This window comes from Corallococcus sicarius (assembly GCF_003611735.1).
Classification (GTDB): Bacteria; Myxococcota; Myxococcia; order Myxococcales; family Myxococcaceae; genus Corallococcus; species Corallococcus sicarius.
In genome coordinates, this window is sequence record NZ_RAWG01000036.1 from 1 (window position 1) to 46804 (window position 46804).

Here is a 46804-nt window from a genome sequence, read left to right on the forward strand (position 1 = left end):
GTGTATAAGAGACAGGGGCCAGCGGGGGCGGAGGGGTGGCATGCCTACGCGTCCCTGGGCGCGGGCATCACCCTGGATCATTTCAGCGACTGGCGCGCCAAGGGGCCCGCCCTGCAGGCGTGGCTGGGCGTGGAGACGCCGCCGGGCCTGTCCCTGGGCGCCGTCTTCGAGACGACGCAGACGTGGGGCCAGCAGTTCGCGGACGCGCAGGACCCCTCCCAGCTCAGCCGCGTGCAGTTGGACTACACCGCCGTGGGCATCGAGGCCCGCCTGCGCTTCTTCGGCGACAAGCCGGTGACGCCGTGGCTGGGCGCCCGGCTGGCCAAGAGCTGGGCGAAGCCCTTCACCCCCAACAGCGTGGGCCAGCTGCGACGCGAGGACTTCGACGTCACCAGCATGGCCTTCCGCGTGGGCCTGGACGGCTGGTTCAGCGACCGCTGGGGCGTGTCGCTCGCCACCTCCCTCCAGTTCTGCGACCTGAAGTTCACGAAGGACCCCACCGCGGACAGCACCTGCGCGAAACCCCTGCAGAGCATCATCGCGGGACCCGTGCTGCGGTTTTGATGCGGTTAGAGTGCGCGCCCATGAACGCGCCGTCTCCCCCCCCGGGTCCCCGCTGGCTGTACCTGCATGGCTTCGCGTCCGGCCCCTCCTCCACCAAGGGCCTCTGGCTGGACGCCCACTGGGCGAAGCAGGGCATCTGCCTGGAGCGCCTCAACCTGCGCGTGCCGTCGCTGGAGCGCCTGAGCCTGGGCGCCATGCTGGACACCGTGCGAGACACGCTGGGCGCCCCGCAGGAGCGCGCGGTGCTCATCGGCTCCAGCCTGGGCGGGCTCGTCGCCGCGCGCTGCGCGCAGCAGGACCCTCGCGTGGGCGCGCTGGTGCTGCTCGCCCCCGCCTTCCACTTCGTCGAACAACTCCAGCGCCGCATGGGCCAGGACGGCTGGGCCCACTGGCAGCGCACGGGCTTCATTGAAACGGATGACCACGCGGAGAAGCGCCGCACGCGCGTACACCACGGACTCGTGGAGGAGGCCCAGGCGATGGACGCCCGCCTGGGCGTCTGGCCGGACGTGCGCGTGCCCACCCTCATCGTCCATGGTCGGAAGGACGACACCTGCGACGTGCGCTACTCGCGCGAATGGGCGCAGAGCAAACGCCACGTGCGGCTGGTGGAGGTGGATGACGGCCACGAGCTGACGGCCTCGCTCCCGCGCATCGCCCTGGAGTCGGATGCGTTTCTCACCCCGTGGCGGGGTGGGGTGGCGCCCCAGCAGGTGTTCACTGCCGGCTGACCGGCGTGCGTCCGCGTGGCCGCCGCCCCTGCCTCGCGCTCGCGCCGGTTAAGGTGGGGACCATGAACCGCGAATACCACCGTTGGTACAGCCAGCGGCTGAACCGGGACATGGAAGTGCTGCTGTACGGGCACTCGGGCGAGCCCATCATCCTGGTCCCCACCAGCAAGGGCCGCTTCTATCAAGCCGAGGACTTCGGCCTCATCGGCGCCATCGCGGACTGCATCGCCGCGGGCCGCTACGTCGTGGTGTGCGTGGACTCCGTGGATGAGGAGTCCTGGTACAACAAGGACGTCGCCCCCGCCGTGCGCGTGGCCCGCCATGCCCAGTGGGAGGACTACCTCGTCCATGAAGCGGTGCCGCTCGTGCGCAGCCGCGCCAGCGGGGGCCGGCTCACGCTCGCCGGGTGCAGCCTGGGCGGCTTCCACACGTACAACGTGGGCCTGCGCCACCCGGACATCTTCCAGCGCCTCATCTCCATGGGCGGCAAGTTCGAGACGGACGACTTCCTCGACGGCCACCACGACGAACAGGTGTACTTCCACACCGCGCCGCATTGGCTGCCCGGCCTGCACGACAACGCACGGCTGAACGCCCTGCGCCGCGTGGAGATGACGCTGGCCGTGGGCGAGCACGACTTCTGCCGCCCCTCCAACGAGAACCTCTCCAAGCTGCTCTGGCAGAAGGACATCCGCAACGACCTGTCCATCTGGGACGGCGGCACCCACGACTGGCCCGTGTGGCGGCAGATGATCCGCCACTACCTGCCGGCCTGAAGCACCGCCCCCGGCCCCTACTGCTCCAGGGGCCGGAGCGTGCCCGCGCTCACGCGCCAGAAGCGCCACAGCACCGCCAGCGACACGGTGATGAGGCCCGCGCACAGGCCCCACCAGATGCCCAGCACGCCCATGCCCAGGCCGAAGCCCAGCAGCAGCGTCAGGGGCAGGCCGACGACGTAGTGCCCCACGATGTTCGCCACGAAGGTGAAGCGCGTCTCGCCCGCGCCGCGCAGCACGCCCGCGCCCACGCCCTGCACGCCGTCGAACACCTGGAAGATGGCGCTCACCATCAGGAGCGGCAGCAAGAGCGGCAGCACCTCCGGCGGCGCCCCCGCGAGCCTCGCGAGGCTGCCGGGGAACAGGGCGAACACGAGCCCGCCCAACGCCATCACCACCGCGCCGGTGCCGAAGGCCATGAACCCGCTGCGCCGCGCCTGCGGCGTGTCGTGCGCGCCCACCGCCCAGCCCACCCGCACGCTGCCCGCGTTGCCAATGCCCAGCGCCATGGTGAAGGTGAGGCTCGCGAACGCGATGGCGATCTGATGCGCGCCCACGCTCTCCGGCCCCAACCGCGCGGCCAGCACGCCCGCCAGCGCGAAGACGCCCACCTCCGCCGCGATGTGCAGGCCAATGGGCAGCCCCACCCGGAAGGCCCGCAGTTGATCCGCGACCACCGGCAGCAGGGAGGGCTTGCCCGACACGGGAATCCCGCGGATGGCGCGCGCCACGATGGCCACCTCCATCGCCGTGCACAGGAGCGTGGACAGCGCCGCGCCCGCCGCGCCCATCGCCGGCACGCGCGTGAGGGGCCCCGCCCACGCGGGCAGCGAACTTCCGCCGAAGACGAACAGCGGCACCATCATGAGGTTCAGCACGTTGGCCACCACGGTGGACACCACCAGCGGCCGGGGCTTCCCGATGGCCTGCAGGTACGCGCGCGCCGTGAGGAAGATGAGCATCAGCGGCAGGCCGGGGGCGCGGAAGTGCAGGAAGGCGCGCACCTGGACGATCTGCTCCTCCGCCACGCCCACCCACGGCAGCGCGGACGGCACGGAGATGAGCACCCCCCACAGCACCACCCCCACGAAGGCGGACAGCCACACGCCCTGCCAGAGCACGCTGCGCGCCCGCACCGGGTTGCCGGCGCCAATGGCCTGCGACACCAGCGGATCCACGCCCATCATCAGCCCCATGCCGAAGCTGCTGACGGCGAAGAAGAGGCTGTGGCTGAGGCCCACCGCGGCCAGCGCGGACGTGCCGGCCCGGCCGACGATGAGCGTGTCCACCAGGCCCATGAGCGACTGGCCCGCCTGCGCGATGCACAGCGGCAGGGCCAGCGCGAGCAGGGCGCGCAGCTCCCCCCGGTTCCGGGCCGAGGAGGCCGGAGGGGACGACACGGACGGCTCGGGGGCATCGGGCGGCATGGCGGGGCCTATAGCCTCTTCGGGCGGGGATTGCGCTGCCCGAGCGACGGACGCGCCTGCCCTCCCCGCCTGACCGCCCATCACCGGGCCGTGGGCCGTCACCCCCACATCAGGGGTTGGAAACCCGGGGGAAGCGCGTGGTGACCAGCGGCGTCTGGAGGCTGCCCACCTTCGCCACGCGCACGCCGCCGTCGCTGATGGCGTAGACGTAGTCGTCCGCCATCACGCTGCGGCGCACATCCGGCGCGTAGTACCAGTTCCACGGGGGCGACCCCGTGCGGTCGAACAGGTCCGACATGGACACCGCGCCCACCGGGGAGAGGCCCGTCGCCAGGTCCACGCGGAACACGCGCAGCTCCGTGCGGAAGCCCTTCCAGTACTCCTCGTAGGAGTACGGCCGGGGCGAGTAGTCCGTGAAGGGGATGGCCACCAGCCCCTTGGCCGGGAAGTAGTTGAACGCCTTGTGCTGGGAGAGCGCTTCGCTCCAGCCGTAGGCGCTGCCGACGAGCTCCGTGTGGGTCTCCTTCGGGTTCGCCAGGTCGCTGACGTCGAAGAGCGACAGCTTGAGCGTCCGCTCTCCGCAGCAGCCGCCGTTGGGGTCCGTGTGCACGCCCAGGGTCAGCAGGTGGTGGTCACCCACCGGGTGCAGGTACGTGGCGAAGCCCGGCACCTTCAGCTCCCCCACCTTGCGCGGGTGCGCCGGGTCGCTCAGGTCGAAGGTGAAGAGCGGATCCACCTGGAGGAAGGTGACGATGTAGCCGCGCGGGCCCGCGAAGCGCGCGCTGAAGATGCGCTCCCCTTCCGCCAGGTCCTCGCTGCGGCCCAGCTCCACCAGGCGCCCGTTCTTCTCGCCCAGCGTCGTCACGCGGCTGGCCGTCGTCGTGCGGCCCCACCACCAGTCCGGGTGGTCCTCCTGCGGCAGGCGGGTGGTCACCGTGGTGGCCACGCGCAGCACGCCCTCGTACTCGTCCAGGGCGAACTGGTTGAGGGGCGAGCCCTCCAGCGTGCCGGAGCCCGCGTACACCGCGCGGCCCGGCTGGCGGGTGTCGAACTTGTGCACGTAGGTGAAGTCCTTCTGGCCCGGCTGCGGCCACCACCAGGAGTGCGCGTGCGCCAGGTAGAGCGAGTCCTTGGACGCGTACACCGTGCCCGGCTCGGCCACGAGGCTGGTGCGCCCGGGCGCCGCCGTGCGTGCATCCAGGTCCAGCGAGGCCACCGTCACGAAGCCCAGCGCGGACGGCGCGTTGCTCCGGGAGAAGTCACCGCACGACACCGGCAGCGCCGTCGTCACACCGGCCGCGTCCACGTGCTTGCCCGCGGGCAGCCACCCGTCCAACGTGTTCGCGCGGATGAGCTTCTCGTTGCGCTCCATCTGCGCGTCGATGGCGTCCTCCAGCTTGTCCTCGTCCTTGAAGAGCTCCTCCGAATAGTCCACCCAGAACTTCACGTCCTCCGGCCAGCGGAACGTGTCGGAGAGCACGAGGCGCACGGAGCTGTCCACGCGGCGCGCCTGCGTGAAGAGGCCCGGCAGGTAGAGCTGATCCACCACCTTCGGGTTCGCGATGTCGGACACGTCCACCGTCGTCACCTTGGTGCTGTCGGCGGAGTTGTACGAGCAGCCGAAGCCCGCGCAGTCGAACATCGGCTCGGGGGCGTCTCCGGCGAAGCCACCGCCACCGCCGTAGGAGCCCCCGGCGGGCCTGCCCGCGAGGCCCAGGTCCACCTGCGAGACGATGACCAGCCGGTGCTGCTCATCCAGCAGCATCTCCCGAGGGTAGCCTTCCACCTCCAGCGAGCCCGCCAGCGTGAGCTGCTCCGCGGGCCACGAGCGGTGCGCGTAGAGCCGGTTGCCCGACAGCACGAAGATGCGCGTGCCGTCGTTCTGCACGAAGTCCGACTCGTGCACGCCCTCCACCTGGTTGTTGGTGCCGGTGGAGTCCTTCGGGCCCGCCGAGCCACCGCCCGAGGCGCCGTCGTCCGCGGACATCTCCGGGGGCATGCCGCCGAAGTCGACGCCCCGGCCGCGGCCGAACCGCTCCCAATACCCCGGCTTCTGCTGCTCCAGGCTCGCGCGCATCTGCTTGGACGCGGTGTCCTCGATGTACTTCTCCAGGGCCTCGCAGCTGTTGAACCCCTCCAGCCGCAGCGACTGCTGCACGGGTTCGTTCTCCAGCCCGCCCGGCGTCCCCTTCCCGTCGCCGCACCCCACCACCGCCAGCAGCGTGAATCCCACCGCTCCGAAACGCGTCCAATGCATGAGCCGCCCTCCCTCGAAGACTTCGCGGGCAGGGCACGTTGCCACGCGCGTGCCAGGGGCGCCGCCGCGCCCTGTCACCTGCGATTGCGGGGGGTTGCGGAGCGCACCGGAGCGCCCGTCGCACTCAGAAACCTGAGGCGCGCGCGGGGCTGGCGGGGGGAAAACCGAGGGTCTGGGGCACGAAGCGCCCGAAGCGCTGCGCCAGCTGCGCGTCCATGCCCTCCAGCTTGAGCCCCATGCCCGTCTGCGAACGGAAGGCGCTGCCGGGGCCGGGCGGGTTGGACCACGCCACCACCGCCTCCGCGGCGCACGGCGTGCGCTGGCCCGCCATCACCAGCCGCAGCGACAGCCGGGCGCCTTCCCGCGCGGGCGTGAGCGTGCGCACGAAGAGCCCCTGGGGGCTGGCGTCGTGGCTGAAGCCGCTGAGCGTGGGCCCGCCCTGCGTGGAGAACTCCACCACGGTGAAGAAGGGCACCCGCTCCGCGGCCCGCAGGGGCACGGTGCTCGGCGCCAGGCGCGACAGCACCCGCCCCAGCAGCTCGTCCGCGCCCAGGTTGCGCTTCTCCAAGAGCGGCGCGCCGCACAGCTCCTGCGCGCGGGCGAGCACGTCCGGCGCCTCCTCCACCCGCGACATCAGCACCAGCGGCTTGCGCGGGAACTGCTCCCGCAGGCGCGTGGCCAGCGCCAGCGCCTCGCGCGGCAGCCGCGACACGTCCACCACGAAGCCGTCCAGCCGGTCGCCGTGGGCGGTGGCCTGCTTCCCCGCGTCGTCCAGGTCCTTCGCGTAGAGCACGTGCAGCCCCTCGTGCTCCAGCGCCCCGCCCAGGAACGTGTGCAGGAAGCGGCCGCCCTCCACCAGCAGCATGCCGCGGCCGCGCGGAGGCCCCGTCCAGGCGCGCTCCCGGGACGCGCGCACCGCGGCCACCTTCGCCGCCAGCGCCTCCTGGCTCACGGGCTTGGGCAGGAAGTCGTCCGCGCCCGCGCGCCCGCAGTGCATCACCTCATGGGGCTCGTCCGCGGCGGTGAACATCACCACCGGCACGTTGCGCCCGGCCGCGTGCGCCTTCACCGCGCGGCACGCCTCGTCCCCCTGCAGCTTCTCCAGGTGCAGGTCCATCAGGATCAACGCCGGCACGCGCTGCTCCAGCTCCAGGAGGCACGCGTCCGCCCCCTCCAGCGCCACCACGTCGCAGCCCATGCGCGCCAGGTGCAGCCGCACCACGTCCCGCGCCGTCCGCGAGTCGTCGACGACGAAGACCAGGTCTCTCGGCCGGGGAGAAAATCCGGGGGTCACCATGACTCCCGGAGATAAACGGACTCTTGGAAACGCACCACGGACCCCGCGAGGCAACGTGCGCTGGTGGACGCCTCAGGGCCGTGGCGCGGGACGTCAGCCCCGCGGTTCCGCGCGACCCGACAGAAGCTGCGTCAGCTGGCGGGCAATCTGGGCGCACTGTGCCGCGTCCCCGGCCTCCAGCGCGTCCTTGCCGCCCACCAGCAGTTGCTGGACGGTGCCCACCGCGGACTCGGTCTCCGGGCTGGGGTTCTCCTTCGCGCTCTTCTGGAGCAGGCGGGCGAGCTTCTCCCCGCGCTCCAGCAGCTTGCGGAAGGTCTCCTCCGCGCGGCGCGCGTCCACCACGCCCTGCGCCTGGGCGTAGTTGAGCTGCTCCTGGCCCAGCTTCTCCACCTCACCCTGGGGCAGGCTCGCGCGGGCCTCCAGGCGGACCAGGTCCATGTTGCCGGAGGTGAGGTCGGTGGCCTTCACCGCGAGGATGCCCTCGCTGGACAATTCGAAGACGACCTCCAGCGGCGTCTCTCCGCGCGCGGCGACGTGGAGGTTCTTGAGGACCACCTCGCCCAGCTTGTGGTTCTCGTCCTGGAACTCGCTCTCCCCCTGGTACACGGGGATGCGCGCCTCGGACTGGCCGGAGGTGCCCGGGAAGAAGATGTCGCGCGCCACCACCGGCACGCCCGTGTTCTTGGGGATGAGGCGCTTCACGCGCCCGCCCATCACGCCCACGCCCAGGCTCTGGCTGGCCACGTCCAGGAGCAGCGCCTGCCCCGCCTGCCGGATGAGCTCATCCGCCTGCACCGCGGCGCCCAGCGCCACGGCTTCGTCCGGGTGCACGTCCGTGGACGGCGCGCGGCCGAAGAAGTCCGCCACCAGCCGGCGCACCAGGGGCACGCGCGTCATGCCGCCCACGAGCAGCACCACGTCCACCGAGCGCGGATCCATCTTCGCCTCGGCCATCACCGTCTTGCAGACCTCCAGGCAGCGGCGCGACAGGGGCTCCGACAGCGTCTCGAAGAAGCTGCGCGTGAGCGCGGTGTTGATTTCGGTGAAGCGCTTCACGCCCGCGGTGTGGTCACCCAGGCCGGACACGGAGATGGTGGCCTCGTCCGCGTCCGTCAGCTCGCGCTTGGCCGCCTCCGCCGCCACCTTCAGGCGCCGCAGCGACTGCGGATCCCTGGACACCGCGTCCTGGAAGGAGTCCTCCACCTGCGCCAGCAGCCACTGGACGATGCGCTGATCAAAGTCCTCGCCCCCGAGCGCGTGGTCGCCGCCCGTGGCCTTCACCTCGAAGACGCCCGCCTTCACGTCCAGGATGGACACGTCGAAGGTGCCGCCGCCCAGGTCGAACACCAGCGCGCTGCCCTCGAAGCCGCGCGACAGGCCGTACGCCAGCGCCGCCGCGGTGGGCTCGTTGACGAGCCGCACCACGTCCAGCCCCGCGATGCCCGCCGCCTCCCGCGTGGCCTGGCGCTGGTTGTCGTCGAAGTTCGCGGGGACGGTGATGACGCACTTGCGCACGTCGCGCCCGAAGTGCGCCTGCGCGTCCAGGCGCAGCTCGCCCAGGATGAAGGCGGAGATCTGCGCCGTGGGCAGCACCCGGCCCGCCAGCTTCACGCGCACGTCTCCGGTGGGGCCGGCGACGAGCGGATAGGGCACCATCGCCTTCGCCTGCTGCACGAGCTCTGGCGTGTAGCGCCTTCCAAGGAAGCGCTTGGTGGCCCACACCACCGCGTCGGGTTGCTCCTCCGCGAGCATCTGGGCGGCTTGACCCACCACGCGGTCGCCCGCGCGAGTGAGCCCCACCACCGAGGGCGTGAGGCGGCCTCCCGCACGGGAAGGGATGAGGCGCGGACGTCCGTCTTCAACGGTCGCCACGACGCTGTTGGTAGTGCCCAGGTCGATGCCGATGACGGGTTCTTGCATGGGGCGGGAGGACCCCACGCTACGGTGACCCGCCGCTTCCGCCAAGTCCCTTGCTTCCCGGGCGTTCACCTTGCGGTCGCTGGGCCGGCCTGCCCGGCCCCGGGACCGGCGCTCCGGGGCCGGCACTCCAGGACCGGCGCGGGAACCGGATTGCCGTGGGGGATTCCCCATGCTAAGGGCGCCAGCGTCATGGTGAACGTCTCCATCGCCCGCCGCTACGCCCGCGCCATCCTCGACGTCGCAGCGGAAGGCAACCGCACCGACCTTGTCGCGGAGCAGCTCAACGCCTTCGCCGCCGTGGTCGAGCACAGCCCCGAACTGTCGGACGTGCTGCTCAACCCCGCCTACAGCCGCGCCCAGCGCAGCCTCGTGGTGGAGTCCGTGCTCCAGGCGCTGCCCACCCCCGCGGATCCGGCGCTCTCCAACGCGCTGCGCCTGCTGGTGGACCGCAACCGCCTGGGCTACCTGCCTGACATCGCCCGGCTCTACCGCGACATGGCGGATGCCCGCGCGGGCCGCGTCCGGGGTCAGGTCACCAGCGCCGTCCCGCTGTCGCCGGACGCCGTCACCCACCTCCAGCAGTCGCTCCAGCAGCTCACCCAGCGCAACGTCGTGCTGGAGACGCGCGTGGATCCGGCGGTGCTCGGCGGCGCGTCCGCCCAGGTCGGCGGCACCCTCTACGACGGCACCCTGCGCACCCAGCTGGAGCAGCTGCGCCGCGAACTGAAGAGCTGAAGCAGCCCGCCGCCCCCACGGCCGGGGCCAACTCCCCGGGTTGGCCGCCATGCCCCGCAGTCCTAGTCAAACCTGTATTTCCTGCTGACACGGGGAATGGGTATACTTCTCGTCAACGCGGACAAGCCCGCGTTTTCCGAGACGACCCGCCCATGCCGCAGCCCGTGTTCCACCGGCTTCCCGGAGCCCTTCCGTCCGCAGGGGTTCCCGAGGAGGCATGGCCCTTCCTGGGAGCGCTGCTCAACGCGCCGGGTTGGGGGGTGGCGCTGGTGGACGCGGACGCGCGCCTGCTGTGGATGAACGACCTGCTGGCGTCGCTGTGCGGCCGGCCGTCGGGGCTCTGCGTGGGGCGGCTGCTGGTGGAAGCCTGGCCGGGCCTGGCCCCCGCGCTGTCCCCGCTGCTGGCCCGGGCGCGGGGCGGCGAGCGCGTGGCGGAGGAGGTGGTGTCGGGGCGCTTCGGCGAGGTGGGCACGCTGCGGCACCTGACGGTGAGCGCGCTGCCGGCGGCTCCGGCGGCGGGGGTGCTGCTGCTCTTGCGCGACACGTCCGCGCGCCTGCGTGAGGAGGCGGCGCTGCGCGCGAGCGAGGAGCACATGCGCAGCATCGTGGAGATCGCCTGTGACGGGTACTTCTTCCACGACAGCGGGCAGTTCCTGGACATCAGCCCGGGCCTCGCGCACCTGCTGGGGCACTACGACACGGCGGAGTTGATCGGCCGCAACATCATCGAATGGGTGGCGCCGGAGTTCCGCGCCCCCGCCCGCGACGCCATGGAGCGCGGCGTGGAGGCCCCCTACGAGGTGGCCGTCCTGCACCGCGACGGCCGGCGCATCCCCGTGGAGGTGATGGCCCGCCCGGCCACCTTCCAGGGCCGCCCGGTGCGGCTGGCGGCGGTGTGGGACGTGAGCATCCGCAAGGCCAACGAGGAGCGCCTGTCCCGGATGGAGCACTTCCGCGAGCAGTTCCTGGGCGTGGTGGGAAACGACCTCCAGGCCCCGCTCCAGACGCTCCAGCGGGACGTGCTCGCGCTCCAGCACGCTCCGTCACTGCCGGAGCCCCTGACCGAGCAGGTGGGACGGGTAGGCCAGGGCGTCCGGCGCGTGGAGCGGATGATCCACCAGCTCCTGGACTTCACCCGCGCCCGGCTGTCCGGCGGCCTGCCGTTGCAGGCGTCGTCCGTCCACCTGGGCCACGTGGTGGAGCAGGTGGTGGCGGACCGGCGGCAGGCCCACCCGGAACGGGACCTGCGGCTGACCTCCCTGGGGGACCTGAGGGGCACCTGGGACGGCGGACGGCTCACCCAACTGGTGGACGCGCTCCTGGGCAACGCGCTGCAATACGGCCCGGCCACGGCCACGGTGGCGCTCCAGCTCCAGGGCCACGGGGACGGCGTCACCCTCCAGGTGCATGACCAGGGGCGCCGGGTGCCGCCGGAGAACCACGCCACCCTCTTCGAGCCCTTCCGGCGGCGCGCCTCCTCCGACAAGGACGGCCTGGGGCTGTCGCTCTATCTCGCCCGGCAGATTGCCCTGGCCCACGGCGGGCGCATCTCCGTGGAGTCCGGGGGGACCGAAGGAACCCGATTCATCGTGTGGCTGCCCCGGTCGGGCGGCGGGGCCCTGCCGGCCGGCTCCTTACCCCCTCGATAACGAAGCGCTGGGGAGGGGACGGGGACGGCAATACGGCGGGGTGCGTGCGCGTTGCGGTGTGGCCTGGGGGCATGATAGGGGGCCACCCGGCAATCAAGATTCGTGGCGGCCCTCCCCGTTTCCGGCCGCCCCCTCCGCAAGGACGCTAGACGCTCATGGAAATCCGCGCCGACGAGATCAGCAGAATCATCCGGGAGCAGATCAAGGACTACGGCAAGAAGGTCACCGTCGCCGAGACCGGCACCGTGCTGTCCGTGGGCGACGGTATCGCCCGCGTGTACGGCCTGGAAGGCGCGCTCGCCGGCGAGCTGGTGGAGTTCTCCAACGGCGTGCAGGGCCTCGTCCTCAACCTGGAAGAGGACAACGTCGGCATCGCCATCATGGGTGACTTCAAGGGCATCCGCGAAGGCGATGTCGTGAAGCGCACCGGGCAGATCGCCTCCGTGCCGGTGGGCAAGGGCCTGCTGGGCCGCGTGGTGAACGCGCTCGGGCAGCCGGTGGACGGCAAGGGCCCCATCGAGGCCACCGAGCACCGCCGCCTGGAAGTGAAGGCGCCCGGCATCGTGCAGCGCAAGTCCGTGCACGAGCCCCTGCAGACGGGCATCAAGGCGCTGGACGCGCTGGTGCCGGTGGGCCGCGGTCAGCGCGAGCTCATCATCGGTGACCGCCAGACGGGCAAGACGGCCGTCGCCATCGACGCCATCATCAGCCAGAAGGGCCTGGGCGTTTACTGCGTCTACGTGGCCATCGGGCAGAAGCAGTCCACCGTCGCGCAGGTGGTGGAGAAGCTGACCCGCCACGGCGCCATGGAGTACACGACGGTCGTCGCGGCGAACGCGTCCGACCCGGCGCCCATGCAGTACTTCGCCCCGTACGCGGGCGTCGCCATCGGCGAGTACTACCGCGACAACAAGATGCACGGCCTCATCGTGTACGACGACCTCTCCAAGCAGGCCGTGGCGTACCGCCAGCTGTCGCTGCTCCTGCGCCGCCCGCCGGGCCGCGAGGCGTACCCGGGCGACGTGTTCTACATCCACAGCCGCCTGCTGGAGCGCGCCGCCAAGCTGTCCGACGAGGAGGGCGCGGGCTCCCTCACGGCGCTCCCCATCATCGAGACGCAGGCCGGCGACTTGTCCGCCTACATCCCGACGAACGTCATCTCCATCACCGACGGGCAGATCTTCCTGGAGACGGACCTCTTCAACTCCGGCGTCCGCCCGGCCATCAACGTCGGCCTCTCCGTGTCGCGCGTGGGTTCCGCGGCGCAGATCAAGGCGATGAAGCAGGTCGCAGGCTCCATGAAGCTGGAGCTGGCGCAGTACCGCGAGCTGGCGGCGTTCTCCCAGTTCGGCTCCGACCTGGACAAGGCCACGCAGGAGACGCTGGCGCGCGGCGCCCGCATGGTGGAGCTGCTCAAGCAGGGCCAGTACGAGCCCCTGTCCGTCGAGCGTCAGGTCATCCAGATCTACGCCGCGACGAACAAGGACGACGCCAGCAAGCGCGGGTGGATCCGCCAGGTGCCGGTGTCCGACGTGGTCCGCTGGATGAAGGAGATGCTGGAGTTCGTGGACGGCAAGTACCCGAACATCGTCCAGGACATCGTCGCCAAGCGCGAGCTGACGAACGACACCAAGGCCGCCATCAACAAGGCGCTGGCCGAGTTCAACGACGTGTTCCAGCCGACCGCCGGCGCCAAGGTCTAGCCTCAAGCGTTTCGCGCCCCACGCGCGGTGCAGTGCGAACAGCCCCGCCCTCCCTTCACCGGGAGGCGGGGCTTTTCGTTGGGCCCTGAGGTCCTTCAGCGCAGCTCAGCGCAACCGGGGCAGGATGGCGCGCAGGCTGGGGTCCACGCCGCCTCGCGCGCCCAGGCGCTCCACCGCCGCGCGCTCGTAGGGCAGCACGTTGGCGCGCTCCACCAGCTGCACGTGCGCGCCCAGCGCGGCGGGCATCGCCAGGTCCAGCTCGTAGATGTCGCCCGCGACGAGCGTGGACTCCGGGCCCGTGTGCGTGGCGTCCCAGATGCGCTGGAGCGCCGCGAAGTAGCGCCCGCGCCGCAGGTACACCGGCCGCCCCAGCACGCCGTCCAGGTGGAGCGCGTCGGGCAGCGCGTCGAAGCGCGCGTCCTTCGGCACCGCGTCCTCCAGCTGGAACTTGCGCGCGTCGCCGTACACCTTCAGCCGCTCGCGGCCGCTCGGCGCCAGCCGGTCCAGCTTCGCCTCCACCAGCTCCGTGTGCGCGTTGGTCACCACCGCCACCGGCAGGCCCGTGGCGAGCAGCGCCTCCAGCACCTCCTTCGCCTCCGCCTTGAAGGCCGTGGCCGAGTGCCGGTACGCGTCCCGGTAGAGCGTCTGCACCGTGTCCGTGCGCGCCGCCTCGTCGTGGCTCCGGCCGAAGCGCCGCAGCAGCCGGTGCGCGGTGCACGTGGCCGTCAGGTACGGGTCCGCCGTGGCCGGCGCCACGATGCGCCCCGCCACCTCCCAGCCGTACTGGTCCACGCCCTCATGCAGCGCGGACACCTCCTCGTCCCACGCCGCCGTCGCGTCCTGTCCCAGCACCCGGTACAGCGCCTGCTGGAAGTGCGTCAGGAAGGGTGCGCCCTCCGCCAGCACGTCCGTGAAGGTCCCATCGAAATCCAGCACCACGCACGCGATCGCCATTCCGCCGAATGACGCCCCGTCGGCCGCTCCGAATCAAGCCCCTTCCCCTGCTCCCGGACGCAGGAGCGTGGCAACTCCCGGAAACCCGGCTCGTACCCGGGTCGGGTGGTCCAGGCCCCCTGCCACCCCCACCCTACATCCTCCCGCGGGGAAGGGGGCTCCGCGCCCATGTCCGAGTCGACCGGCACCTTTCTGGGGGAGACCACACCCGTGCAGCACGAGTGGCTGCGCACGGTGCTCCACCTGCTGCCCGTGGCGGTCATCATCGTGGACACGGGCGGTCGCCTGCTCGCCGCCAACGCCGCCGCGGAGGCGCTGTGGGGGCCCCAGGCGCTGGAGGAGATGGGCCTGGAGCGCTACCACCTCTTCGAGGCCTACTGGCCCCACAGCGGCCGGCGGCTGCGCGGCGAGGAGTGGGCCACCGCGCGCACGCTGCGCACCGGCCAGACCATCACCAACGAGGAGGTGGACATCGTCGGGCGCGACAGCGCACGGCGGACCATCCTCAACTCGTCCGCGCCCCTCTACACGTCGGACGACCACCTGCTGGGCGCGGTGAACGTCAGCGTGGACATCACCGAGCGCAAGGCCACCGAGCGCGCGGAGTCCTTCGTCAGCGAGGCGAGCCGGCTGCTGGCCGAGTCCCTGGACTGGGAGACGACGCTCAAGGCCGTGGCGCGGCTGGCCACGCGCGAATGGGCCGACTACTGCATGGTGGACATGCTGGACACCGACGGCGGCCTGCACCGGCTGGCCGTCACCGCGAGGAACCCGGAGAAGCAGGCGCTGCTCGACCGGACGATGCCCTTCCCACCGCAGCATGGCGCGGACACGCCGCTCGCCCACGTGTTCGCGCAGGGCAAGCCCGTGCTGGTGGCCGACATCTCCGGGCCGTGGCTGGACCGGGTGGCGCGCACGCCCGAGCACCGCCTCCTGCTGGAAGAGCTGGCGCCGCGCTCGTCCATGCTGCTGCCCCTCGCGGTGGGCACGCGCCGCTTCGGCATCATCAACCTGGTCTCCGCGTCGCCCGCGCGCCGCTACACCCGGCGCGACCTGGCGTACGCCACGGAGTTCGCGCGACGGGCCGCCCTGGCGGTGGAGAGCGCCCGGCTGTACCGCGAGGCGCGCCAGGCCCTGCACGAGCGCGACACGTCGCTCGCGCTGCTGGAGGCGTTCTTCGCCGCCTCGCCGGTGGGCATGGGCTTCGTGGACCGGAACCTGCGCTACGTGCGGCTCAACAAGGTCGTCGCGGAAAACAACGGCATCCCGCTGGAGGCACACCTGGGCCGCACGCCGCGCGAGCTGATGGGAGAGGCGGGCGCGCCCATCGAGGACCTGCTGCGCCGGGTGCTGGAGACGGAGGAGCCCGTGATGGAGGACCCGGTGGAGTACACCCGGGGCCCGGAGCCCCGCGTCTTCCTGGCCACGTACTTCCCCGTGCGCACCGGCACGGAGCTGCTGGGCGTGGGCGGCGCGGTGCGCGAAGTGACTGAACAGCGCCGCATGGCGGACCACCTGCGCTTCCTGGCGGACGCGACCACGCGGCTGGCCACGTCGCTCGACTGGCGCACCACGGTGCGCAACATGGCGGAGCTGGTGGTGGAGCAGCTCGCGGACTACTGCCTGGTGGACATGCTGTCCGAGGACAGCGGCCAGCTGGAGCGCGTGGAGTACCAGAGCCAGGACGCCGTCCTCCAGGCGCTGCTGGAGAAGGCGATGCCGTTCGCGCCGCCGCACGGCACGCACACGCTGCTGCGCCGGGTGCTGGAGACGGGTCGGTCGGAGCTGGTGGCGGAGGTGGACAGCGCCGCGATGGACAGCTTCATCCTCAACGAAGAACACCGGCACATCCTGGAGCAGCTGAACCCGCGCTCGGTGATGGTCGTCCCGCTGGTGGCGCGCGGCCGCACGCTGGGGCTCATCAGCGCCGCGTCGTGCTCGCCCACGCGGCGCTTCAACGCGCGCGACCTGTCCGCGCTGGAGGACCTGGCCTGGCGCGCCGCGCTCGCGGTGGACAACGCCCGGCTGTACCGGAAGGCGGAGCAGGCCGTCGCCGCGCGCGACGAGTTCGTGGCGGTGGCGACGCACGAGCTGCGCACGCCCCTGTCCGCGCTGCACCTGCAGCTGTCGTCCCTGCAGCGCACGCTGGACAAGCAGCCGTCGGTGGAGGCGGAGCGGCTGGGCCAGGGGCTCGCGGGAGCGCTCCGGCAGGCGGACCGGCTGACGCGGCTGGTGGCGCACCTGTTCGACGTGGCGCGGCTGGGCACCGGGCAGATGGCGCTGGAGCTGGGCGCGGTGGAGCTGTCCGCGCTGGTGCACGCCCTGGTCGCGCGGATGGAGGAGGCGCTGGCCACCGCGGGCTGCGTGGCGGTGGTGCACGCGGACGCGCCGGTGGTGGCGATGGCGGACCGGCCGCGCGTGGAGCAGGTGCTGATGAACCTGCTCACCAACGCGATGAAGTACGCGCCGGGCCTGCCGGTGGAGCTGTACGTGGAGCGCGACGGGGACCAGGCCATCGTCGCCGTGCGGGACTGGGGCCCCGGCATCCCCCCGGAAGCGCGCGAGCGCATCTTCGAGCGCTTCACCCGGGCCACCGGGCAGCACGCGCGCGCGAGCCTGGGCCTGGGCCTCTACATCTCCCGGCAGCTCGCCCGCGCGCACGGCGGGGACCTGTACGTGGAGCCGCCGCCGGAGGGAGGCCCCGGCTCGCGCTTCGTGCTGCACCTGCCCCGGTGGAAGAAACCGTCCGGGCCACCCACACACTGAGCGCGGCGGGGCGAAGGCGGGCAGGCGCGGGGGTGTCGCACGGCGCCCACCTTGCCGCCCACCCCGGGGGCGCCGCTACGCTCCCGGGCCATGGACGACGTCCGGACCGAAGCAGCGCGTGGACGCTGGCGGTGGCTGCCCTGGGGGCTGCTGGCCGTCGGGGTGGCGGTGGCCTCCGGAGGCGCGTGGCTGGGCTCGCGCTCGCTGCAGGCGCTGGAGGCCCGGAGCGCGCAACTGGAGCACGAGGCCACCGAGTCCGAGGCCCACGTCGCGCAATTGCAGACGCTGCGGCAGGCCATGGAGCGCCGGCTGCGCACGCTGGAGCGCCAGCAGCAGCACGCGGAGTGGGGCAGCGCCGCGGCGCAGCTCCAGGCCCGGAGCGTGGAGGAGCAGCACACGCGGCGCGAGGCGGCGCTCGCGACCCTGGGCGCCGCGCTGAAGGACGCGCTCGCCGCCGGGGACGTGTCCCTGGACCTGGAGGACGACGCCCTGCGCATGGAGCTGTCCGAGCGGCTCCTCTTCGCCCCCGCGAGCACGGCGCTCACGCCCGAAGGGGCCTTGCTGCTGAAGCAGTCCGCGGGCGTGCTCCAGGGCGCCCTCGCCGACCACCGCGTGGCGGTGGAGGGCCACACCGACGAGGTGCTCCCGCCCGCGCCCGGCGCGCCCGCGTCCACCGCGTGGGAGCTGTCCGCCGCGCGCGCCGTGGCGGTGGTGCGCCACCTGGGTGAGCGCGAGCACGTGGCCCCGGAGCGCCTGAGCGCCACGGGTCACGCCGCGTACCGTCCGCTCGTCCCGGATGACAGCCCGCCCCACCGCGCGCGCAACCGGCGCGTCACGCTGCGGCTGTCCCCCACGCCGGTGACGCCGGAGAGCGTGGCCGTGGCGCGCACCGAACCGCCGCCGCGCCCCGTGAAGCGCACCGCGAAGGCCAAGGCGAAGAAGGTCGCCCGCCGCTGAAAGCGCGCGGATTTGAATAGAACCACCCGGCGCCACGTCGGGGGGACAGACGGGTTTCGTCCTTCCCCCGCCCTGGAGCCCCCGTGTCGTCCTTCCGCCCCGCGCTGTGCGCTGGACTCGTCACCGGTCTGCTGCTGGTCGCCCCCGCCGCCGAGGCGCGCTTCGGCAAGAAGACGGCGGACACCTCCGACAGCAAGGGCGACGCGAAGGTCCACAAGGCCACGCCCATCCAGCCGAGCACCCCGCACGAGGCGTCGGCGATCTCCGACGACGACGACGCGGACGACGACTGCTGCGATTCGCCGGCCCCCTCCTACTCGGCGCACCTCTACGACGACGCGCCCGGCGCCTCCTCCAGCACCTTGAGCCTCACCGAGGAGCAGGAGCTGGCGGCCATGGCGGTCCGGAACGTGCCCCCGCGTCCCCCCTCCCCGCCCATCGACGTGCGCATGGGCCTCAACGTCGGCGCCCTGGGCGGGGGCAGCTCGGGGGACGTGTTCCTCGGCATCGAGGGGACCGCGCTGGGCGTCAACTTCCAGGGCACGAAGCTGACCCTGCCCACCGACGACGGCACCCCGGGCACGGACGTCATCCACCTCGTGGCGACGCACATCACCTGGGCCGCCATCTCCACGGAGCGGCTGCGGCTGCGCGCGGAAGCCGGCTTCGCCATGGCGAGCGCACCGGACGTCTTCCTCGCGGGGCCCAGCCTCGCCACGTCCCTGGAGGTCTGCGTGGTGGGCCCCCTGGACCTGGAGGTGCGCGTGCAGGGCACGCCCGCCCCCTACCGGCAGCTCGACGCGCAGGCCGGCGTGGCGCTGCACCTGGGCGCCCTGATGCTGCGCGCGGGCTGGCGCGGGCTCATCCTGGACGACGCGGGCCTGGTGGACGGCGTCGCGCACGTGGACCGCTTCACCGGCCCCTACGGCGGCGCGGGCTTCGTCTTCTAGGGCGCGGCCAGGCTTCTGCCGGGGCCCTGGCCGGGCGCCCGGGGGCCGGCCGATGTCCTGGGGCGCACATGCCCCCTTCCGGACACCCTCCCCCACCCCGGGGCCTCTGGTGTCGCATGGGGTGCTGGGGGTTGAATATTCCGGGCGAGCAGGCGTCCAGATGCCGCGGCCCGGCCGGTGGGCCCGTGACGAGGAGGGGTTTGCCGTGGGCTTCAGGAAGACGCTGTGTGCCGCGCTCGCTGTCGGTGTCCTGCTGGGCGCGGGGCCCGCCGAGGCCCGCTTCGGCAAGCGCTCGAAGCCGAACGCCGCTGCCCCCAAGCCGTCCAAGGACGACAAGGACTCCCGGGACGACGACCGGTCCACCCACCGGGCCACGCCCATGGGCCGTCCCGCCGACGCCCCGGTCCGCTCCAGCGTGCGCGCCTCCGGGATGTCCTGGCTGGGCGTCCTCTTCGTGGGCGGCCCCGCCAGCTACCACCGCCGCGCCCGCGTGGGGCGCCCTGGCGTTCGCGCCGCCGCGCCCCCGCCCCTGGTGCACCTGAACCTGCAGGGCGACAGCTTCGGCGAGACGGGCGGCGCGCTGGGCCTCTACATGGCCCTGGACGGCCAGCGGTGGGGCATGGACGCGCGCGTCACCGGCATCGCACTGACGGCGGACGACGGCTCGAACGACATCGACCGGCTGACGCTCCTGGACGCCCACCTGACCATCTCCCCGTGGTCCAACCCGCGCGGCCGCTTCCGGCTGGAGGCCGGCTTCGCCAGCGCGCACGCCCCGGACGTCATCTTCGTGGGCCCCAGCTTCGCCGCGTCGCTGGCGGCGTGCATCGGGCCGACGCCGCTGGACCTGGAGGCTCGCATCCAGGTGGTGCCCTTCCCGCACCGCCAGGTGGACGCGCAGGCGGGCCTGGCGCTGCACCTGGGCGCGCTCAACCTGCGTGGCGGCTGGCGCACCCTGTACCTCAATGACGCCGGCCACCTGGACGGCGTCGTGCACGAGGACGCCTTCTCCGGCCCCTACCTGGGCCTGGGGCTCTCGTTCTGAGGGGTGAAACACTGAAACACTGAAACACTGAAACAACTCCCGGGGTCCCGTGACGTCGTGCGAACCCCGGGAGGCCGAAGCGGCCAGCCTGCGCCTCCCCTACTCCTCCGATGAGGCCGCGTAGGACGGGGTGGACGGCATCTCCGCCCCGGCGCCGTTGGACGCGCCCGCGCGCTTGGTCCGCTTGCGCGGCGGCGGGGCCAGCTTCGGCGGCATGCTGAAGACCCGCTCGTAGGCCTCCGGCGTGTTGATGTTCACGATGACGCCCGGGTCCTTCACGCTCATCCGGCGCGGCTGGAGCACCTGGATGGCCTTCTCCAGGTCCTCGCCCTCCGCCTGGACCAGCTTCTCCGCGGCCTCGCGGGAGAGCACCAGCGGCCAGCCGATGGCGTTGTCGTACTCCGGCCGCAGGGTCAGGGACCCCGTCCCGCCGCGGTCCATCTCCTTGAGCAGCGACTTGACCGTGTTCACTCGCAGCGCGGGCATGTCCACCGGGTGGACCAGCACCACGTCCGCGGCTTCGGCCAGGGCTGTCTCCAGGCCCGCCTTCACCGACGCCAGGACGCCCTTCTCCCAGTGCTCGCTCGCCACCAGCTCCATGCTGGGATGCTGTTCGCGCACCGCCTCCGCGTCGCTTCCCACCACGCCCAACACCCCACACCCCGCCTTCCCGAAGGTGGACGCCAGCGACTGAAGGAAGCTCTTGCCCCCCTCATGCTCGATGAGCGCCTTGGGGTGGGACATCCGCCGGGCCTTGCCCGCCGCCAGGATGATCGCCACTGCCTTCATGACCCGCCTCCTCCGCCCGCGGCGGAAAGCCGTGAGCACCGCTAACAGGCTGTTGACCTCCTTCCGGGATTGCAGCCCGCCCGCCAGTACGAGTCGTCAGACAGCCGCCAGTCACACGGTGAGGTGTTCGTTGTCGGCGCTTTGTGCAAGGGCGTGTGTCCACCACCTGTCAGCCGGCCTGCCCTCTGGACTTCCCCCCACCCGTCCGTCGCGCGGCTCCAGCCTTCGCCCTTCAATCATCAGTGCAGCCAACCGCTCGACGCCGCCAGGCGCAGCGGCGCCACGGGCTCGACGGTCGTTTCTTCCGGCGCGGCGAGCGCCTTGACGGTCAGAATTTCAGCCAGCCGCGCCAGCGGGCGGCGACGCGCCACGCGGTGCAGCTCGTCCTCGGACACCTCTCCGAGCAGCTCACCCCCACGCCCCTCCACCACGGGCAGCACCTGCACACCGTGGCGGTACATCTGCTGGAGCGCGCCCAGCACGGTGTCCTCGGGGAACAGCGTGATGGCGTGGGAGACGAGGTTCAGGAACTCAGGGCTGCGGCACATGGACACGTTGGGCCTCCGGTGCTCGGCGTTCGGGCGCCGTGTACCGGCAGGCCTTAGCAATCCGCTTGCCGAAGCCCCGGACCGGATCCGCGGCCCTACTTCTTCGCCGCCGGCTTCACCGACTCCACCAGCTTGCGGAAGCCCTTCTCCGCCCCGTTCACCGTCTTCTCCGGTCCGGTGAGCTTGTAGAAGAGCGCGCCCTCCGGCCCCTCCACGATGGCGCCCCGCAGCTTGAAGCCCGGCTTGGGCGCGGACGGTCCCATCATCGGGCCACCGCCCGCGTACGTGCCCTTCACCTCCACCGTGGTGACGGGCATTCCGTTCACCTTCTCCTGCTTCGTCTTCGCGTCCTTCTCCGGATCCACCGGCTTGCCGTCCGGCTTCTGGAACTGCGCCACCCAGCGCTTCACGTTCGCGTCCACCGCGCCGCCCTGGCCCGCGCCGAAGTAGAAGACGGCCAGCTCCGCGTCCTCCGCGTCGCCCTTCGCCGCCGGCACCTTGTAGGTCGCCGCGCGCATCGCCCGCGCGGGCTGGGCGGTCCACTCCGGGGGCGCGGTCCACGTCAGGCCCCCGGCCTCCTCCGCGCTCGCGCTCAACGCCACGGTCATCGCCAACACAGTCAGCAGTCGTTTCATGGGCCGGGAGCGTAACCGCGTTCCCGCGCGCCGCGCCGCATTGCGCACGCACGCACCGCGCGAGACGTCCACTCGTACCCGCACGGCGCCACCCCATGCCTGACTCGTCGCGTCAATCCCTCTCACTTTGTGACGGCCAGAGGGCGTGCTACTCACTCAATCGTTTCCAGCAGTACACCTTGGCTGGAGGGGAATCCCACCATGAAGAAATCGCTGTTCCTTGGGGCCATGGCCCTGGGAGCTGTTGCCTGCACGCCCGAGATCGCGCAGGAAGCTCCGAATACGAACGTTGGCCTCGCGGAGTTCGATCCCACGGGCTCTCCCGCCGTCGTTCCCTCCCCCAATGACCTGGCCATCCGGGATGGCTTGGTGAACGCGCCCATCAACCCGGCCGCGTCCCCCGCGGAGCAGGAGTTCACGCGCGACTACCTGAACTCGCTCAACGGGTTCCCGACGTCCGCGATTGCCTCCACCAAGGTGCAGGACCTGGATCCGCGCTCGCTGAGTGAGCGCACGGTGGTGTTCATCGACCTGAAGGCCGGGACGCCCATCGCGACGAAGCCCGTCACGCCGACCATCGCGTACAACGAGACGACGGACCTCATCAACATCATCCCCCCGGTGGATCCGAACACGGGCCTTCCGGCCTGGCCGAAGGGTGGCCGCTACGCGGTGGCGCTCATCGGCGGTGAGAACGGCCTGAAGACCAACGGCGGCAACCCGATCATCGGGTCGTCCACGTGGGCCTTCGCCAGCTCCGTGAAGCCGCTGGTCACCTGCGAGGACCTCACCTCGCCGGACTGCGCCCCGGCCACGGAGATCATCCCCTCCACCAAGACGGAGCCCGCCGAGCGGCTCGCCGCCCAGACCGCCAGCGCCCTGCAGTTGGAGCGGCTGCGCCGCGGCTACGCGCCCATCATCAAGGGCCTGGTGGACAAGGGCTTCAAGCGCGAGGACGTCGTCCTGCTGTGGACCTTCAGCGTCCTCGACCAGCCGGAGGCCACCATCAACCTGGCGGCCAACGCGCGGCTGCCCCTCATCGTCCCGTTCCCCAACGACCTGCTGCGCGTGCCGGCCACCGCCACGGCGCCCGCGCGCCTGAACTTCCCCATCCCGGCGCAGGACGGTCTGCAGAAGCAGCTGTTCACGGGCCTCAACACCCTGGACGGCTTCTCCACCACGGGCCCCACCGTGTCGGAGAACGGCGACGCGCACGGCGTGCTGGACGGCACGCAGTTCCGCGCGCCGACGGACGCTCCCGCCCCCCGCGTGGACGCGTCCTCGCTCGCTGCGGGCGTGAAGTTCTTCAAGCTCTCCAACCTGGACAAGGGCACGCAGCCAGACGTGGCGCCCTGCCTGGTGGAGAAGACCGGTGACTGCGGCACCAGCGTAGGCACCGCGGGCATCGTCGCCGTGCCCCAGCAGCTGCAGATCCGCCCGAACGCGCCGCTGGATGGCGCCACCCAGTACGGCGCGGTGCTGACCACGGAGCTGAAGGACACCCAGGGCCGCAGGGTCGCCCCGGCCACGGCCTTCGCGCTGATGCGTCTGGCCAACCCGGTGTTCGCCAACGGCAAGAGCACCATCTCCTCCGTGCCGGACGGGCTCGCGCAGGCGCTGGAGCCGGTGCGCGCGGCCTACAAGCCCTTCTTCGACGCGCTGGACAAGGCGGGCCTGAAGCGCTCGCAGATCGCCCTGGGCTGGTCGTTCACCACCCAGAGCACCACGTCCGTCCTCCAGGCGCTCTACACGCTGCCCACCGCGTTCGCGACCCCGACCGCGCCGAACTACGTGGTGCCCATCACGGATCAGGTGAAGGCGGTGATGGCCAGCCGGTCGTTCCCCAGCGGTAACATTGGCCCCATCTTCGAGGTGCAGGCCAACACGCCGTTCCTGCTCACGGGCCCCAGCGGCACGCTGAACCCGGGCGAGCCGCGTGCCACCCGCTACCCGTTCATGCTGTTCCTGCCCAAGACGGCGGCGCCCGCCGCGGGCTACCCGGTGGCGGTGTTCGGCCATGGTCTCACCAGCAACCGCACCACGGCGGTCATCCTCGCCGACAAGCTGACCGAGGCCGGCTACGCGGTCGCGGCCATGGACACAGTCTTCCACGGTGAGCGCAGCAACTGCGTGGGCTCCGCGGTGTTCCTCGGCGCGGCGACGGACGACGCCGCGTGCGCGGACCCCGCCAACCAGCGTTGCGAGAGCGACCCCACGAAGGTCTCCTACGGCCGCTGCGTGGCGCGCACCGAGGCCACCCGGGCAGCCTGTGATGCAACCGTCCGGGGCACCACGCCCGGGGATGTCTACTGCTCCGCCGTGCACTCGCAGGGCCGCTGCCTCGCGGACAACAAGTGTGAGGGTGGTACCTTCGCGCTTACGGCGGGGGCCCCGACGATCTCCGGCTGGAACCTCCTGAACCTGGGCAACCTGTTCGCCACGCGCGACAACTTCCGTCACTCGGTGGTGGACTTCGCCCAGTTCCAGCGCGTGCTGGCCAGCCCCGAGCTGTCCACGGCGCTCTCGACGACCTTCGGACCGCTGGGCGGCGCCAAGATTGACGCCACCAAGGTGGAGTACGTCGGCCAGAGCCTCGGCGGCATCCTGGGCACGTTGATCTCCAGCGTGTCCCCGAAGGTGAACCGCACGGTGCTCAACGCCCCGGCTGGCAACCTGACCGGCGTCCTGCTGACCTCCGAAGCCTTCAGCGGGCCGCGCACCGCGTTCCTCGCTCAGCTGGCCTCCGCGGACATCGACCCGGGCGAGCCGGCGTTCGACACCTTCATCGGCCTGGCGAACACCATCCTGGACCCGGCGGATCCCCGCAACTACGCCTACGGCCTGGAGAACACGCCGCTGGCGGGCACGGACCCGAACATCCACCGCGCCCTCATCCAGTACATCGTGGGTGACACGGTCCTCCCGAACCCGACCACGCTGTCGCTCATCAAGGCGGCCAACCGCGCCAAGGCTCCGCGCACGGTGGCCGAGTACCTGTTCCCCGCCGAGACCGCGAACCACATCTTCCTGGCCTCCAACGAGACGGCGCAGGACCAGGTCATCTCGTTCCTGAAGACCGGCACCGTGGCGGCGCAGTAACCGGCCCCCTGAGAGAGGACTCACACACCCATGAAAAAGACACTCTCCCTCGTGGCAATCCTGGCGGCCGGTACGAGCCAGGCCGCGGGTTTCCAGATTGACACCCACAGCGCTCGCGCCACCGGCACGGGCGGCGCCGCCACGGCCTGGCTGGAGGACTCCTCCGCCATCTATTACAACGCGGCCAACATCATCGGCGTGAAGAAGCTGGACATCACGATCGGTGACACGGGCATCCTGCCCAGCATCACCTTCCAGCGGACGGGTGCCCCGGAGGCCGAAGGGCAGAAGACGACCCTGTCGCCGCCGCCGCACCTGTTCGTCGTGTACAAGCCGTTCGACCGGGCGGCGTTCGGCGTGGGCGTGTTCACGCCCTACGGCGCGCGCAGCCGCTGGGAAGATGGCTTCAGCGGCCGCTTCCGCGGCTTCGAGTCGTCGCTGGCCACGTACTACATCAACCCCACGTTCGCGTATGAGCTCCACGAGCGCTTCCGCTTCGGCGTGGGTCTGGACATCGCGCGGGCCACCATCGAGCTGACGCGAGGCCTGAACTTCGTCAACAGCGAGGGCTCGCTCCACCTGGGCGGCGCGGACTGGGGCTCCGGCTTCAACGTCGGCGTGCAGGCCACGGTGCTGGACAACCTGAAGATGGGCCTGCACTACCGCAGCGCCATCGACATCGAGTTCCAGGGCAAGGCCGACTTCCAGAACATCCCGGTGGAGTTCCAGAGCCGCCTGAAGGACCAGACGGCCAAGGCGAGCGTCGTGCTGCCGTCCACCGTGACGGCGGGCCTGTCGTACGCGCCCATCGACCGGCTGATGCTGGCCTTCGACGCGAGCTGGGTGGACTGGTCCACCTTCTCGGCGCTGTCCATCCGCTTCGAGGACCCGGCCATCAACAACCCGATTCCCAAGCGCTGGCGCGCCAAGTGGAAGTACTCGCTGGGCGCCGAGTACGGCGTGACGGACGCGCTCCAGGTGCGCGGGGGCCTCGTGTACGACCCGTCCCCGAGCCCCGACTACACGCTGACGCCGGACCTGCCGGACGCCAACCGCATCAAGGCCACGGTGGGCCTGGGCTACCAGCTGCGCCCCTTCCGCGCGGACCTGGGCTACCAGTTCGTCGCGCTGTCGGACAAGCAGAGCACCGCGCCGGGCATGTCCGGCACGTACTCCGGCTCCGCGCACGTCTTCGGCCTGACGCTGGGCTTCTCTCCGCAGTAGTCGGCGGACAGTCCTGAAGCACCGGGAGCGCCCGGCCTCTTCCATGAGTGGAAGGGCCGGGCGCTTTCCGTTTACGGTGCCGGCCGTGAGCCCATCCAAGCCCGGCCGCAATGACCCGTGCCCCTGCGGCAGCGGGAAGAAGTACAAGGCCTGTCATGCCGCCGAGGACCGCGCGAAGGCCGCGCCGCCTCCCGCCGCCCCCGCCCATCCGCTGAAGCAGGACCTGGAGGGCGCCATGGCCCTCCTGGGCGACGCGGACGTGTCCCGCCTGTCCGCTGCTCTGGAGCACCTGGGCGTGCTCATCGCCGGCACCGGCCCCCTGCCGGGGCTGCGCTACGACGAGAAGGCCTTCAGCGAGCACGTGGGCCAGGCGCTCGCGAAGCTCGCGGCGCAGGAGGGCCTGGACGCGAGGGAGGCCCGGAACAGCCTGCGGGTGGGCGTGGTGCGGGAGCTGGGCACGCGCGGCTTCCAGGAGAAGCTGGGCGCGGGGCTGCTCGCGCAGGCGACCCGGAGCGGGCGCACGCCGGAGGAGCGCCGGGCGCTGTGCGTGGGGGCGCTGCTGGCCACCGCGGCGAAGAAGACGGGGCGGGTGCGGCCGGAGGACAACCCGGTGCTGGACGTGGTGTTCGACGTGCAGTTCCGCGAGTGGAGCCAGAAGCACGCGGAGGTGGTGCGCAAGTACGAGGCGCTCATCGCCGGCATGGAGCCGGAGGCCCTGACGCCGGAGGCCGCGGAGGCGCTGCGCCAGGCGGAGGCCGGCGAGCTGGACGCGCTGGTGAAGCACGTGCAGGCGGACCCCGCGCTGGTGGAGCGCATCTCACGCGAGGCGAAGGAGCGCGCGCAGCGGGTGGAGGCGAAGCTGCGCGACCCGGCCACGCCGTCCGTCTTCTCCCCGGAGGAGGAGCTGTGGCTCACCTGCGTGCTCTGGGAGCCCCTGCGCGCGATGAAGTCCCCGCCGGCGGACGCGCAAGGCAGGCGGGAGGTCATCGCGGGGCTCTTGCGCGCGGTGAAGGGCGCAGTGGATCCGGACTTCCTCGAAGGGATGCTGGAGCGGCTGCGCGCGGGCGCGAAGGACGCGGCCGCGGACGAGCCCACGCGCGAGTGGCTCACCGACGCGGCCATCGCCTTCGAGGCGGAGCCGGCGCGACTGGTGCTGGCGGCGCTGCTCACCTCGCGGCAGGAGGCGCGCGGGCGCTCGGCGGAGGAGCTGGTGGCGCTCGCGGACCTGAAGGCCCTGCCCGCGTGGACGCCGGAGCAGTTGGAGCCGTACCGGCAGCTCCTGGAGAAGGAGGGCCGCACGGGAGGCGCCGAGCGGATCCGCCGCGCGCAGGACTGGCTGCGCGAGCACCCGGTGAAGCTGGACTCGGAAGAGGCGCCTGGCTAGTCAGACGCGCAGGTCTGCCCCGGACATGGCCTTGGCGGTCTGCTGGAGGCGCTCCGTGCCCATGCGCATCAGCAGGCCCTTGAGGCCGGGCTGGCTGAGCAGGTGCCGCTCGAAGGCGGCGCGCTCCAGGCGCAGCACCACGCAGTCCGTCCGCGTGCGCACCGTCGCGGACACGGGCTTGTCCAAGAGCAGGGAGATTTCGCCGAACACGTCGCCCTCGCGCAGGTCAGGCAGCGCCACGGTGCGGCCCGGGGGCTGCTCCAGCGACAGCTGACACTGGCCTCGCAGCAACAGGTAGAAGGCGTCCCCCGGCTGGCCCTGCGTGAGCAGCACCTGTCCCGCCGGGATGGGGCGCAGGTCGAACTCGCGCGACATGGTCTGCTTCAGTTCGGGTGACAGCTTGCTGAACAGGGGGCTGGTCCGCAGCAGGTTCTCCACCAGCCGGCGCTGGTAGAAGGTATGCACCGCGAGGTCCACCTCCGGGTGCGCCGCGATGACGCGGGCCAGGTGCGCGCGCTTGAACTCCAGCAGCACGGTGCGCTCCGGCACCTCCACGCTCGCGAGCCTGGGGCCCTCCGACACCAGCGCCACGAACGCCTCGCGCCCCAGCCACGACAGGATGGGCACGCCGGCTTCGGGGCCCTCGGGTACCAGGGCGAAGGACGGGGCGGGGGCGCCGGGAGGCCGCGCGAAGCGCTCCGCCAAGGTGCGCACCGTCTGGGGCCGCGAGCCCCGGAGGCCCCGGGAGAGCACGGTGGCGGCCACCGCGCGCAGCAGGTCCCCGGCGCGGGTCCAGGCGAGCGCCGCGTCGTCGTAAGCCCGCGCGGCTTCGGGGGTGCGCTCCAGCCACTCGAGCAGCTCGGCGACGCGCTGGTGACCTTCCGGGTCACCCGGTTCGGCGCGCAGGGCCTCCTGGTAGCCGGCGAGCGCCGCTTCCAATTGCCCCTTCGAGGCCAGGGCCGCTGCCTGCGCCTTGAGGGACCGCGCCTGTGGGATTTCCGCCATGCCTGCCCTCTGTAGCCCAGGTGCGTGGCGCGCGCACGCGCCCGGCGGTCCCGCCGAGGTGTCGGTGGACACCACCTGCCAGGGGGGGCCCTTGTCACGTCAGGAATGACTTCGGGTGATGATGCCCGGCGGGGGGCCACGCCCGCGCCCGTGCGAGGAGGGGGGAAGCATGCCGATGACCCGGTTGAGACCCGAGGATGGAGACCTGCTCGAGCGGTACGGGCACCTCTACGACGACGTCATCCACTCGGTCCGGGTGGACTTCTCCGACCTGTCGCGCCCGCTGGGAGGCGCCGAGGTCGTCATCTACGCGCGCGAGGCGGGAGGCGGCCGGAAGTGGATCTACCTGCACCTGCGCTTCAGCGGCGTGAAGGCGTTCCAGTTCACCGACGGCGACCGGTCGTACCAGGTCCTCTCCGACGGCGGACGCCTCTCCTGGAAGGACGGCCGCGTCACGCTGGACCTGGATCCCGGTCCCGACGGCATCGACCCTCCGGATCCAACCCACGTCTCCCACTTCTTCATCACCGCGGATGCCTGTGATTGGGAGGAAGAGGCCCTCTGAGCGGCTCCCCCCACCGCTCATTCCGTACGGAGCGCTCGCATTCGTCGCTGAGGCCAGGATGAGTCCACGCAGTTGGACGGACATCCCGATTGCTGGATGCATGAGCGGTCAGGACGCGGCGAGGTCACCGTCACTACCCGCTGCGCGCCCCTTGGCAACCCACTTGCACTCCATTAGGCAGCCTCCGCCACTTCCCCAGGCGAGCATTTCCGGAGAATCCATGACCTCGTTGAAGTCTTCCCTGAGCTGTTTGCTCACGGGCCTGCTGCTCTGTTCCGCAGGTTGTGAATCGCCCGGCTCGTTCAATGCCAGCCTCCACATTGGAAGCAAGGCATCTGAGATTGTCTCTGGCGTGGAGCTTACGGGGGCCATGGTCACCGGCCGTCGGCATCATACGGCGACCTTGCTCAACAATGGCAAGGTCTTGGTCGCGGGAGGCAACCAGACGGTGAGCCTCACCAGCATTCCCGTGCAACTGTCTGAGCTGTATGATCCGGTGACAGGAAGTTGGACGAGCTCGGGATCAATGGTGGAAGTTCGCAACTACCACACAGCAACCAAATTGAACGACGGACGGGTGCTGGTGGTCGGCGGCTACGAGGGTGCGACCATGACTGCCGAACTCTACAATCCCGCCACGGGTGTCTGGTCTGCAACGGGCAGCCCGCCAGGGCCCAAGCGTTTCAGCCATGAAGCCGTTCTCCTGAGCAATGGAAAGGTCCTCGTCTCAGGCGGCAGCATCACGGACGCGGGGTACTCCGCCCTTGCGACAATCTATGACCCTGGGACAGGTACCTGGTCGGCCACAAGCAGCATGCAAAGCCCCCGCATCCATCACTCGCTCACCTTGCTGAAGAATGGTCGGGTACTTGCTGTCGGCGGAATGGGCCCTACCCCTGTCTATCCATTCATCTATTCGCTTTCAACGGCGGAAATCTATGACCCTGCCACAGGTACATGGTCCTTGACGGGAAGCATGGCACACGACCCGATCTTCCTGACTCCAGGGAGGAGGAGCCACGCGGCCGCGATCCTTCCCTCAGGCAAGGTCTTGGTTGCTGGAGGCTATTCGTCTGACGGATTTTTCGGTTTTGGCCCGATTGTCGCGAATGCGGAAGTCTATGACCCCGAAACGGGCACCTGGTCCCCAACCGGAAGCATGTCGGCAGGACGTTATGAACACGACCTGGCCATTTTGCCCTCGGGCAAGGTTCTGGTAGCAGGCGGGAAGATGTCAATATCCGACGGGTATGTTCCAACACCCGAAAAGGTCGAACTTTATGATCCAGTGACTGGCCTTTGGAGCACGGTGGGAACCCTGACGAATGCTCGTTTCGACTCCACCGCGACCGTCCTGGCCTCTGGACGCGTCCTGATCGCAGGAGGCTACCGCTACGACAGCGCCACCTCGAAGTATGTGTACATCTCCCAGGCCGAGCGCGTCGTCCTCCCATTCTGGAAGCCCGCAGGCAACATGGTGACCGCGCGGTTCGGACTGACCGCGACCCTGCTGCCCGGTGGAAGGGTGCTCACGGCGGGTGGATTCAATGGCACCAGCCCCGTCTCATCCGCTGACCTGCGTGACCCCACCACCGGGGCGTGGAGCGCCGCCGGGAGCATGACGGCAACCCGCCAGTTCCATGCAGCCACCCTGCTCTCGAACGGCAAGGTGCTCGTGACGGGTGGTTATGGGGATGAGGCCTATCGCTCTTCCACGGAGCTGTTCAACCCCACGACCGCCACCTGGGCCGCCACCGGCTCACTCACCCACCCGCGGCTGCAACATGTCGCAGTGAGGCTTGCCAACGGCAAGGTGCTCATCGCGGGCGGAGACACAGGGCTGGGCTACACCGCCTCCTCGGAGCTCTATGACCCGTCCCTGGGGAGCTGGACGCCGACTGGCAGCATGACTGTGGCGCGCACACACACCACCGCCGCGCTCCTACCCAACGGCAAGGTGCTCGTCGTGGGTGGCTATGACGGCAACGCGACCCTCGGCACCGCGGAGCTGTACGATCCCGCTACCGGAACCTGGTCTTCCGCAGGCACGCCCGGACAGGCCCGCGAGGGCGCAAGCGCCACCGTGCTGGCCAACGGGAAGGTGCTGGTCGCGGGAGGTACTGCTGAGAACCCGCTCAACACCGCGGAGTTCTATGACCCGGCCACCAACACGTGGACTCCCGCGCCCTCCCTGAACTCCTGGCGGGCGGATCACACCGCCGTCCGGATGGCGAATGGCGACGTGATGGTCGCGGGCGGATTCGGTATCGACACTGGCTACGGCCTGGATGCCTTCCTGGATTCGGTGGAGGTGTACGAGCCGGCTCAGGGCCGTTGGACGCGCACCACTCCGCTGGGCACCCTGCGCTACGCGGCGGAGGGCGTGCTGCTGCCGGATGGTCAGGTGCTTGTCATGGGCGGCTCGGATTTCGACGGCCCCGTCGCGACCACGGAGCTGTACCTGCCCTGATCAACTGATCAATCCAGGGCGCAGGGCAACGGGGCTGCATCCCCAAATCATCCACAACCCTCCCATCAAGAGCTGACCGGGCCCGCACCCATCGCGGGCCCGGATGCATCACCCTTTTCATTGGAGCAACCTGAAGTGCGCACTTCATCAAGACTCTTTTCCGTCGGCTCGCTGGGGCTCATCCTGGCGGCGGCTTGCGGCTCCCCGGAAGCACCTTCTCAACCCATCGAGGAATTCGCGGTCATCCAACGGCAGGCACTCGAGGAGTCCTGCTACGACCGTGACACCTCCCTTCTCCAGTCCCTGAAGACACCCCTGGGCGCGCGGGACTGCACCTTCGATGAACAGTGTCCCCAGGGGGCCTTCTGCAACGAAAGCACACGCAAGTGTGACTGGACGTGCCTGGAAGACGGCCCCGCGGGGACCGCCTGTGGAAGCGGCAAGGTGTGCGACTGCTCGGGTCATTGCGTGACCGAAGGCACCAGCAGCCCGCTGGTCCTGTCCGGCACGCTGCCCCGCGTCGACGTCGCGCCGACGGCCGTGTCCTTCACCACCCCGGCCACGGGCCAGCCCTTCGTCGCACGTCGGCTGGTGGTGGGGCTTGCGGCGTTGAATCCGACGGAAGCGGCCCGGGTGGCCAGCACACCGGTGCGCCTGGTGGCGGGACCGGACATGGAGGTGGCTTGCAACGTGGGTGACGCACCCGCGACCACCTTCTCCAGCGAATGTCTGGTGAACACCTGGACGTTCAGCTCCTTCGGGACCGGCCAGCGCGCCACGGTCCGCATGGACGTGCGCCCCCGACAGACCAGCAGCGCGCGCCATTGGTACGTCATCCTGGAGGCGCAGGGCGCCACCCCCCAGCGCACCCGCGTGGACATCGAACGTGCGGATGCGGCCCCAGGCGTGGGCGGCGTGCGTCCTTTTTTCGGCAGCGTGACGCTGACCCTGGACCCGTCAGCCGATGCGGGAACGGAACCGCTCGTGCTGCCCGTGCGCGCCTTCGCCAATGGCGCCTACCTGATGCTGGTCGACGAGTCGCGCACGCTCTCGCCGTCGGGCAAGGTTCGCTTGTCCACCTCCCAGTCACACCATGGCGAGGAGTGGCTGCCCGCTGCCAATGGCACCAACACGGCGGATGCCGTGACAGCAGGCGTGGAGGGCACTTATGACGGCACCGGCTCCAGCAGCAACACGCTGGTGGGCGCCTTCACAGTGCGGCTGCCCCGTCCCATCAGCAGCACCTGGGGCGTCAAGGCGGAGTACCGCCTGTCGCGCCTGCGCGTGGACACCGATGCGGGCGTGGACGACCTCCCCCTGACCGCGTGTCCCGCGTCCCTCTGCACGACGGGCTTCGTCTGTGAGCCCGACCTGGGCGTATGCATCCCCGGCGTGCGCACCTGGAGTGGCGCTCCTGTCGCTACCGATGGCGGCCCGCTCAACACCGTGATCAGCGAGGAGCGCGCGAGCTGGGACTCCGAAGCCCAGACCCGGCTCACCGACTTCATGACTGCCTCCTCGGCGAACGGGATGCCTCTGTCCTCGTCGCAACTCGCCAGAGGCATCCTCTGCAACCAGGCCACCACGAATGCCCCACTGGAAGTGAACGGATTCCCAAGCTTCGCCACCGCGGACGCCGGCCTGCCCTTCGTGCTGGCGCGCTCGGGCGACCTGCGCTGCCAGAACGGCGGCATGCCGTACGTGTCCGAACTGGCGAATTCGTGGGACCGCTATCCGGACACCAACGGTTTGAAGAATCTGGATCGCCTCAGCGATCTGGAGATGCTGACCGAGTGTCTGGAAGACTTGAAGCGGCCTGCGGTGAACGGCCCGGCGCTGGGCACCCCGGAATGGTTCGCCCAGCGTTACGGCGCCCGCTATGACATCAAGTCGCAGCGGGCCACCGTGTCCACGGCAAGCCGCACCACGCCCGGACGCTGCTTCAACCTGGCGCGCTTCTATGGGGCCCTGAACCTCAGCGCACGAGACGGCAACAGCCGCGACCAGCGGTTGGCCGGACGCCTGTTCCAGCAGTGGATCTCCACCCATGGCTATGTAGCCCAGCAGCTCGTGCAGCAACGGGAGCTGTCGGACTTCCTCAATGAGCCGACACCGTCCGAATGGGACACTGCGTCCAGCATCCTGAATCGGTTCGAGAATGGCTGGGACCTGCTGCTCGATGCGACCTACGCCAACCTGCTGCCCGGCAACGATGCGGCGCGTACCTGCAGCCTGCTCAACCCCGACTACCGCCTGCCTCCCGCGCCCCTGGCTTCATGGGCCTACGTCAACAATCAGTCCCTCCAGGACCGAGGCACGGGTGCGCGCTGGCAACGAGCCCGCTCCACCTTCTTCTTCCATCAACCGGATCTCGCGGCCCGCTGCACCAGCACCACCACCCCGGTGGCCCTCGCTTCCGCGTCGTACCTGCTGGACGAAATGCCCACGGGGCCCCGCTCCCTCCAGGTGACGTGCATCAAGAAGCCTGGCGCAGTGGAAGTCACCGCCCAGGCGGCCCGGCGTGCCACCCCCAGTGGCACCCGATTCTTCACCTGGACACTCTCCATCCCCAATGGCACCAATACCGTGGCATTCGCAGTCCTGGACCACGGCTCCACGATGAGCCTGTTCTCTCCGGCCAAGACGTATTTGGTGCCTGCGCTAAGCACCCTCGCCTACGAGCACGCCGTGCTGCGGCCGCCGTACACGCAGACCGTGTCCGGTCCTGCTGGCAGCCGGCTGGCCGTCTGGGACTTCGTCGCCGACACAGGTCACCTCTCCGAGGCAGTGGACCGACGCACGCTCTATGACTCGCCTTCGTCGGACCTCACTCCCATGCCCGGCTCCCAACCCCACCATGATCAGCCGGTGGGCCTGCCCGCGACCATCCTGGAAGGGCTGACGGCGCACCTGCGGCTGCTCAACTCGGAGCTGGAGGAGGTGGAGCGCACCACACTTGCCACCTGCGGCCCCGTGTCACCGGGAACGCCTCGCGACCAGGCCCTCACGCGCTTTGGCCGCACGATGCGCTATGAGGTGCTGCTGGAGACGCTGGCCCGCTCCGCCTACACGCGTGAAAAGTCCATGTGCGCCACCGTGCTGGGGCTGGCGGAGCTGCCCTGGGACAAGCGTTGGCGGGACGCAAAGGCAGAGCTGGAGGCCGTGCGGCGCCAGTCCTACGAGAAGATGCGCGCCATCAGCGACTGCCACCCCTACGGCATGCCCGAAGACGAAGTGCCCCTGGCTTTCGGGGCCACCCTCACCGGCGCCATCGAGCGCTACTTCGGAAGCTCCTCGTACCTGCACGTCAACGCCATGTCCGCCGTCAACACCGCTGTCAACGACAAGGTGGCTGCGGAGACTTCCTGGGTGTCACTGCGCAATGGGGAGGTGCAGGAGGCCTTCCAGGACACCGCGAAACAGCAGCGTCTCCTGGAGCTGAAGCGGCAATACGGCACGCCCATCCTCCAGATGTGCGGATTGACGAACGTCAACGCGGCGGACGTGATGGACCTCTTCGACCCTTTGAAGACGGCCAACCCGCTGCGCCCCTCGGCCTGCTTCCTCAAGCCGGAGTGCCAGACGCCTCCTGCGCAGGTGTACGCTGCGGTACGGACCGAGCACGCTCGCTTCACGCTGTGCACCTGGAAGCACCTGGTGCCCGCCACCTCCGTCTACACGGACACGGCGATGCGCACGCTGGTGGAACACTACACCGCCGTCACCGTGACGCCTGGTTCGGGCAACGTCGTGTGGGGCACCACGACGCTCCCGGTGTCCGCACTGTACGGTCAGCCGCTGCCCACGAATGAGATCGCCTCCGGTGAATTCGCTGCGGCGCAGGCCGCCTGCGTCCAGGAACTGGGGACCACCGGCAGTCAGCTTCCGACGCCCTCCAGCCTGGGCGTGAAGTTGGAGAACACCTGCTACCGCGGGGACATGGGCACCGCGATGCTGACCCTCGTCGGGGCGAACCAGAGTCTCCAGGTGGCACAAGCACAGTGGGCGGACGCCCAGGAGCGGCTGCGTATCTCCGAGGACCGCTGCCTCCTGCTTGAAACGGACGTGCAGAAGCAGGTGGCGCTCAACGCCAGCTACGAAGCGGAGATGAGCGGACTGCTGCGGGAGAAGGTTCGCGTCGACAGGAAGGTGAACAACATCAGCGACGTCAACAACAAGGGCGAGGCGATCATCGGAGCCTTCGCATCGGGCACTGCCGCAGGCATTGCATGGGGTGCCGTGAAGCTCTTGGGCGGCGTGTCGGAGAACCGCTTCAAGGACGAGTCCATCATCCTGAATGCGCGCATCCAGCAGCTCGATCTCCAGCACCGCACCCAGCTTGAAGACCTGTCCCTGCAAACGGCAGTGCGCCAGTGCTACGCGGAGGCCCGCATGTACATGGTGGGCATCAGCACTGCGGCGATGCAGATCGACCGGGTGGACACGGACGTGGACACCGCCCTGCTCCAGCTGGAGAACATGGAGGGCCGGGTGCGCCAGCTCCTGCTGGAGGGTACGCAGGTGGTGGCACAGGAGGAGGCACGCCAAGTGCCCCTCTTCTCGCACGACTTCTGGCTGCACGAGCGGCTGACCCGGGCCCGGGAGTCCTTCGCCACCGCCAAGCGGCTGTCCTACCTGTTCACCCGCGCGCTGGAATACGAGAAGCAGCAGAGCCTTCCGGCCATCACCTCCGTGCTGGCCGCGAAGGGGCCGCTCCAGTTGCAGAGCGCGCTGAACGCCAATGCCTACACGGCCCTGGACAAGACGGTCCATGGCCGGGACGTGGAGGGGCAGTCCTTCGTCGTGCAGCTGCGCGGCAACGTGCTGAAGCTGGAGGACGTCGTCGCGGCCACGCCTGGCGAGCGCACCCTGACCAAGCAGGAGCGTTTCACACGCCGGCTACTGTCTCCGGAGAGCGCCGTGTACGACGACAACGGTCGCTACCTGGGCCAGGGCGTGCGCTTCTACTTGAAGGACAGCCTGGGGCCCAACTCCATCCGCTGCGGGGAGAAGGTCTGGACGGTCCATGCCCACCTCTCCGGCGATGACCGACTGGTCACGTGGCTGGGAAGTCATGGGTTGGCGCCGCTGGTGCTGCGCAAGCGCAACACCTTCAGCAGCCACAACTGCGATCCAGACAACAAGGGCTTCCAGACGCGCGCGCTGCGCCCCTCGCTGCGCAGCGGCGGATACACCGGCACCGCGAAGCCGGGTGAAGAGACCACCTTCACCCTGGCCAGCGTGGGCGCCGAGACCGGCCAGAACGTGCTGGCGTTCCAGCAGAACCCGTCGGGGGCTCCGTCCACCGAGTGGAAGGGCCGGGGCCTCTATGGGGAATACGAAATCATCTTCCCCTGGGTGGACCTGATGACGTCCGGCGGTGTGTCCACGGGCTTCCCGCTGGACGGCATCACCGATGTCTACCTGCGCTTCGAGCAGGTCTCCGCCGCCACCAGTCACATCTACGAGTAGTGCGTCATCGCCCCGCAGCCGGTAACGGCCGCGGGGCGCTTCGCTCCTTCCAAGGGCCCTGGCGACTCAACGCCGGGGCCCGGCTTCCCCTGGCGCGTCCTGGATGATCTGGATGCCCGGAAGCCTGACCAGCCGCAGTGCATCTCTTGCGATGAACAAGTGGGGATCCGTGTCGCTTCAGACAAGATGGATGGCGGTAGTGATTGCGCTCATGGGGTCGCACGCATGGGCTGCGGGCGATCCTGCCCCAGGCTCCGTGAGTGCGCAGACCGTGAAGCTGCCGGATGGACCGGGCAGCGTGCGCGGGCTGTCGGATGGCGCCCGTGTGGACGTCTTCAGTGGGCAGGTGGGGTACAGCGTGCCGCTGGACCTGCCGGCAGGCATCGCGGGCTTCGGCCCGAAGCTGTCGCTGACCTACTCAGGTGACCTGGGCAACGGTCCGCTCGGCGTCGGTTGGGCGATGCCGCAGGTGGTGCTCCGCCGCGCGACACGGTTGGGTGTGCCAGCCTACACGAGCGCGGATGAACTGGAGCTCGCCGGAGTAGGGGGCGGCGGGCGGCTGGTGGCATTGCCAGACGGAACCTGGCGGGTGGAAGGGCAGGGCCACACGGTCAAGGTCGCCCGTGACGGCACGGGCTACGTGGTCACCGAGAACGGCGGCGTGCGCTACCGGATGGGCGTCACCGCAGCGGGCCGGCAAGCCGAGGGCTCTCGCGTCGCGGCCTGGCACGTCGAGGAGGTGCTGCACCCGAACGGGCAGACCACGGCCTTCAGCTACCTCCAGCATAATGGCCAGCAGTACCTGTCGGACGTCACCTGGGGACCTGACGCGGCCTTCCGCGCCGAGTTCGTCTACGGGACCCGTCCCGACACGACGGTGAGCTATCGCACTGGCTTCAAGGTGGAATCCGCTCAGCGGCTGACCGAAGTACGCGTGCATTCTTTTGGAGAGCTGCTGCGCGCCTATGTGCTTGGCTATGACAACACCTTCGCGCTCAGCCGGCTCAAGACCGTAACGCAGCTGGGGCGCGGGCGCATGGGAGCCATGCCCACGCTGACCCTGGACTACGCGCCTGTCCAGGCTGCGAGCACCGTGCAGATGGAGCCAGCCTCGGGCTGGTATCTGGCCACCGCGGGCACCAGCCTGATGGACGTGGATGGTGACGGCATGACGGACCTGGTGCGACTGACCGGTTCCGGCCATCAGTGGCGCAGGGGTACGGGCACGGGCTTTGGTTCACCCCGTGTATTGAGCGGAGCCACGGGAGCGGTGCTGGCCACCTCGCGCTTCCTTGATGTGGACGGTGATGCCCGGCCGGAGCTGGTGCGCAACTTCTCCGAGGCATGGCAGATCAACCGCCTGCAGGGTGAGTCCTTCGGCAGTAGCGCCACGAAGTGGGCAGGCACCGATGGGATGCCGCTCTACAGCGACATCACCTCCTTCGCGGACATCAATGGCGATGGACGGGTGGACGTGGTGCGGGCGGGGAGCGACTCACTGTCGGTGCGTTGGAACCGGAACACTGGCCTGAGCGCTCCCGCACAGAAGCCAGCCATCGACGGCGTGGTGCTGATGCCGGGCCCGAACACGCGCTTCCACGAGGTGAACGGCGATGGGCTGGCGGATGTGGTCCAGCTCAGCAGCAACTGGTTCAAGGGCTACCTGGGCAAGGGGGACGGAACCTTCGTCGCGGGAACACTCCAGAGCTATCCGTGGGGTGACAACACCAACCCAGCCAACGTGCGGCTCGCGGATCTGAACCGCGACGGGCTCATGGACCTGGTGCATGTGCTCAACGGCTATGTGCACTGGTACCGGGGCAAAGCGGGCGGCGGCGTGGAAGCGACGGCCACACGGCTGGTGCCTCCGGGGGTGGACGGCACGTCCACGGTCGTAACGCTGGCGGACCTGAACGGTAACGGCAGCGAGGACGTGGTGTGGAGCGGCCCGGATGGGATGTGGGCGCTCGATCTGGCGGGGCCAACGACCGCGGGCATGCTCGTAGGAATCAACAACGGACTGGGCAAGACGGTGGCCCTTCAATACCAGTCCAGCGCGGCGTTGACTGTCGCGGCGGAAGGTACGGCTCAAGCCTGGACGCGCCGGTTCCCGACGTCCATCCCAGTGCCAGTGCGCATGACGGTGAACCCTGGAGCGGGTGGACCTTCGCGCGTAGAGGAGTACACGGTGCGCGACGGCTTCTGGGACTCTACCGAGCGCCGATTCGGTGGCTTTCTTGTCGGCGGCGTGAGGACACTCGGTACCACTGCGCTTGAAACGCTGTACGAGGAGACGCGGTACCACGAGGGCGGCGGCAATGATCGTTCGCTGCGGGGCCTGGCGCTGGAGGTACGGCGAGAGGATGGCCTGCACACGCTCTTCTCAGTTGCGACGTCCGTCTACGAGGCGAGACCCATCAATGGTTTGCCAAACGTGCCTCTGCTTCGCAGGCCGGCTCTGATCGAGACACGAACAAGACACCATGAGGGAGTGAGCACGCCGCTGGAGACGCTGACAACGTACATGTACGACGAACGCGTGCGGCCCATCGAAGAGAAGTCTTTCGGTCGACTTGACCTCACTGGCGACGAGCGGACCGTGCAGCGCAGCTATGCCAGTGACGACACCCTGATGGTGCAAGACGCGCTATGCGAAGAGACACTGCGGGAGGCGGATGGATCGCTCGTCTCGCGAACGCGCACTTTCTACGGCGACGCGAACCAGGTGTTCACCTGGACAGATCCCAATCTTTGCCGCGCAGGCCGGCTGGTGCGAGAAACGCACGGGTTTCTCGATGGCGTCAACCCGCGCTGGGTGCTGCAATCCGCTACGGAAACCGACGTCTGGGACAACCCTACGCGCATCTACGCCCAGGGGGTCTGGCGCACGCTGACGTATGACGCCCACCATCTCCACGTGCTCACTGAGACGCAGCGTCCAAACGCTACCCAGGCGCTGACCTGGACGCTCGCCTGGGACGACGTGCTGGGACAGGCACGCACTCTCACTACACCGGATGGAGTGGCGACAGAGGTGTCGTATGACTCGCTTGGACGTCCCGTCGCCGTCGCCGTCGGTGGAGAGGAGCCTCATCTGCGCTACGTCTATGATTGGACCCATGCGCGCCCACAGACATCCACCTATATTTTCGACGGTCCTGTCAGTGAACTGACGGGAAGCTGGGCTGCGGGCTGGATGGACGGTGGAAAGTGGCGTCAGTCCGTCACCGTCTCCAATGGCGCAGGGGAGACGCTGTTCTTGGCCAATCGCCTGGGACCGACACGGTGGAGCGTGGAAAGATGGCAGGAGCGGGACGCACGGGGCCTCGTCGTCTACGCCGCGGATGCCTACTATTGGGATGGCGCCACGCTGCCATCAGCCCGGCCAGCAGCCATTGCCGGCCAGACGATGAACTACGACGCCTTGGGCAGGCTCATCGCTCAGCAATTGCCCACCGGCACCCTGCGGTCCTTCAGCCACAATGCGTTCCACTCCACTCAGTCTGAGCAGGACCTGGCCTCCCTCATTACGTCCTGGGATGGCCTCGGACGTACCCGGCGCACCGAACGTCTGGTGGGCACGACCCTTGAATCTGTGGACGCAGCATACGACGCCGCAGATCGCATCCGCGCCCTGCACCTCCAGGATGGAGCCGTGACGCATGGATTCACCTACGACTCGTTGGGCCGACTGGTGTCCGCTCAGGATCCGGACATCGGGCCGCGCACGTTGAGCTACGACGACCACAACCGGCTGACGGGTCAGACCAACGGCGCGAACCAGACGCGCCTGCACATTCATGACGACATCGGCCGTCTCATCCGCACCGAAGGTGAAGACGGGACTGCCTTCATCTATCATTACGACACCAACGAGGACGGTACCGCCTCTGGCTATGTCGCGGGCCGCACCGCCTGGGTAGAGGAACCGGCGGGCAAGGTGCACCTCGCCTATGATGCATGGGGACGCACCATCTGGCAGCACCGAACCATCGACGGACGTGAGTCTCATGAGCGCACGACGTTCAGCCCCTCGGGGCTGCTGCTGACATCCGAGGTCGATGGCGCAGTCATCTCCATGGACCATGATGCCGCGGGCCGGCCCATCGCCGTGGGCAATCTCTGGCAGGCACTGCAACTGGACGCATCGGGGCGCGTGCTCGAGGAGCGCTACGGCAACGGCGTGCGACAAGTCTATGCGCGCGACGCACTGGGAATGCCTTCTCGCATCCAGACCCTTCGTTCGCTGGGCACGCCGCTGTACGATGTGACGCTCACCCGCAACGCCTACGGTGCCCCCAAGACCATCACCGACTCGGATGGCTCAGGGTTGAATCACTCCGCCACGTTCACCTACGACGCGGCGGCGCGGTTGTCGGACGTGGTACTGGGTGCGGTGCCCCTGCCTGGTGGCATGCTGGGACAAGGAACCGAGTCCTACCGCTACGGCTATCAGTACGACGGTTTGCAGAACATGGTGCAGCGTGAGGCGATAGGCCCCCAGGGGATAAACGTCCTCGCGGGCACCTACCATCATGCGGAGCGAGGCTTCGGGCCGCGCCAACTCACGCGTGTTGCTTCAGTGTCCGGCGACACGCTGCTGGACTATGACCCTGCCGGCCGTCAAGTGCGCCAGGGCGGCCGACAGATGACCTACAACGGCCTGGATCAACTCATCCGAGTGAGCATACCGGGCAGTGGAGCAACACCAGCGGTAGTGGAACACGCGTATGGCCATGACGGGCTACGTGTCAAGACACGGGGACCGCTGGGCGACACACAGTATTGGTTTTCATCCCAGCTCACCGAACGTCCGGAGGGGATGCGTGAGCGCTATGTCCGGTTGGGCGACCGGGTGCTGGCCCGCTTGACATTGACCACGGCGAACGGGGGGACACTCGCAGCTGCGGGTGGTAACCCGACAGTGGACCGGGCCGTAGGCAATGGTCTGCAGGTCCTGATTCTCGGTGTACTAGGGCTGGTCCTTGCTTCAGTGGTCACACTGCGGGCTTCCCTGTACTCACGCTTCATGCGCGGGGTTTCGGGCCTTCTGACCGTGGCCCTCCTGGGGTCCGCATGTGGGCCGGGCATTCAGGCCCCGGGCGTCAACGTCCAGCGACAAGCACATTGGCTGACAGCGGGAACACTCTACTTCCATGGTGGCGTGGCAGCCGGACCTGTCCTTACCACTCGCGAGGATGGCAGCGTCCACGAGGAGCGGCGCTACGAGCCCTTCGGTGCTCCTGTCGATGCGTACCGGGAGTTCGTGGGTGGCGGTAGCGCGATGGGTCTCGTGGACCACGAGGACGAACCGCTCAACATCCTTAACCGACCGACAGATGCGCATACCGGCTGGAGTGACCACGGCGCGCGTTGGACAGCACCGGAGACGGGCCGGTGGCTGACACCGGACCCACCGGTCAAAACGCCGGACCCGCGGTTCCTCACCTCACCATGGGGGCTGCACCCGTACCAGTATGTGCGGCAGAACCCAGTCCTCTTCTGGGACCCCGACGGGCGCCAGGAGTTGCCCTTCGCCGGACCCGGGCCTCGCATCATGCCGCCCATGATTCCGCCGGGCGGCGGATCGCCCTTCGTGGACCCAGCTCCCTATCGACCGGTGTTCGAAATGCCGGGCCAGCAGACGCCGCTACGGCTGCCGCCTGCCATCGAGACGCCACCCATGCCCATCCGGGCTCCTCCACCGGGCTTCTGGGGTGAAGTGGGTGGCAGACTGCTGCGCGGCATCCGGTTCGTCACCACGCCAGCCAGTGTCTTCGTTACCGTCGCCCTGTATCCATCAGAGCTCGGCAACGGGTCTTTGCCTGCTCATGCGCAGCCCCAAGTCGTGAACTCCCTTCCCGGTGGGATGCAGGCCTCATCCGTGCCCTTGCCGGGAAGTGGGCCTACCATCGTCAGCCCATCCAAGGGACCCTTGAGGAGCGTTCCTTTCTCCCGTCATGTCCAGGTGATCAAGACGGGGGATAAGGCAGTGCAAATTCGCATCTATGATGAAAACGGAGATGCAGTGGGCGATGTGGATTTCAAGAACCACTCCGGGGCAGGCTCCGGTCACGGACACATGTACCCGCCCCAAGCTCCGGGATCTGGTCACGGATCCGCACATGAGCACATCCCGCATGACAAGCTGCCAGCAGGTTGGAGCGACCTGCCCAACGGGGTGACCCCTGTCAACCCAATTGGAAAATAACGATGACACCATTGCGTCCCGAGGATGGAGACCTGCTCGTGCGATACGGGCACCTCTACGATGATGTGATTCACTCCCTCCACGTTGACTTCGTTGACCAGACGCAACCTACGGGAGGAGCCGAAGTAGTCATCTATGGCCGCGAAGCAGGAAATGGCCCAAAGTGGATTTACCTGCGGCTGCGTTTCCACAAGGTGAAAGCGTTCCAGTTCACCGATGGAAATATCAGCTACCAGGTACTTTCCGACGGAGCCCGCATTAGCTGGAAGGACGGCTGCGTCACCTTGAATCTAGATCCAGGAGCCAACGGCATCGACGATCCAGATCCAGATCATGTCTCAAGTTTCTTCATCACCGCTGAAGGCTGCGACTGGGAGGAAGAACCCGCTCCAGACTGAGAGCTGAACATCGCGACCTGCCCCCTGTGGATTCCGCGGTTCCACTCTCACACACCGCAATCCCTCGCGCCTCGCGCCGTCCGGTCTCTCCACGGGGAGACCGGACGGAACGAATTCTCCATGCGCTCGCAGGTCCGAAGACTGGCCCTCTACGTGCTCAACGCCCGCACGCGCTCCGCGAGGCTCTGCGTGAACAGCCGGAAGATGCGCAGGGCCGCGGCCTCGTGCGTCTCCAGGAAGTACTGGAAGTCCGTCCGTGTCACCCGCAGGGCCCGCACCACCGTGTGCGCGCGCACGTGCGCGGACACCGGCCCGTCGAGGATGAGCGAAATCTCTCCCAGGAACGCGCCCGGCCCCAGCATGTTGAGCTGGCGCGCGTCCGGCCCGGGGCCCGTGGACACGCTCACCATGCCCTCCAGCAACACCACCAGCCCGCCGCCCTTCGCGCCCTTCTCCAACACCGTCGTCCCCGCCGGCACCAGCACCGGCCTCGCCAGACGATACAGGTCGCGCATGTCCTCCAATGACAGACCATCGAAGATGGGAATGGCTTTCAGATAGCCATAGCCATCCACCACCGGCGGGGCCTTCTCCGCCGCGATGGCCCCCTCCGGCGGCGACGCGAGCCCCATCTGCCGCAACAGCCGCGCCTGCTCCGCCTGGAGCAACACCAGCCCCGCGCCCGTCGCGTGCTTGATGCCGTCCGCCAGCAACACCAACGCGCGCCACGTCGCGCCCTCCGCGTCCAGCAGCGCGCTCATCCGCAGCACCGCCTCCGGACGCTGCGGGTCGTCCGCGGGCACCGCGCGCAGCATCTCCAGCTCCGCGTGCGAATTGCCCAGCGCCCGGAACACCTCCGCCGCCTCCAGCGGCCGGTTCATGCGGCCCAAGAGCTGCGCCAGCGACTCGCGCGCGTCCAGCGCCTGGTACAGCACCAACGCCTGCTCCAGCGAACCCGCCCGCTCGAAGGCCGCCGCCGCGCGGGCCTGCTCGCCCACGCGCAGCCACGCTTCCGCGGCCAGCAGCGGCGCTCCCGCCTGCTCGTACATGGGCGCCGCCGCCCCGTCGTCGCCGTCCGACTCCAGCAACTGCGCCGCACCGGCGAAGTCCCGCGCCTGACGCAGCACCTCCACCAACGCCGCGCGCGTCGCCGCGGGCACCACCAGCGCTTCTTCCAGCACGCGGTCCCGGTGCCCGGCCGCCATCGCCTCGTAGGCGCGCACCGCGTCCTCCACCGCGCCCCGCATCACCCGCGCCCACACAGCCCGCGTGACGCTGGAACCGGGTCCCTCGCCCACGTCGCTCAGGTTCGAATCCACTGGAGTCACGGCCTTGTCATTCCCCCCGGACGCCCTGGCGGAAAAAGGGAGGTCACGCCTGTGTCCGGACCCCCATCTGCGTAGCATTCTGAAACAGGGAAAGCCAGTCATCACAGGCAATGAGGGCAGGCTTTGAGCACCGCTGGGAAAGGCCCCGGGCCGGCGCGCCCGACCCCAGGGGTGGGGCAGGAGAAGGGCCGGAGTGCCCCGCCGCGCTACCCGGTCGGTCGCCTGGTTTCCGTCCAGGATGCCCGGACCGCTATGCACGGGCGGTCCGGGCGTTATCGTGGCGGGACATGAAGCCCCACTCCCGGAGCATCGCGATGCAGCAGCCTCGAATCACGGGAGCATGGAGGGCGCTGGGCGCGGCCGTCTTCCTGAGCCTGGTGCCGGGCGCGGCCCACGCACACGCGGGCCTACCGGAGACGTCCAACGTCACCCTGCGGCGCGGACACCCCGAGGACTTCTTCGTGGGGGCCACCTTCGGCGCGGTCATCTCCCGCGACCGCGGCCAGACGTGGCGCTGGGTCTGCCCGGACGCCATGGGGTACGGCGGCTGGCGCCCGGAGTCCTTCGTCTGGCGCGAGTCCGGGGAGCTGCTCGCGGCCACCGGCAACGCGCTGCTGCGCTCCAAGGACGGCGCGTGTTCGTGGTCCGCGCACCCCGCGTTCAAGGACACCTGGGTGACGGGGCTCGCGTCCCACCCCACCGACGACGCGGTGCTGTACGTGGCCACGGGCCGCTCCACGGCGGCGAAGAACGGGCTGTTCCGCTCGGACGACGGCGGGGAGACGTGGCGGCCCCTGGCGCTGCAACGCGAGGGGGTCCTCTTCTCGTCGGTGCGCGTGTCCACCGCCTCCCCGAGCACGCTCTACGTGTCCGCGTCCGACACCACCCGCATGTACCTGTTCCGCAGCGACGACTCGGGCGGGACGTGGGAGGAGCTGCCCCAGGCGTTCCCGGACCTGCTGCGCCCGTTCGACTTCGTGGTGACGGCGACGGACCCCGTGAACTCCCAGGCCGTCTGGGCGCGCGTGTCCGCGCAGGGCGCCACGCACATCCTCCACAGCACGGACGGCGGCCGCACCTTCACCGCGCGGTCGGGCGGCGGCATCAACGACGTGTTCGTCAACATGGACGTCTCCGCCGACGGTGGCACCGCGTGGGTGTCCACCTACAACTCCTTCTTCCGCAGCCAGGAGGGCGGGGCCTTCTCCCAGCTCCCCCTGCCCACCGGCAACGCGTGCGTGACGCGCGTGGGCGGCGTGCTCTACGGCTGCGGCTCGCCCTGGCTGCATGACTGGTCCCTGGCGCGCAGCCAGGACGAGGGCACCACCTGGGAGCCCCTCTTCAGCCTGGAGAACATCCAGGGCAGCCACCAGTGTCCCGCGGGCACGCCCGTGCGCGACCTGTGTCCTTCCCGCTGGCCCCAGCTCGCGGAGACGATTGGCGCGCCGCTCTACCCGGACGGCATTCCGGATGCCGGCGTTCCAGATGCGGGCGTGCCGGATGCGGGTGTGCCGGATGCCGGCGTGACGCCGCCCCCGGAGGACGGCGGGCCGAAGCCGCCTCCCAGCAACTCGGGCTGCGCCGCCGCGCCCGCGAGTACGCTGCTGCCCTTGCTCTTCCTGCTTCCCCTGTGGCGCCGTGGCCGGCGGCGCGAGGCCTCACGACCATGAAGACCCCCTCGCTCTTGTGGAGCACCGCCGCCGTGGCGCTGCTCGGCCTGACAGCCTGCTCCGATGACGAGGTCCCCCCGTCCGAGTGCGGCGAGCCGCTGTATGCCGGCGGCGCCACGGACGAGGCGTGGCGCGCGCTGGTGGATGCGCGCAACCAGGCCCCGGACAGCTCGCGCGCGGTGACGCTCGTGTCGCCTGAATCCGGCCACACGTACCTCGCGGATGAACCCGCGCCCCTGTGGCAGTGGACCTCGCCCCTGCGCGCGTCGCTGCAG

29 protein-coding genes and 1 pseudogene are annotated in these 46804 nt (G+C 69.8%); 20 read left to right on the forward strand and 10 right to left on the reverse strand.

Features of this window, described 5'->3' with window-relative positions:
* The 3 genes from D7X12_RS07995 to D7X12_RS08005 all read left to right on the forward strand — a co-directional run bounded on the left by D7X12_RS07995 (window position 1) and on the right by D7X12_RS08005 (window position 2071).
* Entirely contained in the window at window positions 1-564 is a 564-nt protein-coding gene (locus D7X12_RS07995; protein ID WP_120624668.1) for a hypothetical protein, read from the forward strand.
* A 20-nt stretch (window positions 565-584) separates the two neighbouring features.
* Complete coding sequence (locus tag D7X12_RS08000) at window positions 585-1295, forward strand: YqiA/YcfP family alpha/beta fold hydrolase (protein ID WP_120624669.1); 711 nt, start codon at window positions 585-587, stop codon at window positions 1293-1295.
* Between the two features lie 62 nt (window positions 1296-1357).
* On the forward strand, window positions 1358-2071 hold the full coding sequence (locus D7X12_RS08005) for an esterase family protein (RefSeq protein WP_120624670.1): 714 nt from the start codon (window positions 1358-1360) through the stop codon (window positions 2069-2071).
* A gap of 17 nt (window positions 2072-2088) precedes the next feature.
* Here D7X12_RS08005 and D7X12_RS08010 read toward each other — a convergent pair whose 3' ends face one another.
* The 4 genes from D7X12_RS08010 to D7X12_RS08025 form a co-directional block, all read right to left on the reverse strand.
* Complete coding sequence (locus D7X12_RS08010) at window positions 2089-3498, reverse strand: MATE family efflux transporter (RefSeq protein ID WP_120624671.1); 1410 nt, start codon at window positions 3496-3498, stop codon at window positions 2089-2091.
* A gap of 109 nt (window positions 3499-3607) precedes the next feature.
* Window positions 3608-5755 (reverse strand): beta-propeller domain-containing protein, encoded by a 2148-nt coding sequence (locus D7X12_RS08015; RefSeq protein ID WP_120624672.1) that lies wholly within the window; start codon window positions 5753-5755, stop codon window positions 3608-3610.
* Window positions 5756-5879: 124 nt separating this feature from the next.
* Entirely contained in the window at window positions 5880-7052 is a 1173-nt protein-coding gene (locus D7X12_RS08020; RefSeq protein WP_120624673.1) for a TIGR02266 family protein, read from the reverse strand.
* A gap of 93 nt (window positions 7053-7145) precedes the next feature.
* The gene (locus D7X12_RS08025) at window positions 7146-8972 is read right to left on the reverse strand and encodes an Hsp70 family protein (protein WP_120624692.1); all 1827 of its coding nucleotides are present in this window, start codon (window positions 8970-8972) and stop codon (window positions 7146-7148) included.
* A gap of 189 nt (window positions 8973-9161) precedes the next feature.
* Between D7X12_RS08025 and atpH the strand changes: the two genes are divergently transcribed.
* From atpH to atpA, 3 genes are all read left to right on the forward strand, one after another.
* The gene (gene atpH, locus D7X12_RS08030) at window positions 9162-9707 is read left to right on the forward strand and encodes an ATP synthase F1 subunit delta (protein WP_120624674.1); all 546 of its coding nucleotides are present in this window, start codon (window positions 9162-9164) and stop codon (window positions 9705-9707) included.
* Between the two features lie 152 nt (window positions 9708-9859).
* Window positions 9860-11356 carry a PAS domain-containing sensor histidine kinase gene (locus D7X12_RS08035; protein ID WP_120624675.1) on the forward strand — a complete coding sequence of 499 codons (1497 nt, stop codon included), beginning with the start codon at window positions 9860-9862 and terminating at the stop codon, window positions 11354-11356.
* Window positions 11357-11511: 155 nt separating this feature from the next.
* Window positions 11512-13059 (forward strand): F0F1 ATP synthase subunit alpha, encoded by a 1548-nt coding sequence (gene atpA / locus D7X12_RS08040; RefSeq protein ID WP_120624676.1) that lies wholly within the window; start codon window positions 11512-11514, stop codon window positions 13057-13059.
* Window positions 13060-13164: 105 nt separating this feature from the next.
* Here atpA and D7X12_RS08045 read toward each other — a convergent pair whose 3' ends face one another.
* Window positions 13165-14013: an HAD family hydrolase gene (locus D7X12_RS08045; RefSeq protein WP_120624677.1), complete on the reverse strand. Its 849-nt coding sequence runs from the start codon at window positions 14011-14013 to the stop codon at window positions 13165-13167.
* Between the two features lie 168 nt (window positions 14014-14181).
* On the opposite strand from D7X12_RS08045, the gene D7X12_RS08050 reads away from it, so the two are divergent.
* The 4 genes from D7X12_RS08050 (at window position 14182) to D7X12_RS08065 (ending at window position 19731) form a co-directional block, all read left to right on the forward strand.
* Window positions 14182-16779, forward strand: a complete 2598-nt coding sequence (locus D7X12_RS08050; protein ID WP_120624678.1) for a sensor histidine kinase — start codon at window positions 14182-14184, stop codon at window positions 16777-16779.
* Between the two features lie 90 nt (window positions 16780-16869).
* A complete protein-coding gene (locus D7X12_RS08055; protein WP_120624679.1) occupies window positions 16870-17736 on the forward strand; it encodes an OmpA/MotB family protein in 867 nt (288 codons plus the stop codon).
* A gap of 83 nt (window positions 17737-17819) precedes the next feature.
* The gene (locus D7X12_RS42855; RefSeq protein WP_158619999.1) at window positions 17820-18686 is read left to right on the forward strand and encodes a hypothetical protein; all 867 of its coding nucleotides are present in this window, start codon (window positions 17820-17822) and stop codon (window positions 18684-18686) included.
* 205 nt (window positions 18687-18891) lie between these two features.
* Window positions 18892-19731, forward strand: a complete 840-nt coding sequence (locus D7X12_RS08065; protein WP_120624680.1) for a porin family protein — start codon at window positions 18892-18894, stop codon at window positions 19729-19731.
* 99 nt (window positions 19732-19830) lie between these two features.
* On the opposite strand, the gene D7X12_RS08070 is transcribed toward D7X12_RS08065, so the two are convergent.
* The 3 genes from D7X12_RS08070 to D7X12_RS08080 form a co-directional block, all read right to left on the reverse strand.
* Entirely contained in the window at window positions 19831-20520 is a 690-nt protein-coding gene (locus tag D7X12_RS08070; RefSeq protein ID WP_120624681.1) for a nucleotidyltransferase family protein, read from the reverse strand.
* A gap of 239 nt (window positions 20521-20759) precedes the next feature.
* Window positions 20760-21068: a CBS domain-containing protein gene (locus D7X12_RS08075; RefSeq protein WP_120624693.1), complete on the reverse strand. Its 309-nt coding sequence runs from the start codon at window positions 21066-21068 to the stop codon at window positions 20760-20762.
* 95 nt (window positions 21069-21163) lie between these two features.
* Entirely contained in the window at window positions 21164-21703 is a 540-nt protein-coding gene (locus D7X12_RS08080) for a hypothetical protein (protein WP_208718881.1), read from the reverse strand.
* Window positions 21704-21904: 201 nt separating this feature from the next.
* Between D7X12_RS08080 and D7X12_RS08085 the strand changes: the two genes are divergently transcribed.
* The 3 genes from D7X12_RS08085 to D7X12_RS08095 all read left to right on the forward strand — a co-directional run bounded on the left by D7X12_RS08085 (window position 21905) and on the right by D7X12_RS08095 (window position 27410).
* Window positions 21905-24802: a hypothetical protein gene (locus D7X12_RS08085; protein WP_120624683.1), complete on the forward strand. Its 2898-nt coding sequence runs from the start codon at window positions 21905-21907 to the stop codon at window positions 24800-24802.
* 30 nt (window positions 24803-24832) lie between these two features.
* Window positions 24833-26026 (forward strand): OmpP1/FadL family transporter, encoded by a 1194-nt coding sequence (locus D7X12_RS08090; protein WP_120624684.1) that lies wholly within the window; start codon window positions 24833-24835, stop codon window positions 26024-26026.
* 85 nt (window positions 26027-26111) lie between these two features.
* Complete coding sequence (locus tag D7X12_RS08095) at window positions 26112-27410, forward strand: YecA family protein (protein WP_208718883.1); 1299 nt, start codon at window positions 26112-26114, stop codon at window positions 27408-27410.
* On the opposite strand, the gene D7X12_RS08100 is transcribed toward D7X12_RS08095, so the two are convergent.
* Window positions 27411-28415, reverse strand: a complete 1005-nt coding sequence (locus D7X12_RS08100; RefSeq protein ID WP_120624686.1) for a Crp/Fnr family transcriptional regulator — start codon at window positions 28413-28415, stop codon at window positions 27411-27413.
* A 169-nt stretch (window positions 28416-28584) separates the two neighbouring features.
* Between D7X12_RS08100 and D7X12_RS42300 the strand changes: the two genes are divergently transcribed.
* From D7X12_RS42300 to D7X12_RS42305, 5 genes are all read left to right on the forward strand, one after another.
* Entirely contained in the window at window positions 28585-28980 is a 396-nt protein-coding gene (locus D7X12_RS42300; RefSeq protein ID WP_147443575.1) for a hypothetical protein, read from the forward strand.
* 220 nt (window positions 28981-29200) lie between these two features.
* Window positions 29201-31450: a Kelch repeat-containing protein gene (locus D7X12_RS08105; protein ID WP_158620000.1), complete on the forward strand. Its 2250-nt coding sequence runs from the start codon at window positions 29201-29203 to the stop codon at window positions 31448-31450.
* Window positions 31451-31918: 468 nt separating this feature from the next.
* Entirely contained in the window at window positions 31919-36922 is a 5004-nt protein-coding gene (locus D7X12_RS08110) for a hypothetical protein (protein WP_120624688.1), read from the forward strand.
* A gap of 271 nt (window positions 36923-37193) precedes the next feature.
* A complete protein-coding gene (locus D7X12_RS08115) occupies window positions 37194-43133 on the forward strand; it encodes an FG-GAP-like repeat-containing protein (RefSeq protein ID WP_158620001.1) in 5940 nt (1979 codons plus the stop codon).
* Window positions 43134-43135: 2 nt separating this feature from the next.
* A complete protein-coding gene (locus D7X12_RS42305) occupies window positions 43136-43531 on the forward strand; it encodes a hypothetical protein (protein ID WP_147443576.1) in 396 nt (131 codons plus the stop codon).
* A gap of 149 nt (window positions 43532-43680) precedes the next feature.
* On the opposite strand, the gene D7X12_RS08120 is transcribed toward D7X12_RS42305, so the two are convergent.
* Entirely contained in the window at window positions 43681-44850 is a 1170-nt protein-coding gene (locus tag D7X12_RS08120) for a cyclic nucleotide-binding domain-containing protein (protein WP_439329355.1), read from the reverse strand.
* A 296-nt stretch (window positions 44851-45146) separates the two neighbouring features.
* On the opposite strand from D7X12_RS08120, the gene D7X12_RS08125 reads away from it, so the two are divergent.
* A complete protein-coding gene (locus D7X12_RS08125) occupies window positions 45147-46529 on the forward strand; it encodes a WD40/YVTN/BNR-like repeat-containing protein (RefSeq protein ID WP_244224430.1) in 1383 nt (460 codons plus the stop codon).
* Window positions 46526-46804, forward strand: a pseudogene (locus D7X12_RS08130) (hypothetical protein); the annotation flags it as partial. The gene D7X12_RS08125 and the pseudogene D7X12_RS08130, both read left to right, overlap by 4 nt.

What these genes read in the sequence shown, in the direction of transcription:
- D7X12_RS08000 (WP_120624669.1), top strand. Translation starts at nt 585, where the DNA reads ATGAACGCGCCGTCTCCCCCCCCGGGTCCCCGCTGGCTGTACCTGCAT.
- D7X12_RS08005 (WP_120624670.1), top strand. Translation starts at nt 1,358, where the DNA reads ATGAACCGCGAATACCACCGTTGGTACAGCCAGCGGCTGAACCGGGAC.
- D7X12_RS08010 (WP_120624671.1), bottom strand. Translation starts at nt 3,498, where the DNA reads ATGCCGCCCGATGCCCCCGAGCCGTCCGTGTCGTCCCCTCCGGCCTCC.
- D7X12_RS08015 (WP_120624672.1), bottom strand. Translation starts at nt 5,755, where the DNA reads ATGCATTGGACGCGTTTCGGAGCGGTGGGATTCACGCTGCTGGCGGTG.
- D7X12_RS08020 (WP_120624673.1), bottom strand. Translation starts at nt 7,052, where the DNA reads ATGGTGACCCCCGGATTTTCTCCCCGGCCGAGAGACCTGGTCTTCGTC.
- D7X12_RS08025 (WP_120624692.1), bottom strand. Translation starts at nt 8,972, where the DNA reads ATGCAAGAACCCGTCATCGGCATCGACCTGGGCACTACCAACAGCGTC.
- atpH (WP_120624674.1), top strand. Translation starts at nt 9,162, where the DNA reads ATGGTGAACGTCTCCATCGCCCGCCGCTACGCCCGCGCCATCCTCGAC.
- D7X12_RS08035 (WP_120624675.1), top strand. Translation starts at nt 9,860, where the DNA reads ATGCCGCAGCCCGTGTTCCACCGGCTTCCCGGAGCCCTTCCGTCCGCA.
- atpA (WP_120624676.1), top strand. Translation starts at nt 11,512, where the DNA reads ATGGAAATCCGCGCCGACGAGATCAGCAGAATCATCCGGGAGCAGATC.
- D7X12_RS08045 (WP_120624677.1), bottom strand. Translation starts at nt 14,013, where the DNA reads ATGGCGATCGCGTGCGTGGTGCTGGATTTCGATGGGACCTTCACGGAC.
- D7X12_RS08050 (WP_120624678.1), top strand. Translation starts at nt 14,182, where the DNA reads ATGTCCGAGTCGACCGGCACCTTTCTGGGGGAGACCACACCCGTGCAG.
- D7X12_RS08055 (WP_120624679.1), top strand. Translation starts at nt 16,870, where the DNA reads ATGGACGACGTCCGGACCGAAGCAGCGCGTGGACGCTGGCGGTGGCTG.
- D7X12_RS08070 (WP_120624681.1), bottom strand. Translation starts at nt 20,520, where the DNA reads ATGAAGGCAGTGGCGATCATCCTGGCGGCGGGCAAGGCCCGGCGGATG.
- D7X12_RS08075 (WP_120624693.1), bottom strand. Translation starts at nt 21,068, where the DNA reads ATGTGCCGCAGCCCTGAGTTCCTGAACCTCGTCTCCCACGCCATCACG.
- D7X12_RS08080 (WP_208718881.1), bottom strand. Translation starts at nt 21,703, where the DNA reads ATGAAACGACTGCTGACTGTGTTGGCGATGACCGTGGCGTTGAGCGCG.
- D7X12_RS08085 (WP_120624683.1), top strand. Translation starts at nt 21,905, where the DNA reads ATGAAGAAATCGCTGTTCCTTGGGGCCATGGCCCTGGGAGCTGTTGCC.
- D7X12_RS08090 (WP_120624684.1), top strand. Translation starts at nt 24,833, where the DNA reads ATGAAAAAGACACTCTCCCTCGTGGCAATCCTGGCGGCCGGTACGAGC.
- D7X12_RS08100 (WP_120624686.1), bottom strand. Translation starts at nt 28,415, where the DNA reads ATGGCGGAAATCCCACAGGCGCGGTCCCTCAAGGCGCAGGCAGCGGCC.
- D7X12_RS42300 (WP_147443575.1), top strand. Translation starts at nt 28,585, where the DNA reads ATGCCGATGACCCGGTTGAGACCCGAGGATGGAGACCTGCTCGAGCGG.
- D7X12_RS08105 (WP_158620000.1), top strand. Translation starts at nt 29,201, where the DNA reads ATGACCTCGTTGAAGTCTTCCCTGAGCTGTTTGCTCACGGGCCTGCTG.
- D7X12_RS42305 (WP_147443576.1), top strand. Translation starts at nt 43,136, where the DNA reads ATGACACCATTGCGTCCCGAGGATGGAGACCTGCTCGTGCGATACGGG.
- D7X12_RS08125 (WP_244224430.1), top strand. Translation starts at nt 45,147, where the DNA reads ATGAAGCCCCACTCCCGGAGCATCGCGATGCAGCAGCCTCGAATCACG.